The organism is Saccharopolyspora sp. NPDC049357 (assembly GCF_040677225.1).
In the GTDB taxonomy this organism is placed as follows: domain Bacteria; phylum Actinomycetota; class Actinomycetes; order Mycobacteriales; family Pseudonocardiaceae; genus Saccharopolyspora.
Map to the genome: position 1 here is coordinate 1 of NZ_JBFAQJ010000049.1, position 47,663 is coordinate 47,663.

The 47,663-nt window shown below is 70.8% G+C and carries 37 protein-coding genes; 17 read left to right on the forward strand and 20 right to left on the reverse strand.

Annotated features, from left to right (window positions below; translation table 11 throughout):
* From AB0J91_RS28670 to AB0J91_RS28690, 5 genes are all read right to left on the reverse strand, one after another.
* The coding region (locus AB0J91_RS28670; protein ID WP_363875053.1) for a transaldolase family protein at window positions 1-454 on the reverse strand (454 nt) is incomplete at its 3' end.
* A 63-nt stretch (window positions 455-517) separates the two neighbouring features.
* Window positions 518-1,879: a hypothetical protein gene (locus AB0J91_RS28675; protein WP_363874954.1), complete on the reverse strand. Its 1,362-nt coding sequence runs from the start codon at window positions 1,877-1,879 to the stop codon at window positions 518-520.
* Entirely contained in the window at window positions 1,879-2,973 is a 1,095-nt protein-coding gene (locus AB0J91_RS28680; RefSeq protein WP_363874957.1) for a hypothetical protein, read from the reverse strand. Before AB0J91_RS28680 ends, AB0J91_RS28675 begins: the two co-directional genes overlap by 1 nt.
* 83 nt (window positions 2,974-3,056) lie before the next feature.
* A complete protein-coding gene (locus AB0J91_RS28685) occupies window positions 3,057-3,881 on the reverse strand; it encodes an SAM-dependent methyltransferase (RefSeq protein ID WP_363874960.1) in 825 nt (274 codons plus the stop codon).
* Window positions 3,882-4,047: 166 nt separating this feature from the next.
* Complete coding sequence (locus tag AB0J91_RS28690; protein WP_363874963.1) at window positions 4,048-7,125, reverse strand: amidohydrolase family protein; 3,078 nt, start codon at window positions 7,123-7,125, stop codon at window positions 4,048-4,050.
* A 180-nt stretch (window positions 7,126-7,305) separates the two neighbouring features.
* Between AB0J91_RS28690 and AB0J91_RS28695 the strand changes: the two genes are divergently transcribed.
* Window positions 7,306-7,428: a hypothetical protein gene (locus tag AB0J91_RS28695; RefSeq protein ID WP_363874966.1), complete on the forward strand. Its 123-nt coding sequence runs from the start codon at window positions 7,306-7,308 to the stop codon at window positions 7,426-7,428.
* A 292-nt stretch (window positions 7,429-7,720) separates the two neighbouring features.
* A complete protein-coding gene (locus AB0J91_RS28700) occupies window positions 7,721-8,155 on the forward strand; it encodes a DoxX family protein (RefSeq protein WP_363874969.1) in 435 nt (144 codons plus the stop codon).
* Between the two features lies 1 nt (window position 8,156).
* Here the strand turns inward: AB0J91_RS28700 and AB0J91_RS28705 are convergent, their stop codons facing one another.
* The 6 genes from AB0J91_RS28705 to AB0J91_RS28730 all read right to left on the reverse strand — a co-directional run bounded on the left by AB0J91_RS28705 (window position 8,157) and on the right by AB0J91_RS28730 (window position 15,833).
* Window positions 8,157-8,852 carry a DUF899 family protein gene (locus AB0J91_RS28705; protein ID WP_363874972.1) on the reverse strand — a complete coding sequence of 232 codons (696 nt, stop codon included), beginning with the start codon at window positions 8,850-8,852 and terminating at the stop codon, window positions 8,157-8,159.
* 111 nt (window positions 8,853-8,963) lie between these two features.
* Window positions 8,964-9,710 carry a hypothetical protein gene (locus AB0J91_RS28710; protein ID WP_363874975.1) on the reverse strand — a complete coding sequence of 249 codons (747 nt, stop codon included), beginning with the start codon at window positions 9,708-9,710 and terminating at the stop codon, window positions 8,964-8,966.
* Window positions 9,711-9,857: 147 nt separating this feature from the next.
* Entirely contained in the window at window positions 9,858-11,852 is a 1,995-nt protein-coding gene (locus tag AB0J91_RS28715) for a neutral/alkaline ceramidase (RefSeq protein ID WP_363874978.1), read from the reverse strand.
* Window positions 11,853-11,936: 84 nt separating this feature from the next.
* Entirely contained in the window at window positions 11,937-12,695 is a 759-nt protein-coding gene (locus AB0J91_RS28720) for an SDR family NAD(P)-dependent oxidoreductase (RefSeq protein WP_363874981.1), read from the reverse strand.
* Between the two features lie 21 nt (window positions 12,696-12,716).
* A complete protein-coding gene (locus AB0J91_RS28725) occupies window positions 12,717-14,243 on the reverse strand; it encodes an AMP-binding protein (RefSeq protein ID WP_363874984.1) in 1,527 nt (508 codons plus the stop codon).
* A gap of 315 nt (window positions 14,244-14,558) precedes the next feature.
* Entirely contained in the window at window positions 14,559-15,833 is a 1,275-nt protein-coding gene (locus tag AB0J91_RS28730; protein ID WP_363874987.1) for a NupC/NupG family nucleoside CNT transporter, read from the reverse strand.
* A 318-nt stretch (window positions 15,834-16,151) separates the two neighbouring features.
* Here AB0J91_RS28730 and AB0J91_RS28735 point away from each other — a divergent pair, with 318 nt between their 5' ends.
* A complete protein-coding gene (locus AB0J91_RS28735; RefSeq protein ID WP_363788279.1) occupies window positions 16,152-16,640 on the forward strand; it encodes a MarR family transcriptional regulator in 489 nt (162 codons plus the stop codon).
* Window positions 16,641-16,648: 8 nt separating this feature from the next.
* Here the strand turns inward: AB0J91_RS28735 and AB0J91_RS28740 are convergent, their stop codons facing one another.
* From AB0J91_RS28740 to AB0J91_RS28760, 5 genes are all read right to left on the reverse strand, one after another.
* Window positions 16,649-17,452 (reverse strand): siderophore-interacting protein, encoded by an 804-nt coding sequence (locus AB0J91_RS28740; RefSeq protein WP_363874990.1) that lies wholly within the window; start codon window positions 17,450-17,452, stop codon window positions 16,649-16,651.
* Window positions 17,453-17,746: 294 nt separating this feature from the next.
* On the reverse strand, window positions 17,747-18,685 hold the full coding sequence (locus AB0J91_RS28745) for a terpene synthase family protein (RefSeq protein ID WP_363874993.1): 939 nt from the start codon (window positions 18,683-18,685) through the stop codon (window positions 17,747-17,749).
* Window positions 18,682-19,716 (reverse strand): hypothetical protein, encoded by a 1,035-nt coding sequence (locus tag AB0J91_RS28750; RefSeq protein ID WP_363874996.1) that lies wholly within the window; start codon window positions 19,714-19,716, stop codon window positions 18,682-18,684. Before AB0J91_RS28750 ends, AB0J91_RS28745 begins: the two co-directional genes overlap by 4 nt.
* A gap of 91 nt (window positions 19,717-19,807) precedes the next feature.
* Window positions 19,808-20,263 carry a (2Fe-2S)-binding protein gene (locus AB0J91_RS28755; RefSeq protein WP_363874998.1) on the reverse strand — a complete coding sequence of 152 codons (456 nt, stop codon included), beginning with the start codon at window positions 20,261-20,263 and terminating at the stop codon, window positions 19,808-19,810.
* Window positions 20,264-20,275: 12 nt separating this feature from the next.
* Window positions 20,276-22,495, reverse strand: a complete 2,220-nt coding sequence (locus AB0J91_RS28760) for a molybdopterin cofactor-binding domain-containing protein (protein WP_363875000.1) — start codon at window positions 22,493-22,495, stop codon at window positions 20,276-20,278.
* Between the two features lie 908 nt (window positions 22,496-23,403).
* Here AB0J91_RS28760 and AB0J91_RS28765 point away from each other — a divergent pair.
* Window positions 23,404-24,351, forward strand: a complete 948-nt coding sequence (locus tag AB0J91_RS28765; protein ID WP_363875003.1) for a polyprenyl synthetase family protein — start codon at window positions 23,404-23,406, stop codon at window positions 24,349-24,351.
* A 51-nt stretch (window positions 24,352-24,402) separates the two neighbouring features.
* Here the strand turns inward: AB0J91_RS28765 and AB0J91_RS28770 are convergent, their stop codons facing one another.
* Window positions 24,403-25,041, reverse strand: coding sequence for a TetR/AcrR family transcriptional regulator (locus tag AB0J91_RS28770; protein WP_363875006.1), 639 nt, complete (start codon window positions 25,039-25,041; stop codon window positions 24,403-24,405).
* Window positions 25,042-25,216: 175 nt separating this feature from the next.
* Window positions 25,217-25,978, reverse strand: coding sequence for a 3-hydroxyacyl-CoA dehydrogenase (locus AB0J91_RS28775; RefSeq protein WP_363875009.1), 762 nt, complete (start codon window positions 25,976-25,978; stop codon window positions 25,217-25,219).
* Window positions 25,979-26,112: 134 nt separating this feature from the next.
* Here AB0J91_RS28775 and AB0J91_RS28780 point away from each other — a divergent pair, with 134 nt between their 5' ends.
* The 3 genes from AB0J91_RS28780 (at window position 26,113) to AB0J91_RS28790 (ending at window position 30,373) form a co-directional block, all read left to right on the forward strand.
* Window positions 26,113-27,303 (forward strand): thiolase family protein, encoded by a 1,191-nt coding sequence (locus AB0J91_RS28780; RefSeq protein ID WP_363875012.1) that lies wholly within the window; start codon window positions 26,113-26,115, stop codon window positions 27,301-27,303.
* Window positions 27,304-27,569: 266 nt separating this feature from the next.
* Window positions 27,570-29,723 carry an acyl-CoA dehydrogenase gene (locus AB0J91_RS28785; protein ID WP_363875015.1) on the forward strand — a complete coding sequence of 718 codons (2,154 nt, stop codon included), beginning with the start codon at window positions 27,570-27,572 and terminating at the stop codon, window positions 29,721-29,723.
* Window positions 29,724-29,860: 137 nt separating this feature from the next.
* Window positions 29,861-30,373, forward strand: coding sequence for a PPOX class F420-dependent oxidoreductase (locus AB0J91_RS28790; protein ID WP_363788271.1), 513 nt, complete (start codon window positions 29,861-29,863; stop codon window positions 30,371-30,373).
* A 10-nt stretch (window positions 30,374-30,383) separates the two neighbouring features.
* Here AB0J91_RS28790 and AB0J91_RS28795 read toward each other — a convergent pair whose 3' ends face one another.
* On the reverse strand, window positions 30,384-31,250 hold the full coding sequence (locus AB0J91_RS28795) for a LysR family transcriptional regulator (RefSeq protein WP_363875017.1): 867 nt from the start codon (window positions 31,248-31,250) through the stop codon (window positions 30,384-30,386).
* Between the two features lie 98 nt (window positions 31,251-31,348).
* Between AB0J91_RS28795 and gabT the strand changes: the two genes are divergently transcribed.
* The 7 genes from gabT (at window position 31,349) to AB0J91_RS28830 (ending at window position 41,039) form a co-directional block, all read left to right on the forward strand.
* The gene (gene gabT / locus AB0J91_RS28800; RefSeq protein ID WP_363875020.1) at window positions 31,349-32,695 is read left to right on the forward strand and encodes a 4-aminobutyrate--2-oxoglutarate transaminase; all 1,347 of its coding nucleotides are present in this window, start codon (window positions 31,349-31,351) and stop codon (window positions 32,693-32,695) included.
* A gap of 12 nt (window positions 32,696-32,707) precedes the next feature.
* Window positions 32,708-34,156, forward strand: a complete 1,449-nt coding sequence (locus tag AB0J91_RS28805; RefSeq protein WP_363875023.1) for an NAD-dependent succinate-semialdehyde dehydrogenase — start codon at window positions 32,708-32,710, stop codon at window positions 34,154-34,156.
* 151 nt (window positions 34,157-34,307) lie between these two features.
* Window positions 34,308-35,726: a helix-turn-helix domain-containing protein gene (locus AB0J91_RS28810; protein WP_363875026.1), complete on the forward strand. Its 1,419-nt coding sequence runs from the start codon at window positions 34,308-34,310 to the stop codon at window positions 35,724-35,726.
* A 156-nt stretch (window positions 35,727-35,882) separates the two neighbouring features.
* Window positions 35,883-37,340: a cytosine permease gene (locus AB0J91_RS28815; protein WP_363875029.1), complete on the forward strand. Its 1,458-nt coding sequence runs from the start codon at window positions 35,883-35,885 to the stop codon at window positions 37,338-37,340.
* An 11-nt stretch (window positions 37,341-37,351) separates the two neighbouring features.
* Window positions 37,352-38,674: an NAD(P)/FAD-dependent oxidoreductase gene (locus tag AB0J91_RS28820; RefSeq protein WP_363875032.1), complete on the forward strand. Its 1,323-nt coding sequence runs from the start codon at window positions 37,352-37,354 to the stop codon at window positions 38,672-38,674.
* Window positions 38,671-39,615 carry an agmatinase gene (gene speB, locus AB0J91_RS28825; RefSeq protein ID WP_363875035.1) on the forward strand — a complete coding sequence of 315 codons (945 nt, stop codon included), beginning with the start codon at window positions 38,671-38,673 and terminating at the stop codon, window positions 39,613-39,615. The genes AB0J91_RS28820 and speB overlap by 4 nt, the downstream gene beginning before the upstream one ends.
* Complete coding sequence (locus AB0J91_RS28830) at window positions 39,615-41,039, forward strand: gamma-aminobutyraldehyde dehydrogenase (RefSeq protein WP_363875038.1); 1,425 nt, start codon at window positions 39,615-39,617, stop codon at window positions 41,037-41,039. Before speB ends, AB0J91_RS28830 begins: the two co-directional genes overlap by 1 nt.
* A gap of 4 nt (window positions 41,040-41,043) precedes the next feature.
* Here AB0J91_RS28830 and AB0J91_RS28835 read toward each other — a convergent pair whose 3' ends face one another.
* Complete coding sequence (locus AB0J91_RS28835; protein ID WP_363875041.1) at window positions 41,044-43,986, reverse strand: FAD-binding and (Fe-S)-binding domain-containing protein; 2,943 nt, start codon at window positions 43,984-43,986, stop codon at window positions 41,044-41,046.
* Window positions 43,987-44,250: 264 nt separating this feature from the next.
* Here AB0J91_RS28835 and AB0J91_RS28840 point away from each other — a divergent pair, with 264 nt between their 5' ends.
* The 3 genes from AB0J91_RS28840 to AB0J91_RS28850 all read left to right on the forward strand — a co-directional run.
* Window positions 44,251-44,661: a hypothetical protein gene (locus tag AB0J91_RS28840; protein WP_363875044.1), complete on the forward strand. Its 411-nt coding sequence runs from the start codon at window positions 44,251-44,253 to the stop codon at window positions 44,659-44,661.
* A 424-nt stretch (window positions 44,662-45,085) separates the two neighbouring features.
* Window positions 45,086-46,675: a BCCT family transporter gene (locus tag AB0J91_RS28845; protein WP_363875047.1), complete on the forward strand. Its 1,590-nt coding sequence runs from the start codon at window positions 45,086-45,088 to the stop codon at window positions 46,673-46,675.
* A gap of 282 nt (window positions 46,676-46,957) precedes the next feature.
* Window positions 46,958-47,663: crotonase/enoyl-CoA hydratase family protein (locus AB0J91_RS28850; RefSeq protein WP_363875050.1), on the forward strand; the 706-nt coding region annotated here is incomplete at its 3' end.

The window sequence follows — 47,663 nt, forward strand, 5'->3', positions numbered from 1 at the left end:
CCGGCAGACCCGCCACCGTGGCCGGGATCTTGACCATCAGGTTCGGCCGGTCCACGGCCTTCCACAGATCGATCGCCTCGGCGACCGTCTTGTCGCTGTCGTGCGCCAGCCGCGGATCGACCTCCAGCGACACCCGACCGTCCACACCACCGGTGGACTCGTAGACCTTGCGGAAGATGTCCGCAGCATCCCGCACGTCATCGGTGGTGATGATGCGGGCGGCCCGGTCCGTGGTCACGCCCGCCTTGGCGAGCTCGTCGAATTGCCGGTCGTACTCGGGCTCCTTCGACAGCGCGTTGGCGAAGATCGTCGGATTGCTGGTCGCGCCCACCAGACCGTAGTCCTCGATGAGCTCGTCGAAGCCACCGGACGAGGTCCGGTGGCGCGACAGGTCGTCCAGCCAGATCGACACGCCGACGTCGGTCAACGCCTTCAGGTTCGCGTTCGCCACCAGGCGTCCTCCAATCCCACTCGGGCTCCCCACGGCCTACCCGCTCACCCCTCGCACCATGCGTGCTCACAGGCGCACGTTCGGCCCCCGGAGCAGCGATTCCGCTTCGTGGAACAACATCTTCGGCAGTTCGTCGCGCGGAGGGACGCGGGTGAGCGCGCGGTGCGCGCGGACCAGGCCCGCGAAGTCCCTCGGGTAGGCGGCCGGATCGGCTCCCAGCAGCGTGCCGAACCGGCGGGCACGACCGACGAGGTGCTGCCAGGTCTCGATCGGGGCGAGCCCGATCGACTCGGTGCCGTGCGAGAACAGCATCATCCGGATCTCGTCGTAGGACACCGCGTCCAGGTGCTCGCGCAGGGTTTCCGGCGAACGCCCCGCGTTGAACGTCAACCAGAACGGCACCGAACCCGTGCGCAGCGCCCAATGCGGTTCCAGCAGCAGGAACGTCTCCACCAGCAAGCGGTCGACGGGCATGCCGTGCGCGGCGTACCAGTCGCGGTGCAGCTCGGCCACCGCCGGGCTCAGGTCCTCCGGGTGGCCGAATCGCAGTCTGCGCACGGGAAAACCCAGCGCGTCCAGGTCATCGAGGAGTTCCGGCTCGAAACCCCACTCCGCCTCCGGCCGTCGCTCGTCGGGCTGCGGCGGGTTCCAGGAGCCGTGCTCGGAGCCGTAGCTGCGCAGGAACTCCCGCACCCGAGGCCCACCGGTGAAGTACTCCTGCTCGTCGGCTCCGCCGAGCGCGCCGAACTGGAACACGTGCCGCTCATCAACCCTGGTCACCGGCCAGTCCAGCGTGCACTCCGAGGTGACCACGACGCCGTCCGGAGCCAGGTGCTCGCGGATGAACCGGCGGTAGGCCACCGGCAGCCGCCGCCACTTGACCCGGAAGTAGGACATGCCGGCGATCATCAGCCGGTCCTGGTTCGGATCGTGCATGTGGTGCAGCACGAGTTCCGGGTTCATGCGCAACAGCTCGCGTCCCGGATGCCGCCCGGCCTCCAGCTCGGCCGCCGGGTCGTCGCGGTCCACCCCACTGCGCCGGACCGGGATCAGCAGCGTCTGCGGCAGCCACGGCGCGTCCAGCGCGGCGGCCAGGTGCATGAGCGCGCCGTTGGAGGAGCCGATGAACACCACCGGATATCTGCGACGCGGGTAGTGGTCGACGATCCACTCGGCGAGGTCGTCGGCGTCGATGTCGGCGAGCCTGCCGGGCGGGACCGCCTCGCCGACGCCGCTGACCGCGTACACCTGGTCGGCCAGCGACCTCGGCAGCCGGTTCACCCCGCCCAGCAGCGCCGAGATCACCGGCACCGCCGCGCGCGGAGCCGCACCCAGCGCGGGCGCATCCTGCCCGGCCAGGCAGTGCGACAGCGCGCGCAGCATGCCGGTCGACGAGTCGAACGAGGCGACCGCGCGACTCGGCCGCATCACGGCGCCCGGTACCGCAGCACCGCGCCGATGCCGCCGGTGAGGTCGATGGCGTCGGGTTCGGTGATCACCAGGTCAGCACCGGTCCCGGCCAGGGCGCGCACGACGGCCGCGCTGGCGGGCGCGTCACCGATGATCTCGCTCCCGGTGTCCTTGAGCGCGCGTTCGTCCGCGGCCAGCTCGGTAGCACCGGCACCGATGTGCAGGTCGCCCGCGTGGTCGTCGGCGGTCCACAGCAGCGTGCGGACCTGCCCGCGGCGCAGGGCCTCCACGGTCTCCTGCCAGCCCTCCACCGCGCGTTCGCCTCGGCCGCTCTCGCGCTGGAACTCCTCGACCACCTCGGCGACCTCCGCGTCGTGCACGGTGCGGGTCACCTCGTGCCGCAGCTCATCGGCCGACTCCTGCCGGGAAGCCGGTTCGATCACCAGACCCTGGTGATCGCCCAGCAGCGAGTGCACCATGGCGCGTTGCTGGTCCTCACCGGTGAGCACGATGGCCTGCACGCCCATCTTGCCCGCGCGTTCGGTGATCTGACCGGCCACCGCCTCGGCGTTGCGCTTCCAGCGCTCCTCGACGGCCATGTGGAACCGCTGCTGGTTCTCCTGCTCGCCCGCGTGGGTCTTGTGCACCGGATGCGTTTCGCCGTCGATGCGGACCCGCGTCGTCTCCCCGGATCCCGAGACCACCGTCAAGTCTGCGCCGGTGTGATCGACGTCGGCCGCCAGGAACGGCACCCGCGTCAGACAGCGCCGCAGGTAGGGCAACAGGTGCGGGACCGGGCCGACGTAGGCCTGGTCCTCGGTCGGCAGATCGGTGGGCGGCTCGGGCAGTTCGTCCTGCAGCACCACCTCGGCGCCTTCGCCGACGAGCACCTGCCCCCGCTGACCGGTTTGCGCGTGGTGTTCGCGCACGTGATCGGCGATCGCTTGGACGGTGGCCTCGTCCGCTCCCTGCTGCTGCAACCGCTCGCGGATCGCTCGCCACCGCAGCTCGATCGCCTTGTCGGCGTCCTCCGCGTCCGCCGAGGTGTCCAGGTAGGCGGTCACGAAGGGACCGGGCCGTTCGTAGACGTGCTGGAGGGTTCCCGTCTCCACGGCTACATCACCCTGTTCTGCTGCACGGGGTGCCCCCGCAACGCGGAGGCCGTGCCCGAAGAATCCCCGGGTGGTGCAGGCGTTTAAACCAGGCGGCCGACGGCGGCGTAGGCGTTGGCGCGGGCGATGTCGTCCTCGGTGGGAGGCAGGTCCGGGTGCCACGAGGGCGTGGGCACCAGGCCCGGCGGGATGAGTTCGTAGCCGTGGAACAGCTCGGCGATCTCCTCCGGCGGACGCCACCGCACCGGGGTCGGCGTCCGGGCCATGACCTCTTCGGCCGCGACGACCTGCTCATCGGTGGCGGCGATCTGCGAGATGTGCGTGGCGGCCAGGTAGCTCCCCGGAGCGCAGGCGTCCCGGTAGGCTGCGGTGAGCGCGGTGGCCTCGTCCTGGTCGGGCACGAACGGCAGGATCGCGACCGCCAGCACCGCCACCGGCCGCCCGAAGTCGATCTTGGCGACGCCGTTGGCGTGCAGCACCGACTCCGGTTCGCGGATGTCGGCCTCGTCCATGGACACCATCGGGTTCTCGCCGAGCAGCGCTCGCGCGTGCGCGACCGCGACCGGTTCGTGGTCGACGTAGGCGATGCGGGCCTGCGGGTTGTGCTGGTGCGCGATCTCGTGCACGTTGCCGACGGTGGGGATCCCCGAGCCCAGGTCGAGGAACTGGTCGATCCCCTGCCGCACCAGGTGGTCCACCGCGCGGTGCAGGAACGCCCGGTTGGCGACCGCGTAGTCGCGGGCGTAGGGCATCGCCTTCAGCCCGGCCTCGGCGGCTTCGCGGTCGACCGCGAAGTTCGTCGACCCGCCCAGGTAGTAGTCGTACATCCGCGCCGAGTTCGGGCGATCGACGTCCACGCCCTTCGGCTCCGGCAGCACCAACACGCCTCCCCACACCGGCGACCGCAACCTTTTCAGGGTACCGAGCCGTCTAGCGGCTCGGGTACCCCCGAGCCCTTCGCAGGCCCGGCCGCCGGTCGGGGTTTCGCAGCAGGGGGCGGTTTTGGTCCGAACCGTCCGTGATCAATATCCCTTTCGCCCGGTCAGTTCGGACCAAAACCGTCCCCCTGCCCCGTCAGGCGAAGCGCGGGTGCTCGCAGCAGGCCCGGTGGGTCCACTCCGGTTCGTGCCACCAGAAGGCGGGGTCGGTCTCCGGGGCGGCGCGGTGCGATGCGGTGATGGGGGCGGCCGTCGTCGCGCCCGGTGATTCGAAGGGGGCCAGGAGGGCGTCCGTCGTGTGCACGACACCGCCCTTGACGACCGTGCGGACCGACGCTGCGGCGGTGATGTCGGCGAGGGGATCACCGGCGACCAGCGCCAGGTCCGCGTAGGCGCCGGGGCGGATCTCGCCGAGCTCACCCGGAAGACCCAGCCAACGGGCCGGGTTCCGGGTCGCGGTGGTGAGGGCTTCGAAGGGCGTGAAGCCGTGCGCGACCATCGCGCGGAGGTTCATGTGCAGCGAGACCGCGATGTTGTCCAGCGGCGAGTCCGTCCCCGCGATGATGAACCCACCGCCGCGCTGGATGCGCAGCAGCATGTCGACCTGCCCGGCCAGCTTGAAGCGGGTGACCTCCCCGTCGGGACCGGCCGCGTCCTCGGCTTCGCCGAGCAGGCGCTGGTACTCCCACGGCGGGAACAGCACCCGCGTCCGGCGGTCCTCGATCAGCGACCGATCCTGCGCGTACATGCCCGACGAGGTGAACAGCGTGGGCGTGATGGACATGCCGCTGGCGATGAACAGCGCCACGGCATCGTCGTAAGACCTGCCGAGCTCGTCGCAGGTGTGGGAGTAGCCGAGCCTGTTGGTGGCCCCGGTGTGCTCCATGCCGTCCATGCCCAGATGCGCCGCCGGGTAGACGTAGTGCGAGCTCAGCGGCCTGCCCTGCGCGTGGGCCTGCGCGATCGCCGCCTGCTGCATCCGGACCGGCATGCGCACGTAGGTCTTGACCATGTCGTAGTCCAGCGCCGACGCCCGCCGCATCTCCAGCCGCAACTGCTCCTCGCTGAGCGTGGGGCGCATGAAGTTGTAGTAGATGCGCCCGCCGTCGATGGCCTCGCCGGTGGCGAAGTAGCGCGGCCCCACGCGGTCTCCCGAGCTCAGCGCCTCGCGGGTCTCCTGCATCTGGTACGCCGGATCCCCCGGTGATCGGGTCGTCGTCACGCCGTAGGCCAGCCAGGCGCGCCCCTGCCGGTCGCCCCACTGCCGTCCGCGCAGGTGCCAGTGCACGTGGGCGTCGATGAGACCGGGGATCGCCGTCAGCTCCCGCGCGTCGATCCGGGCACGTCCGTCCTGGGCCGGGAGCACGGCGGCGATGCGCTCCCCCGCCAGCACGATGTCGACGTCGCGGCGCAGCCGGTCGGACGCGCCGTCCCACAGCGCACCGACGCGCACCACCTGGTTCTCACCGCTGCGCGCGGGCGTCCACCGCAGTTCCAGCGGGATCGAGGAGACCTCACCGGTGCCGATGTGCACCGACCGCAGCTCGCCGCCGTTGAGGAACAGCAGGTGGTAGGCGTCGCGCCAGCTCAGCGAGTCGGTCAGCTCGGTGGTGACCTGGCGGGGCGCACCGGTGAACGCCCCGGCCGCGTCGACGGCCACGATCCACGCGGCCGACTCCACGACGAACGCGAGGTGCCTGCCGTCCGGGGACCACACCGGGCCGTCGTCGCCACGCGTGGCCAGCGACCGGAACGGCATCACCTCGGTGTAGTGCAGCGCACCGGTTTCCACGTCGACCCGCAGGATCTGGCTGGTCCCCTCGCGGAACCGCGTCCCGTAGGGCTTGACGGCGGCCAGCACCAGGGTTCGCCCGTCAGGCGACCAGTCGGGGCGACCGGGCTGGAACAGCGGCGGCGTCACCTGGCGCGGTTGGCCGCCGGCGAGCTCCGCGACCCACGTGGCACCGTCCTGGTCCTGGTAGGCGACCCGCTCACCATCCGGGGAGAACCGGGGCGTGATCGCCGCACCGTCCACGTCGGTGATGCGCCGATCCGATCCGGTGCCCAGGTCGTGCAGCCACAGGTCGGCGGTGCCGGTGCGGTCGCTGCTGTAGAGCAGCTGCCGCCCGTCCGGGGAGAAGTCGGGATCGGACGCGAAATAACCGTCGGCGACCACTTTTCGAGGCTCCTGGCCGATCGGCATCACCCACAGCGCGTTCAGCGCGCGGAACGCGACCTGCGGGCCGTCGCGTGAGCACACCGGGCTCGCGATGCCGGTGACCTTCGGCCCGCGCACCCCGGGACGCCGCTTCGGGTAGTCACGGCGGGACACCACCGGAACCGTTGCGGTGAAGGGGATCTCGCCGCGCTCCCCGGAAGGTCCGCGCCTGCGGAGCACGCCGTCGGCGGTGTAGAGCAGGTCGCCGGTGCCGAGCCAGCGCGGCGCGAATCCGAAAACGTCCTCACCTTCGGTCGCGGTCCGACCGTCGACCACCAGGTCCCGCCGAGCACCGGCCAGGCGGACGTGGGCCAACCGGCCGTCGGGAGCGAGACTCGGCCCGCGCAGGGACACCTCGTCACCACCGTCGACCAGCACGGTGACCTGACCGGAGGCGATCTCCACGCGCTCGATCGCGGTGTCCCCGGCGACGTAGACCAGAGCCCGGCCGTCGGGCGACCAGCTCGGCATCGACACGTCCGGCCGATCCCGGGTGACCTGGCTGATCACCCCGGAACCGAGGTCCATCACGAACACCTGGTAGCCGCCCGCGCGATCGGAGGCGAACGCAAGAGCCCTTCCGTCGGGCGAGAACTTCGGTTCCCGGTGGTCCTTCCCGCCTGCGGTGAGCTGCCGCAGCCCGGAACCGTCGGCAGACATCGTCCAGAGGTGGAAGTTGCCATCGCGGTAGGACTGGAACACCAGGTTGCGACCGTCCGGGGAGAAGTCCGGCTGCGTGGCGTCCTGCAGCTCATCGGTGAGCTTGCGCGCCGCACCGCCGCCGGGTTCGAGCAACCAGATCGCGTTGACCAGGTCGAACGCGATGCGTCCGTCCGGTGCCGGGGCGGCGCAGATGTTGGTGCCCTGCCGCAGCGTCACACCGGGGCCTTCTGCCAGCGCCACGCGTTGCGGAGCGAACGCGAAGGCCGCCGCCGCACCGGTTCCGGCCTGCAGCGCGCGTCGTCGGGTGATCCTGAACCGTGAATTCTCCGCCACCATCGGCACTCCCGAAGATCCGTCGAAATCCGCGAATCGATCGATCGTCCGCCCACCGCCGATCACGCACAATCCGCCGACGAGTGAAAACCCGGGATCCGAACGGTCCTGTTGCTCCCACCACCGAGAACGGTGAACCTCCTTCGGATTCCGCGCACTCGATCGTGTAGTGCAGGTGACGTGGCGGGTCGTCTCGCGGCCGCCGGAACCGCCGTCGTACCGGTCGCTTTCGCCGACGCGACCTTCGGTGACGTGCTCGAAGCGACGAAGGTGCACCGCTGGTACTACGGCTCGTTCGCCTGATACGAGAAGTGGCGGCACATCGACACCCGGGCCCGCCTGCCGACCCTGGCCGGGGCGGAGTACATCGGCCGGAAGTACACGGGGTGAGGTTCGGAACTGAATCGTTCCCGTTTACCAGCTGACACCGGGCCGCTGACCAGCGGAATCAGGTCGCGACCACTGGTGCGCACCTGGTCGGCCGTTCGCAGTCAGAGGTGCTTCCGGTTCTGGACAGTCGCCTTGATCACCCTTGACATTAGGCTAGCCTAACTTAACGCTCATCAGGTGTCCGCTCGCACCTGAGGAGCCGTGAATGTCCAGTATCGACAGGAAAGCAACCACCCTCGCCCCCTACGCCCTCGGCGCCTTCCGGATCGTCGTCGGCGCGCTGTTCGCCAGCCACGGCGCAGCATCGCTGTTCGGCATCTTCGGCGGCGCCCCGGGAACCGGCGGAGGGACGGTGGCGTTCGGAACCTGGCCGTCGTGGTGGGCCGCGGTGATCCAGCTGGGCTGCGGGCTCCTCGTCGCGCTCGGCGTGCTGCACCGCGGCGCTGCGGTGCTCGCCTCCGGCTCGATGGCCTACGCCTACTTCATCGTCCACCAGCCCGACGGCCTGCTCCCCCTGCAGAATCAGGGAGAGCAGGCGGCCTTGTTCGCCTGGTGCTTCCTTCTGCTGACCTTCACCGGACCCGGGGCGCTCGCCCTCGGCCGGGCGCTGCGCCGCTCACCGCAGCTCGCCGCGGCGTGAGTCAGGCGTCGGGCCGACCGTAGCGCTCGGCGACGGTTTCGGAGGACTGCCAGCGGCTTCCGGGGTCTTCGTCGTTCGGCCAGCCCTCTGGGGAATCCTGCCAGGCTTCGCGGCGACCGTAGGGCAGCGCGTCGATCAGCGCGAAGGTGTGCCCGAGCTGCTCGACGCCCCTGCCCGCGGTGTGCCAGGTGCGGTAGACGGTGTCGCCGTCGCGCAGGAAGACGTTCATGCCGAATCCGCCTCCCGGAGGCGCGCCGACATCGGTGCCGAAGGAGCTGTTCGCGGTGGAGTACCAGGGGAACGCGTTGCCGACGCGGCGCTTGTAGGCCACGGCCTCGTCGATCGGCCCCTGCGTGACGATGACGAACCGCGCGTCGTAGTCGCGGAGGAATTCCAGGCGGGTGAACTGCGAGGTGAACCCGGTGCAGCCGTGGCATTGCCACTTCTCCCCCGGGAACCACATGTGGTTGTACACGATCAATTGGGACGCGCCGTCGAAGATCTCGGCCAGCGAGACCGGTCCCGCTTCGCCTTCGAGGACGTAGTCGGGCATCCGCACCATCGGCAGCCGGCGGCGCTGCGCGGCGATCGCGTCGAGCTCCTGGGTCGCCGCCTTCTCACGGGCGCGCAACGCGTCGAGCTCGCGCTGCCAGGTGCCGGCGTCCACGACGGGCGGCAGAGCGTGCGTGGTGGTCATGATCTCTCCCACGGATGAGTTTCACGGACGGTCGCGAATGGAGACCGCGACCGCCCGTGAAACTCATCGGTGCCCGGTCGCAGCGACGACCGGGCACCGAGAAGGAACTGATCAGGCGCAGAGCTTCCAGTCGCCGTCCTCCTTGACGAGCTTGAGCTCGGCGGCCTGCGGCTGCTGGCCGGGAACGGTGGACTCCATGGTCGCGGTGCCCGTGTCGCCGTTCTCCTGGACCGACTTGACCGTGGTCTTGACCTGCTTGAGCATCTCCAGGTCCTGCGGCTTGGCGACCTTGAGGAACTCCGCCTTCTGCTTCTGCAGCTCCTCGATCTGCGGCATCGCGCTGTTGCAGACCACCGCGCGGTAGTCGTCGGCCTTGACGCTGCGCGGGTCCTGGGTCTCCTTGGTCGACAGCGCCGCGTAGTCCTCGGCGGTCGACTGAGCGGAGCCACCGCTGAACAGCCAGAAGGCACCGGCGGCCACGACCGCGATGACGAGCACGGAGGCCGCCACCGCGACGATCATGCCGACCTTGCTCTTCTTCTTCGCGGGCTCCTCACCGGACTCGGTGGCCGCAGACGCCTCAGAGGTCTCAGCGGACCCGGACGACTCGGAGGACTCCGACGACTCAGCGGCCTCGGAGGTCTCGGCGGCGGGCTGAGACTTCTCGGTCTGCTCCGCATCGGGCTCGCCCTGCTCGGCACCAGGCTGCTCGGCGCCCGACTTCTCAGCGCCGGACTCGGCGTCGCCGTGGCCGGCTGCGGAGCTCTCCGAGGGCTGCTCCACTGCCGAGGTCTCGGTCTCCTCAGCGGGCTGCTTCTCGGAGCCGCTCTGGCCGGGCTCGTTCGGCGAAGAGGTCATGAACACCTTCCTGGTTCGGACTTGTCAAGTGCTGTCCCCACGTGTACGCGACCCGAGGCCCGAGTTCCACCCGTGTCGAACTTTGGCCTCCGCATTTCCCACGCTCGGACATTACGATTCGACCACGCGCGCGGTGGAACTTCGCATTCACGCCACGAGGAAGTCCCGACTCCGTCCGGTGAACGGCGTGACCTCGCCCGAGCCCGCTGCTTTCCAGTCTCCGTTGTGGACGATCCGGTAGCGGCCGGTCGGCACTTCCGCCGGGATGTCCCAGGTGATCGTGGCCGTGGAGGACGCGACACCACTGCGCTTCCAATGGTACTGGGTGGACCAGTCGCGGTCGTCGGCCACCGGTACCCACCGGCCGTCCACCAGGCGCTGGACCTCAGCGTAGGTACCGCCGCGACGCAGGTCGTTCTTGGGGTGTCCGGTGACGAACTCGACGGTGACGCGCTCACCCCGGTGGTAACCGCTCGCGGGCTCGGCCAGGACGTCACCGAAGCCGCGGCCGGGCGGCGGGGCGTCGAAGACCACGCCCGGCTGGAAGTTCGGCAGCGTTCCGCTCATGTCGGGCGGCAGGGGCCCGAGCGGAACCCGCCGGCCCGCGCGCATCACCGCGGCGAGCCTGGTGAACTCCTGCTGGTAGGCGGGAAGCGTGTAGCGGCCGAACAGGGTGGAGGCCCCCTCGTACTGCTGGGAGTCGTACTCCTCGGGTGTGGTGACGTACTGGCTGTAGGCGTTGGCGTAGCCCTGGATCAGCACGTTCTCCAGCGGGACGCCGAGTTCGGCGGCGACGCTCCGGCGGATCCGCAGTCCGGCGACGATGGTGAACTCCGCGGGCCCGGCGACCAGGTGGAGCTCGCCGATGCGCATCAGCTGCAACGGCAGCACCTGCGGGCACCACGGGTGCGGTGGCATCGCACCGAAGGGCACCGCGACGGGTTTGGGCGCCTGCTCGTCGGCCAGCTCCGGCGGGACGGGAACGTCGGCTCCCCCGAGCCAGTCCAGCAGCGGGTTGCGGATCCCCTCGCCGATGGGGATTCCCGGTCCGTCCTCGGTGCTGCCGGCCAGCATGGACATCCCGATGGCCGCGGTGCAGGTGCGATGCGTCTTGCCGTCCGGGGCGAATCGTCCGTCCACAGTGACCTCGGAGAGGTCCACGTAGCACAGCGCGGAGTCGACCGGCCCGCTCATCGGTTCTCGCGCGGATGCGAAAGCCTCTCGCGCTGCCTGGAATTGGCGTTCGCCGATGATCCGGGTGTTGGCGAACTCGTCGTCGGTCGGTCCGGAGCCGGGCTCCAGGTTCAGGTTGGGCGACATGTCCCCGGCGTTGGTCTGGGCGAAGCAGGCCACGAACTCGGCGTCGCGGTGCTCCCAGGCGAAGGCCGCGTATCCCTTGTTGTCCGAGCTGATCAGGTGGTTCTCGTTGGTCATCGAGGTGCCGTGGGTGGCGAACCAGGTGATCGCGCCGACGTCCCGCCCGCCCTGGGTGAAGCGCAGCACCGTCACCGCCGGGTCGATCGCCTGCGGGAAGTGCTCGGTGTCCTGCGCGGGGTTCATGTCGAAGGCGCTGCGGGAGCGGTTCACGCTGGCGTCGGTGAGCTCAGCCCGCCCGAGCGCGAGAGCGCCGGGCCGCAGATCGTCGTGCGCCTGGCCGATCGCCTCGGTGATGCCGTCGACGACGGCGTTGAAGGTCTGCTCCTGGAAGCCCAGGGTCGCCAGGTCGTACGCGGCGTAGTGCGAGTCGCCCCCGCACGCCGCGTGCGTGTGGGTCGCGTTGAGCAGCACGTTCTGCTCGGTGTAGAGACCGCCGTAGGTCTCGGCGAGGCGGCGCAGCACCTCCTGGTGCACCGACTGGAACAGCGCACCCAGCTCGGCGGTCACGAACACCACGCGGTTCGCGCCGTCGTCGACGACGAACGCGCGCGCCAGCGTGCGCAGGTGGATGCCCGCGGTCTGCTGCTGCGGCATGGAGTAACCCATCATGCCGTTCTCAGCGGCCGGACCGGTCACGTCGCCTACACCGCGCCCGACCCGGTAGCCGGTGGCCTCCTGGCCGGACGCGGGGGTGACGCCGAACATCGTGGCGGCGAACGGTGCGACAGCGGCCGTGGCCAGCACCTGCCTCCTGGCAACGGGCATGAGCCTGCCTCTCGGTGAATGTGAACCACGTTCACGTTCATGGATGCGGGCAGGCTACGCCGATCAACATCGGGCTGCCAAGACTCACTTCGGCGCGAAGCGCTGGCCCGCGTCCAGCCGCAGGCACTGACCGTTGAGCATCGGGTTGTCGACGATGGCCCGCACCAGCTTCGCGTACTCCTCCGGGCGACCCATGCGCCGGGGGAACGCCGCGTCCTTGACCAGCGCGGCCTTCACGTCCTCCGGAGCTCCCTTCACCAGCCCGGTTTCGAACAGGCTCGGCGCGATCGCCAGCACGCGGATGCCCATCGACCCGAGATCGCGGGCCATGGTCAGGCACATCCCGGCGATCGCGGCCTTGGCCGCGGTGTAGGCGACCTGCCCGATCTGGCCCTCGAAGGCGGCGATCGACGAGGTGTTGATGATGACGCCGCGCTCACCGTCCTCGGGCTCGTTGTCGTTCATGTGCGCCGCCGCCAAGCGGCTGATGTTGAACGTGCCGACCGCGTTGAGGTCCAGGATCCGGCGGAACGCGTCGAGGTCGTGCGGCCCCTGCTTGCCCAGCGTGCGCTGCGCCATGCCGCCGCCGGCCGTGGTCACGGTGATGTGCAGCCCGCCCAGCTCGGCCACGGCCGCGTTCAGCGCGTGCTCGACACCGGCGAAGTCGGTGACGTCGACCGGGTGGAACGTGCCGCCCAGCGCCGCGGCGACGTCCTCGCCCGCCGAGTCGGCGAGGTCGGCGATCGCCACCGACGCGCCCTGCGCCGCGAGCAGTTCCGCGCTGGCCCGGCCCATGCCCGAGGCTCCGCCGAACACGACCGCCTTCTTGCCGTTGATCTCCACTGGTGCTCCTCCTCGTCGAGGTCAGCGAACTCGCTCGCGGAGTTCGCGTTTGAGGACCTTGCCCGCCGTGTTGCGCGGGAGCTCGTCGACCACCAGCACCTGCCGGGGGCACTTGTAGCCGGCGAGATGCGCCGCGCAGAACTCGCGGATCTCGCGTTCGGTGGGGCGGGGCTCGCCGTCGGCTTCGATGACGGCGACGACGCGCTCGCCCCACAGCTCGTCCGGCGCACCGACGACGGCGGCAGCCGAGACGCTCGGGTGCTGGTGCAGCACGTCCTCGACCTCGCGGGAGTAGACGTTCTCCCCACCGGTGAGGATCATGTCCTTGCGGCGGTCGACGATCGCGAAACGGCCCTCGGCGTCCCGCCGGGCGAGGTCGCCGGTGCGGAACCACCCGTCGCGGAACGCCTCCGCGGTCGCCTCGGGCCGGTTCCAGTACCCGGAGAAGACCTGATCACCGCGGATCTCCAGCTCGCCGACCTCGTCGGGGCCGAGCTCCACGCCGTCGTCGTCGACGATGCGCGCCGCCGACAGCAGCATCGACCGTCCCGCCGAGGCCAGCAGTTCCGGACGTCCGGCCACCGCCGCTCGGTGACCCTCCGGGCCGTGCGCGAGGGCGTTGCCGGCGAGTTCGGTCATGCCGAACCCGGCGCGGAACCCGGCGTTGGGGAAGCGGGTCATGGTCTCGCGGAGCGTGGCGACCGGCATCGGCGCCGAACCGTAGCCGATGCGGGTGATCGAGGTGGTGTCGCAGGCGCCGATGCCGGGATGGCGCAGCAGCATCTCCAGCATCGTCGGCGCGACCGTGGTGCCGGTGACCCCGTGGCGTTGCACGGCGTCGAGGAAGCCTTCGGCGCCGTACCTGCGCAGCAGCACGACGTTCTCGGCGGCCAGGTGGGCCACGAGCACGTTGTACCCGGCGATGTGGCACAGCGGCCACGGCACCAGCGTCACCGGCCGTTCCTCGGTCGCGCGCGGCCAGCTCAGCACCGCGTTGACCGCGCCCGCCACGACGTTGCGGTGGGTCAGGACCGCGCCTTTGGCCCGCCCGGTGGTGCCGGAGGTGTAGATCAGCCACGCGGGCGCGTTCTCGTCGACGCGCTCGGGTTCGGTGTCCGGCCGGCCGTCGACCAACGCGCTGAAGGGTGTCGTGCCCGCGACGTCGTCGACGGTAACCACCGTGCGGATCGAAGGCACCGCGTTGGCGGCGTGCCGCGCCGGGTCGAGGTACTTGGCCTCGGTGATCAGCACGGTCGGCTCGGCGTCGGCGAGCAGGTCGGCGATCTCCCGCTGCGCGAGCCGGTAGTTCACCGACAGCAGCACCATCCCCGCGAGCGGGACGCCGTAGTAGGCCAGCACGTACTCGACGTTGTTCTCGGTGAGCACGGCGATCCGGTCACCGCGCCGGGCGATGTCGGCCAGCCCGTGCGCCAGCCGGCGGACCGACGCGTGGAGCTCGCCGAACGTCCAGGCGGTGGACTCGAACGTCAGCGCCGGAGCTTCGGGCGTTCGTCCGGCGGCCAAGGCCACCACGTCGCTGATCAGCATCACGCCTCCCGCGCCCCACCTCGGACACCGGAGGAACCGTACCAAACAATCGCTTGGTCAGTCGATCACGATCAGCACGACACCATCAGCCCTCGGGGAGCCCGAAGGACGCGCGAGAGCACCACCACCTGCGGCCAGAAGCGGTGGACGGAGGCCCCGCCACCCGCACCGCCGGGCACAGGGATAACGGAATACCGCAGTAATCAGACACCCGAAAACCGCAGTAATCCGTCACCCACCACCGCAGCTTCCGAGCACGGTCGTCGTCGGATGGCGGCTTACCGCAGTAATCGGGCACCGACCGCGGAAGGGGACCTAGACCAGGATTCCGGCGATCGTGGCGCTCAGGAGGTTGGCGAGGGTGCCGGCGAGGACCGCGCGGATCCCGTCCTTGGCGATCCAGTCGCGCTTGGCGGGCACGAGACCGCCGAGGCCGCCGAGCAGGATCGCCAACGAACCCAGGTTGGCGAAGCCGGTGAGCGCGAAGGTGATGATGGTGGCGGTCTTCTCGCTGAAGTTGCCCGCCTGCGGCCCGAAGTCTCCGAACGCCACGAACTCGTTGATCACCAGCTTCTCGCCGACGAAACCGCCTGCGGCGACGGCTTCGTGCCACGGCACGCCGATCACCCACATCAGCGGTGAGAACACGTAGCCGAGGATCTGCTGCAGGGTCAGGTCCGGCAGGCCGAACAGCCCGCCGAGGGCACCGACGATGAGGTTGAGCAACGCGATCAGCGAGACGAAGGCGAAGAGCATGGCGCCGACGTTGAGCGCCAGCTTGAGGCCGTCGGAGGCGCCGCTGGCCGCGGCGTCGATGACGTTGCGCGGCTTCTCCTCCAGCGCGGGCGCGGCGGTGCCGAAGGCGAGGTTCTTGGACTCCTCGGCCTCGGCCGCGTCGTCGTCCTCGGACACCTGGGCGTCATCGGAGCTCGGCTCGTCCTTGGGCGCCGGCATGATGAGCTTGGCCATGAGCAGACCGGCGGGAGCGGCCATGAAGCTGGCGGCGATGAGGTTCTCCAGCTTCGCGCCGAGCATGGCGTAGCCGACCATGACGGTGCCGGCCACGGTGGCCAGACCGCCGACCATGACCGCGAAGAACTCGGACCTGTTCATGCTCGCCAGGTAGGGGCGCACCAGCAGCGGCGCTTCGGTCTGGCCGAGGAAGATGTTGCCGGTCGCGTTCAGCGATTCCGCCCGCGTGGTGCCCAGCGCCTTCTGCAGAGCACCACCGATGATGCGCACCACCCACTGCAGGATGTGCAGGTGGTAGAGCACCGCGGTCAGCGAGGACACGAAGATGATGATCGGTAGCACCTGGAAGGCCACGACCGTGCCCTCGGTGGGCATGATCGGCCCGACCAGGAAGTCGATGCCCTCCTTCGAGGACTCGATGACCTTGGTGACCCCGGCCGCGACGGCCGCGAGCACCTGCTGCCCCAGCGGCCAGCGCAGCACCACGACGGCGAAGACGATCTGGATCGCCAGCGCGCCGAGCACCGTGCGGAGGTTGATCGCGCGCCGGTTGGTCGACAGCGCCAACGCCAGCAGCAGTACGACGACCATGCCGCCGATGCCCCACAAGACCTGCACTGGATCCAGCCTTTCCTCGAACCGCCGCGGCTGTCGCGACGCTGTTGGGTCCGAGGGATGCTCGCACGCAGGACCGCGGGCACGCACCCGGGTGGCGAGTTTGTGACTCCGCTAACGGCAGGTCAGGACAAGGTGATCACTCCACAGTGCACACCGGCTCGCCGCCGAAGATCCGATGACAACGCCGTGGAGACGGCGGCTGAACCTCGCCACCACGCTCGGCGACGAGACCCCTCGCGAGATATCTTTCGCTCAAGATGATTGCGTGTAAGATTGTACTTCGGAGCCGTCACCACGTCGGCGAGAACGGAGAGCGCGATGAGTCCGCGGAAGGGAACGGAAGCCGTGGCCCACGAGGTCGATCTGCCCAGCGATGACGAGACCGTCACCTGGTGGGGCCTGGTCATCGAGGGCTACCACACCACCCACAGCCTGCTGATGAACGAGATCATCCAGCGCGTGGACCTCGCCCCGGGCTCGTTCGACATCCTGATCAGGCTGCTGCGCTCCCCCGGCCACCGGCTGCCGATGACCCGGCTCGCCGTGGAGGCCGCGCTGAGCAGCGGTGGCTTCACCAAGGTCGCCGACCGGATGGCCAAGGCCGACTTGATCCGCCGCGAACCCTCGGCCGAAGACCGTCGCGTCATCTACGCGGTGCTCACCGATCACGGCCTGGAGGTCGCTGAGGAAGCGCGCAAGGTCTGCGCCGAGATCCTGCGCAACCGCATCCTCAAGCCGCTCGGCGAACAGCAGTCGCAGAGCCTCGCAGCAGCGATGCGCACGCTGCGCGACGCCAACGCCGCCTGATCACGGCCTCAGCGGGCCGCGGCCTCGGCCTTGTTGAACTCGGCCTTCCACTCGCGGAACGCCTCCTCGGTGCGGCCGTGCCGCCAGTAACCGGAGATCGACGCCTGGTCGCGCGCCACGCCGCGCTCGCGGAACAGGTACGGGCGGACGCGGCGCATGACCTCCTGGGCCTCGCCGTGCACGAAGGCGTGCACGCGGCCCGGCAGCCACTCCAGCTCGCGCACCGCCTTCTCCAGCGCGCCGTCCTCACCGACGTCCGAGCGGTAGATGAACATGGCCTCGCCGGCCGGGGGCAGCGCCAGGTTCGGCGCCTCGGCGGGCGAGTCGACGAGCATGACCACGCGCACCACGGCGTCGGCGGGCATGCCGGCCAGCGCGGCGGTGATCGCGGGCAGCGCGGACTCATCACCGGCGAGCAGGTGCCAGTCCGCTTCCGGGTCCGGCTTGTAGGCTCCACCCGGTCCGTTGAGGATCAACCTGTCGCCCGGCTCGGCCTTCGCCGCCCACGGACCGGCCACCCCCAGGTCGCCGTGCATGACGAAGTCGATGGCCATGGTGCCGCTCTCGACGTCCGGGAACATCGCGGTGAAGGTGCGCACCACGGGCATGTCCTCGGCCGGGAACGTGCCGCGCATGGCCTTGACGTCCAGCGGCTCCGGATAGGTCACGCCCGCCTTGGGGAACACCAGCTTGACGTAGCGGTCGGTGTGCACGCTCTCGGCGAAGGCCGACAGGTCATCACTGCGGAACCACAGTCGCCGCACCCGGGGAGTCACCATCTCGGCACCGGTCACGGTCAGGTAGGTCGCCACTCGAACTCCTCAACGCACTCTCACAAACACTTAGGCCAGCCTAACTTATCTCTGCGGTAACGCGCAGCACCAACACACCCCCTTTGTCGCGACATCGAGGAACCCCGCCTCCCCTGCCTCAACCAGCCACTTCCGCCTCCCCGACCTCATCTCGCACACGCACCACGACCACCTCCCACCCCCCTCTCGGCGGCGCGCAGGTTCGGACGGGGTCAGGTTCGGTCGCGGCCCGCGTGAAACAGGAGGAGCGGCCTCCCGGGGTCGGGAGGCCGCTCGGCGGACGAGGAGTTCCGGCTACGCGGCCGGCGGCCGGTAGCGGGCCGAGGTGTCCAGCCAGGCGGCGTGGCCGCCCGGGATGTGGGCGATGACATCGGTGAGGTGACCGATCCGCGCTCTCAGGTCCTCGGGCTGACCCGAGAGCTGATCGCGGACCTCGGCGGCGGCCTGGTCGAGCTCCTTCTGCCGTTGCAGGATCTGGTTGCGCACCTCGGCGATGGCTTCGCCCTCGGTGCAGGCGTGGGCCTCGCGCAGCACCGTGACGTAGTTGGTCGGTTCCTCGTTCGCCGACTCCTTGGCCAGGGAGCGGATGTCGTTGCACCAGGCCGTGAGGTCGTTGGAGGCGGCGCAGAGCTCCGTCCACGCCTCACCGCTCACCAGCGGTTCGGGCACCTCGGTGCCGCAGGCGGATTCGATGACGTCGAACATGAACATGCCGTTGGACTCCCGGCGCAGCGCCGGGTACTCCTCCGGCGTGGGCAGGGTGCCCGCCTCGCGGTGGGCGATCTGGGTGAGGAACGCGTCGCGGTGCCGGTGCAGGTTGGCGATGACGCGGTCCCGCCACCGCACCGACATGCCCGCCGTCGTGCGCGGCCACAGGTCGGTCAGGGCCGACATCAGCGGGCTGCCGACCAGCACCGGCCGCCCCAGCATGAGCGCGGTGATGGCCGCGTAGACCTCGCGCACCGACTCCGGCGAGCGGTCGGCGTCGTCGTCCTGCTCGTCGTCGAGGTGGAACAGCACCGTGATCCACTGGGCGTAGAGCTCGACGGTCTCCGCCGGATCGTCCGGCAGCACCATCGCCGTGACCTCGTGGAACCCGGCCCCGCGCAGCCGCCGCTCGGCGGCGTCGGTGGTGATCAGGCCGACGCGGGCCGCCCACCGGCACAGCCGATCGCCGATGTCGTCGACCTCCGGGTGGATGTGGTCGCGGAGGGGAAGTCCGAAGTCGCTCACCGGCTCACCTCGCCCGACCGCCACAGCGCGCGCATCGCGAAAGCCGTTGTCAGGTAGCGTGATCCGAAGTAGACCTGGAACCGGCCCATCCGGTAGTACGCACCGGCCGCCCACGAGCCGTCGGAGTCCTGCGTCTCGGCCAGCCGGAGCCGTCGCTCGTCCTGGCCCTCGTGCGCCCCGAGGTTGTCGGCGGCGAGCACGTGCAGCGCGATGGAGAGCGAGTCCTCGCCGGTGGGGACCTCGGCGAGAGCGCTCCGGGCCGGCCCGGTCAGGGAACTCATCTCCTCGGGGAACCGGGCGCACACCCGCGACAGCGCGTGCAGGAACGCCTGCGGCGACGGGTAGTAGCGGGTGCCCTCCAGCCAGCGCCCGGAGCCCAGGTGAGCGGCCAGGTAGCGGGTGGTGGCGTCGCGGACCGCGCGCTCCTCCATCCGCTCCGGGACTCCGGCCAGGTGCAGGGTGTAGAGGGCGTTGGCGCACACCACCGCGTCGTGCTTGCGCCCGCGGCTCAACGTGCCCGGTTCTTGCCCGTCCTCCCAGTAGACCAGGTACACCCACGGCCACAGGTCCTCCGTGCCGTCGGGCTCGTGCGAGGCCGCCAGCGACAGCTCGCGCACCGTCGCCTGCAGGTCCGGGACCCGCAGCATCCCGAGTTCGCGCAGCGCGCCGGTGGCCATCGCCGTGCAATCGGTGTCGGCCGGTAAGCCGCTCTCCGGCAGGAAGCGGTAGCGCCGCTTCCACCGGCACCGCTCGACCTGCTCGAACAGCGGCGCGATCAGTTCCCGGTCGGGCCTGCCGTCGGTGGTGGTGAGCAGCATCAGCGACACCATCGCCGAGAACGCCTCGTCGGCGAGGTCGAAACCCGTTTCCACGCCGAGGGTTTCGGTCAGCTTCCGGCGCGCTTCGCGGCCGGTGAAGCTCTCGTCGAACCGCGGGTCGAAGGACATCTCGACCGACGGAGCCCCTCCCGGTCCGATCGACTTGCGCACGTAGTCCAGGGCGCGTTGCGCGGTCTGCTGGAACAGTGTCACGACTGTTGACTCCTCAGGGTGTTCGAGGCGGTGGAGATCGACGGCGGGAACCCGGCGATGACCGGGCACCCGCCGCCCTCAGGTGCTTGCGCTAGGCCTGCGAGGCCTGCTTGATCGCGGCCCGGATCCGTCCGTAAGTGCCGCAGCGGCAGACGTTCTCGATCCCGTCGATGTCCGCGTCGGTGACCTCGTCGCCCTTGTCGTTGATCAGCGCGACGGCGGCCATGATCTGGCCGGGCTGGCAGAAGCCGCACTGCGCGACGTCCTGGTCCATCCACGCCTGCTGCACCGGGTGCGGCTCGTCGCCGTCGGCCAGACCCTCGATGGTGGTGACCTCGGCGCCGTCGGCGTCGGCGGCCTTGACCACGCAGGTCTGGACTTCCTCGTCGTCCATCAGGCAGGTGCAGGCGCGGCACACGCCGACACCGCAGCCGTACTTCGGTCCGGTGAGGCGCAGCTCGTCGCGCAGGACCCACAGCAGGGGCATCTCCGCGGGGACGTCGACCTCGACGTCCTCCCCGTTGACCGTGATCGAGTACTGGGGCATGCGAGCCCTCCTCTAGTTGTTGATCGGGAACTGGCGGGGAACGGTTCCGGTGGCGCGGCCGTAGGCGTTGGCGACCGCGGCGGCCGAGGCGGGAACGGCGATCTCGCCGACACCACCGGGCTCACCGGTGGGCGGCATGATGAAGACCTCGGTCCGCAACGGCGCCTGCGCCTGACGGGCCACCTGGAAGTCGGCGAAGCTGCCTTCGCGCACCGCGCCGCCGTCGATGTGCAGGCCCGCGTAGAGGACGGTGTTGATGCCGTCCATCAGTCCGCCCTGCATCTGGGCCTCCACCCCGCGCGGGTTGATCGCCCGGCCGGGGTCGATGGCCACGTAGGCCTCGGTCACGCGCGGCTTCTCCGGGTCCGTCGCGTCGATCTCCACCAGCGTCGCGGTCGTCGACTTGTACTCCTGGTGGATGCCGATGCCCTGCGCGTGACCCCGGGGCATCGCCCTCCCCCACCTGCCTTCCGCGGCGACCTTGCGCAGCACCGCCTTCGTGCGGTCGTCTTTGAGCGACTCCAGCCGGAACTCGACCGGGTCCTTGCCCAGGTGCTTGGCGATCTGGTCGACGGTGATCTCCTCGGCGACCCGGTAGGCCACCGAGTGCACGCCCCGCATCACGCCGGTGTTGGGCAGCTCCACGTCGGTCTCGGTGCCCGAGACCGTGGCGAGCCCGAACTCGTAGGGGACGGTCTGGGTGACGCCGATGACGACGTCGGCCACCGCCTCCTTGGCGGGCTTGCCGAGCTCCATCAGCGCGGTGAACACGATGTCACCGAGACCGTGCGTGAGGTCGGTCCACGCGCCCGAGACCCGGTGGTGGAAGGAGCGCACCTCGCCCGCGCGCACGGACGCCTGGACGCGCTGGTGGGTGGCCGGGCGCATGCGCCCGTGCCGGGTGTCGTCGTCGCGGGTCCAGAAGAGCTTGACGACCTTGCCGGTCGCTCGGGAGACCTGCGCCGCCTCCAGCGGTGCGTCCATGTGGCAGTTGCGGCCGAAGGACCCGCCTGCGCGCTTGACGTGCACCGCGACGTCGGCCGTGGTCAGGTTCAGCTCGTCGGCGACGAGCTTCTGCACCTCGATCGGGACGTGCGAGGAGCACCACACCTCGGCCCGGCCCTCGCGCACGTCCGCGACGGCGAAGCCGGTCTCCATCGGCGCGTGGCTGGTGAAGGCGAAGTCGAAGCGCTCGTCGAACTCACCGCCGTCGGGGCTCACCACCTCGGCCGCGCTGCCCGCCTTCTCCTTCAGGACCGCTGCGATGTCCACATCGGACTTGGCGGCGGCCGCACCGTCCTTCCAGATCACCTTCACCTTCTTGGCCGCTTCCATGGCCTGCCAGGTGTTCTCCGCGCACACCGCGATGCCGGTGGGGATCTGGGCCACGGCGGCGACTCCCGGCATGGCGCGGGCGGCCGAGTCGTCGTAGGAGGCGACGGTGCCGCCGATCGTCGGCGGGCGCACCACCACGGCCACGACCGATCCGGGGATCTTGGTGTCGGAGATGTAGGTGGCCTTGCCGGTGACGATGTCGTTGGCGTCCAGGCGGTTCAGCGGCTTGCCCACGATGTGGTAGCGCTCCGGCGGCTTCGGCGTCGCCGGGACCGCGGGGATCGCGACCTTCGCCGCCTCCTTGGACAGCTCCCCGAAGGTCAGCTTGCGCCCGTCCGGCGCGTAGACGCAGGTGTCCTTGGTGGACAGCCGACCGGCCGGGATGCCCCAGCGCTTGGCGGCGGCGGTGACCAACCGCGCCCGGCCCGCCGCCGCCATCGAGGCCAGCGGCTTGCGCAGCACGCGCACCGAGGTGGAGAACGCGGTGACCTGCGAGTAGGACAGCTCGGGACGCGCGTCGGAGTGCGTGATGGCGATGTCGGTGGGCTTGGCGTCGAACTCCTCGGCCAGGATCATCGCGACCGTGGTGTTGATGCCCTGCCCCACCTCGGTCTTGGGCAGCTCGAACCAGACCTCGTTGTTCTCGCTGATGCCCAGGCGCAGCTGACCGAAGGTGGGTGTGGCCAGGAGGTTGATCGCGTCACCCATGTCGAACAGGTCCGCGATCGGCGGCACCGGCAGCTGGTTCGGGGCGAACGCGGCGGCGGCCGCTTCGCCCTCGGCGAGCATCTTCCCGACGACGGTGAGCGTGGGCGCCGCCGCCAGGTAGGTGAGGAACCGACGACGGCCCAACCGGGCCTGCACCTCGGTTTCCGCTTTCGTGGCAGGGCTTTCCATCCAGGGGCTCCTCTCAGCGTCGCCACAGGCCACGACCGGGAACTCCCTCCACGCGGGCAGCATCGATCCGCTTGGCCACTCGGTGCCGCTTTCCGGGCACGACGGATCGCACGAACATCCCCACGCCGCGTTCCACAACGCTTGCAGGACAAGGACGTTCGCGAATTCGCTCCGCGAGAGAAGAGTTACATCGCAGTGAAGCTGGAGACCTGTGCCGACTTCTTTCCGTGAAAACCGAACTTGCCAGGCGCGAAGGGGTTTTCGAGCAGCCCATCCGGCCTGTTGCCGGGCGGACCATACCGGGGGCATTTCAGGGCGTTGAATCGCCCGCACGACGGCGAACCACTAGTCCGAACAGTGGCCGAGAGATACCAACCGAACCTCGGCGCAAGGCAAAACCGCAGCTGGGAATCAATTCGGAACGAGCAAGTCTGGAAATTCACAGAACGACTCCCCATTCGAATCCATTCGAAAGATCGACATTGCATTCCCATGGAGACCCGAAAGAATCCGTTCCGTGATGAACTCACGCCGTTAGTTTTCGGCTTAAACTCTGGTATATGCCAATCATGAGTCTACCACCTGCGATTATTGCAGAACTGCCGCGACCCGAAATAACGGAAGATCACTGGATTCGGGAGTAGTGACCTGCCGATTCCCAGTTTTGGAATATTCCAAACACTGATGGATCCACGCCCTCTTCCGATGTAAGCAATTGCTTGCTTCCTTTCTCCTTCGAATTCCGAATCCCCTCAATGTCGCAACGAACATCTCTGTCCGGCGTAAAAATGACCCCGATGCGCGATCGCCGGTTCCCGTCGCGGCATCGGCACTGTCAAGATCATCTGGTGATGGCGACATCGGTAGTGGATTCGTTGCGGTGGTCCCGAGAGCTGTTCGATCCCGCGATGAGACAGGCGATTTCCGGCCTGCCGAAGGAGACGCGGCACGTGTGCGGCTACCACCTCGGTTTTTGGGACGCGCGCGGTGAACCCGGCGGCGAGGCGTCGGGCAAAGCCGTGCGTCCGGCCCTGGTGCTGCTGTCCGCCGAAGCGGTCGGCGGCTCGGGAATGACGGCGGTTCCGGCAGCGGTCGCGGTGGAGCTCGTGCACAACTTCTCGCTGCTGCACGACGACGTCCTCGACCGCGACGCAGCCAGGCGGGGACGTCCGACGGCTTGGGCGGCGTTCGGTTCCGGGCCGGCGATCATGGCCGGAGACGCGCTGCTGTCACTGGCCTACCGGGTGCTCGCCGGATGCGGCGCGGAAGCCGTGCACGTCCTGCACGAGGCCACCACCGCCCTCATCGAGGGCGAGACCTCGGACCTGGCTTTCGAGAGCGCCACCGACGTCGCGGTGTCCGAAGTGGAGGACATGGCCTGCGGCAAGACCGGCGCGCTCATCGGGGCCGCCTGCGAGTTGGGCGCGCTGCTGGGCGGCGCCTCGGCCGATCAGCGCCAGGACCTGAAGGCCTTCGGCGAGAAGCTGGGCCTGGCCTTCCAGCACGTCGACGACCTGCTGGGGATCTGGGGCGATCCGGCCGTGACCCGCAAGCCGGTGCACGCCGACCTGCGCGCCCGCAAGAAGAGCCTCCCGGTGGTCGCCGCGTTGAACTCCGGGACCGACGCGGGCCAGGAGCTGGCGTCGCTGTACTCCTCCCAGCAGGAGCTCACCGACGCCGAGGTCGAACAGCTCGCCCTGCTCGTGGAGAAGGCCGGTGGCCGGGAGTGGAGCCGTTCGGAGGCCGAAAGGCTGATGTCCGAATCGCTTTCGGCCGCGCGCCGCGCCGAGTACCGCCCCGGCGCCGCGGGCAGGATCGAGGAGGTGGCCCACCTCGTGGTCGACCGGGAGTTCTGAACCCCGCGCCCCACCAGCAGCGGAGGTGCGCCGTGGCGAGCGCGGGCCGGCTCAGCACCGCAGGCGGGGGTGAGCGCCGACCGTCATCAGGGCGATGTCGACGTAGCGAGCCGCGATCTCCTCGGGGCTCAGCGGGCCGTCGGCGTGGTACCAGCGGGCGACCGACTGGCACATGCCCAGCAGCGCCCGGGACGTCTCCACCGGGTCGGCGATGGTGAAGGTGCCGTCGCGGCTGCCGGTTTCGATGACCTCGGTCAGGACGGTCTCCACCGTCTTGCGGCGGGCGCTGTAGCGGCGCCGGTTGCTCGGCGACAGGTAGCGGTTCTCGCTGTCGAGCGCGGCGAGCCGGACCCGGTAGGTCATGTGCAGCACGATGGCTTCGATGACGTTCACGAACTGCTCGCGCGGGGATCCCGGGGCCTCGCGCGCGGCGGCGCGCACCCGCCAGGCGACATCGCCGGTGCCCAGTTCGAGGAGGGCCACGAGCAGCCCTTCCTTGTTCTCGTGGTGGTAGTACAGCGCGGGAACGGTCATGCCGACCCGGCGAGCGATCTGGCGCACGGTCGCGCCGTGGAACCCGCTCTCGCGGAACTCGTCGACCGCGGCGTCGAGGATGGGCGTCAGTTCGAGCGGCCCGAAATCCCGCCACCCGGACGCGGCGTCCGGCTTCGCCGCACTCGCCTGAGCCATCACGTCTCTCCCTCTCCCCGCCTGCGGGTGACCTTACCGGCCGGTGACGGGCACCGGCCGGTTCGGTCGAGCTCAGCGAGCCTGTTGCTGAACTCGTCCTGCGCACCGCCGGTTGCTCAGGTGGCCTTCACAGCTCGCGGCCGCGCCGCCTGCACCACGGGTCGGGAACGCGCTCTCATCGAGGTGCCATGCGGATGGCCCCGTCCAGCCGGATGGTCTCCCCGTTGAGCATGGGGTTCTCGACGACGTGGCGCACCAGGGATCCGTACTCGGCGGGGTCGCCGAGCCGCGACGGGTGCGGGACCTGAGCGCCGAGGGAGGCGACCGCCTCCTCGGGCAGCGCGGAGAACAGCGGCGTGTGGAACAGGCCCGGGGCGATGGTCGTCACCCGGATCTTCAGGCTCGCCAGGTCACGTGCGATGGGCAGCGTCATGCCGACGATGCCGCCCTTGGAGGCCGAGTAGGCGGCCTGACCGACCTGCCCGTCGAACGCGGCGACCGAGGCGGTGTTGACGATGACGCCGCGCTCCTCCCCGACCGGTTCGGTCCGGGACATGCGCTCGGCGGCGAGCCGGAGCACGTTGAAGGTGCCGATGAGGTTGACGTTGATGACCTTGGTGAAGTCGGCGAGCGGGAAGGCGCCCTTCTTGCCGACGGTCTTGGCGGCGTTGCCGATGCCCGCGCAGTTCACCGCGATCCGCAGCTGCCCCAGCCCGTCCGCGGCGTCGAGCGCCGCGGTCACCTGCTCCTCGTCGGTGACGTCGGCTGCGGCGAACACGACGCCGTCGCCGAGCTCCGCGGCCACGGCCTCGCCCTGCGACGACGGCAGGTCCACGATGACGACCTTCGCGCCCTGGCCGTGCAGTTCCTTCACCGTCGCCAGGCCCAGCCCGGACGCACCTCCGGTCACGAGCGCGACAGCATCCTCGATGTCCACTTTCCGACTCCTCACATGTCGTCCGAGCACCGGAGGGCAGCATACTGAGCGAGCGATAAGTAACCAAGCGTTCGTCGTATTGACACCCCGCGCCTGCTTAGCGACCGTTAAGTGGACTTCGGAGGAGGAGCGCCATGGACGCCGTCATCGTCGACGCGATCAGAACCCCGTCAGGCAAGGGAAAACCCGGAGGGCAGCTGTCGAGCATCCACCCCGCCGAACTGCTCACCCGCACGCTGCGCGGGCTCGTCGAGCGGACGGGCATCGACCCCGGTGAGGTCGACGACGTCATCGGCGGCTGCGTCGGCCAGGCCGGCGAGCAGGCGCTCAACATCACCCGCAACGCCGTGCTGGGAGCCGGTTTCCCGGAATCGGTGCCCGCCACGACCATCGACCGGCAGTGCGGTTCGAGCCAGCAGGCCGCGCACTTCGCCGCCCAAGGCGTCCTCGCGGGCACCTACGACGTCGTGATCGCCTGCGGTGTGGAGTCGATGAGCCGGGTGCCTATGGGCACCACCCCGATGGGAACCGACCCCAGAGGCCCATCGATGGCCGCCCGCTACCCCGAAGGCCTGGTGAACCAAGGCGTCTCGGCGGAGCTGATCGCGGCGCGGTGGAAGTTCGGCCGCGAGGAGCTCGACGAGTTCTCCGCCCGATCCCACGCCCGCGCCGCGCAGACCGCCGCCGATGGGGCCTTCGACGACGAGATCCTGCCGGTGGCGGTGACCGGCGAGGACGGCACCGAGCGCGTCGTGAGCACCGATGAGACCGTGCGCGCGTCGACAACCGCCGAAGGGCTCGCGGGCCTGCGGGCCTCCTTCGCCGACGAGGAGCTGGCGAAGCGCTTCCCGGAGATCGACTGGCGGATCACGCCGGGCAACTCCTCGCCGCTGACCGACGGCGCGTCGGCGGTGCTCATCATGAGCGAGGCCAAGGCCGCGGCGCTCGGCGTGCAGCCCAAGGCCCGGTTCCACAGCTTCGCCGTCACCGGCAGCGACCCGCTGCTCATGCTCACCGGGGTCGTGCCGGCCACCCGCAAGCTGCTGGACCGCGCCGGGGTGTCGATCGACGAGATCGACGCCTACGAGGTCAACGAGGCGTTCGCGCCGGTGCCGCTGCTGTGGCAGCGCGAGTTCGACGCCGACCCCGCCCGCCTCAACCCGCGGGGTGGGGCCATCGCGCTGGGCCACCCCCTCGGCGCTTCCGGCACGAGACTGCTGACCACGCTGGTCAACCAGTTGCAGGCCACCGGTGGCCGGTACGGGCTGCAGACCATGTGCGAGGGCGGCGGCATGGCCAACGCGACCCTCGTCGAACGCCTCTGAGCACTCGGGCGGCCTCCCCCGGGAGGCCGCTCAGGGCTTGACCTTCTCGCCGACGGCGCGGACTCCGCGTTCGACGTCGGCGACGGTGCACATCGCGCCCTTGCGCGCGACTGAGACCCGGGTCACACATCGATCCGGGAAGACCACAGTGGACAGTCGCTCTCCGGCCACCTCGCGTCGCACCGGCCGAGACCGGTGACGCGGTCAGCGAGATCCGATGGCTCTCCTGGGTGGGCTGGGGGCGTTTTTGAACCTAGGCTTCAGACATGTCGATCGCGATCAACGAGGATCACCGGCTGCTGGCTGAGACCGCTTCCGATCTGCTGGCGCGGCGCGAAGCACGTGGCGCCAGCCGCGCGCTGCTGGAATCCGATTCCGAATCCCTGCCTTCGTTCTGGCAGGAGGCCGCTGACCTGGGCTGGCTGGGGCTGCACCTGCCCGAGGAGCACGGCGGCGCGGGATTCGGACTCGCCGAGACCGCGATCGTCGCCGAGCAGATGGGGCGCGCGGTGGCGCCCGGACCGCTCGCGCCGACCGTGATCGCCTCAGCCCTGATCGATGCCGCCGGTGACGAGGAGACGAAGAGCCGGTTCCTGCCCGGTCTGGCCGACGGGTCGGTGCCCGCCGGCATCGCGCTCGACGCCCGGCTGGAGGTCTCCGGAGGGACCGCGTCGGGATCGGCACCGGCCGTGCTGGGCGGCGGCCTGGCGCGGCTGCTGGTACTGCCCGCCGGTGACGACGTCGTGGTCGTCGAGGTCGGCGAGGCCGTGAGCGCGGAGGTTCCGGCCAACCTGGACCCCTCCCGCCGCTCGGCTCGCGTCTCACTGGACGGCGCACCGGCAGCGGTTCTGGCCGGAGGTCGACGAGCGCTGGTCGATCTGGCGCGCGTGATCCTGTCCGCCGAGGCCGTCGGTGTCGCCCGCGAGTGCACCGAGCTCGCCGCCGCCTACGCCCGGGAGCGCGAGCAGTTCGGGCGCGTGATCGGCACGTTCCAGGCGGTCAAGCACCACTGCGCCAACATGGCCGTGGCCACCGAGCTGGCCACCAGCGCCGTCTGGGACGCGGCCCGCGCCGCCGAAACCGGCGGCGACCAACTCACCTTCGCCGCCGCGGCCGCCGCCGCGCTCGCCGCACCAGCGGCCGACCTGTGCGCCAACCTCAACACCCAGGTGCACGGCGGCATCGCCATCACCTGGGAGCACGACGCGCACCTCTACGTGCGCCGCGCGACGACGCTGCGCGCGACCCTGTCGGCCGACGAGGCCGCCGGCGAGGTCACCGCGCTCACGCGCCAGGGCGTCACCCGGGCCCGAACCGTCGAGCTTCCGCCCGAGGCCGAGGACCTGCGCGCAGAAGTCCGCGCCGTCGCCCGGGAACTGGCCGCGCTGCCCGAAGACCGGCAGAAGGAACGCCTGATCGAGACCGGCTACGTGATGCCGCACTGGCCCGAGCCCCACGGCCGGGCGGCCGGAGCCGTCGAACAGCTCGTGGTGGAGCAGGAGTTCGCCTCGGCCGGGGTCAAGCGCCCCCAGTACGGGATCACCGGCTGGGTCGTGCTCACGCTCATCCAGCACGGCACCGAGCAGCAGGTGAGCCGGTGGGTCGGCCCCGCGCTGCGCCAGGACGTCATCTGGTGCCAGCTGTTCAGCGAACCGGCCGCCGGATCCGACGCGGCCGGGATCAAGACCCGCGCGACGCGCGTCGACGGCGGGTGGCTCGTCAACGGCCAGAAGGTCTGGACGAGCGGCGCGCACAAGGCGAGCAAGGGCTTCGCGACCGTGCGCACCGATCCCGAAGTGCCCAAGCACCAGGGCATCACCATGATGGTCATCGACATGCGAGCCGAGGGCGTCGACGTGCGGCCGATCAAGATGCCGTCCGGCGCCTCGGAGTTCAACGAGGTCTTCTTCCAGGACGTCTTCGTCCCCGACGAGGACGTCGTCGGTCCGATCAACGGCGGGTGGACCGTCGCGCGGGCCACGCTCGGCAACGAGAGCGTCAGCATCGGCGGAGGTCAGGGCACCATGTCCACCCCGGCCTCGGCGATGGTCCCGCACCTCGACGCGCACCCCGACCGGCTCCCCGGCGGCGCCGTCCGCATCGGCCGGTACGCCGCCGAACACCACGCGATGGAGATGCTCAACGTGCGTTCGGCGCACCGCGCCGTCGCCGGAGACGAACCGGGGCCCGAAGGAGCCATCACCAAGCTCGTGCTCTCCGAACTGGGGCACGAAGCCGCGGCCATCATGAACGCCCTCAGCGGGCCTGACGCGGTCTACCTGGACGGGCCCGGCGCGTTCAGCGGTGCGCTGGCGCTGCTGCACCGCGGGCTGTCCATCGCGGGCGGCACCAGCGAGATCAAGCGCAACCAGATCGGTGAACGCATCCTCGGACTGCCCCGAGACCCGCTGATCAAGTGACGGGGCGAACCGGCGGAAATCCCGCGGCGCGAAGAGGATTTCGAACCCCGAGGCCGCATCGGTCGCCTTCGACGCGGTCTGACGATCACCAACCAGGCGTCCACGGTGGGGACGCTCCAGCAACAGGAGAGGATTCGATGGCGAACCAACGAGCGCAGGTCCAGATGACGCCCGAGGAGATCTCGGCGTTCTTGGCCACCCGCCGCACCGCGACGCTGGCGACGCTGGGCGCCAACGGGCACCCGCACGCCGTGGCGATGTGGTTCGCGCTCATCGACGGCGTGATCTGGTTCGAGACCAAGGCCAAGGCCCAGAAGGCGGTCAACATCGGCCGCGACCCGCGCGTCACCGTCCTGATCGAGGACGGCCTGACCTACGACGTGCTGCGCGGCGTCTCCCTGGAAGGACGCGCGGAGATCGTCGACGACCCCGACGCGCTGTGGGCCGTGGGCGTCAGCATGTGGGAGCGCTACCACGGCCCCTACAGCGACGAGGTGAAGCCGCTCGTGGAGCACATGCTGCACAAGCGCGTCGCCGTCCGCATCGACGTCCACCGCACCCGCTCCTGGGACCACCGCAAGCTCGGCCTCGACCCCATGCCCCTCGGCGGCACCACCGCGGCGCACTACCCGGAATCGGCCGACCGGTAGGCCCCTCGCCTCAGGCGTTGGGGTAGCGGGTCAGGCAGAAGGTCTCGAGGCGTTCCGCCAAGGTGCTCAGCGACGCAGCCGCGTGGTGGTCGGGGTCCCACGCGGCGTGGAGGGTGATGCTGAGGTCCTCGCCTCCGGGCTGGGTGATGCGCAGGCCGTGCAGGTCGAAGCGGGGGTCGTCCGAGACGACCGCGATGCCGCGGCCCGCTGCCGCGAGCGCTTGGGCGACCTGAGCGTTGCCGCATTCGACGGGATCGGCCAACGCCTGGCCGACCCCGGCCAGGGCCTGGTCGAGCAGTTGGCGCGGCCGGAAGGTGGGGTCGAGCACGACCAGCGGGTGCCCGGCGAGCTCGTCGAGGTCGACGGTGTCGCGGTCGGCCCACGGGTGCTCCTGCGGCACGTAGGCCCACAGCGGCAGGACCGCCAGGGTCCGCGTGCTCCAGAGGGCCGGTGGTTGCTTGGCGACGATCGCGAGATCCGCACCTCGACGCAACCGGTCGAGGGCTTCCGGACCGCTCGACTCCTGCACGGTCGGCTGCGGGTCCCGCGGCCCGAAGGTGGCCAGGAACGGGGCGACGACGTCGGTCAGCGTGGTCGGGCTGGCCGCGATCGTCAGGTGCACGAGCCGTCCGGCCGCCAGCGACTCGGCGGCCGCGGTGGCGGCATCGGCGCGGTGCAGCACGTCGCGCACGACGGGCAGGAACCCGCGCCCGGCCGCGCTGAGCTCCAACCGGCCCTCGCGGCGGTCGAACAGCGTCACCCGCAGCTCGCGTTCGAGCAGGCGGATCTGCCGGGACAACGCCGGCTGGGTCACGTGCACCCGCTTGGCGGCCTCGCTCACGGTTCCCGCTTCGGCGACGGCCACGAAATACCTCATGCTGCGCAGCTCCACACCTGCGAGTATGCCTGGACGTACTAGGTGGCTTGCGAAACAGGCATTCGACGGCATGGCCTCGCGTGCCGAGGATGGGCTCCATGACCGCCATTCCCGACACGGGTCTTCACCAGAACCGCCACCTCGTGACCGAGATCCCCGGTCCCCGTTCACGCGCGCTCATGGCGCGCAAGCAAGCCGCCATCGCCCGAGGCGTCGGCACCACGATGCCGGTGTTCGCCGCGCGTGCCGCCGGTGGCGTCGTCGAGGACGTCGACGGCAACGTGCTCATCGACCTGGGCTCCGGCATCGCCGTCACGACCGTCGGGGCCAGCGCGCCCCGCGTGATCGACGCCGTCGAGCAGCAGGTGCGGGAGTTCACCCACACCTGCTTCATGGTCACCCCCTACGAGGGCTACGTCGCCGTCGCCGAGCGGCTGAACCGCCTCGCTCCCGGTACGCACGAGAAGCGCTCGGTGCTGTTCAACTCCGGCGCCGAGGCCGTCGAGAACGCCGTGAAGATCGCCCGCGCCGCCACCGGCAGGTCGGCGGTCGTGGCCTTCGACCACGCCTACCACGGCCGCACGAACCTGACGATGGCGCTGACGGCCAAGGCGATGCCCTACAAGCACGGCTTCGGCCCGTTCGCCCCCGAGGTCTACCGCGCGCCGCTGTCCTACCCGTTCCGCGACGGACCGGACGTCGACGGCCCGGAGGCCGCGCGACGCGCCATCGAGGTCATCGACAAGCAGGTCGGTTCGGAGAACCTCGCGGCGCTGGTCATCGAGCCGATCCAGGGCGAGGGCGGGTTCATCGTGCCCGCCGCCGGTTTCCTGCCCGCGCTGCAGCAGTGGTGCCGCAGCCGCGGCGTGGTGCTCATCGCCGACGAGGTGCAGACCGGCTTCGCCCGCACCGGCGCGATGTTCGCCAGCGAGCACGAGGACGTGGTCCCGGATCTGCTGGTCAGCGCCAAGGGCATCGCCGACGGTCTGCCGCTGGCGGCGGTCACCGGGCGCGCCGAGCTCATGGACGCCGCGCACGCGGGCGGACTCGGCGGGACCTACGGCGGGAACCCGCTGGCCTGCGCGGCAGCGCTGGCCACGATCGACACGATCACCGAGGACGGGCTGATCGAGCGCGCCCGCGAGATCGAAGCGCTCGCGCTGCCCCGGCTCTCGCGCATGCGCGACGCCGACCCGCGCGTCGGCGACGTGCGCGGCCGGGGCGCGATGCTGGCCGTGGAGCTCGTCGATCCGACGACGGCGGCACCCGACCCCGAGCTCGCCCACGCGGTCGCGACCGCCGCGCACGCCCAGGGCGTGATCGTCCTGGTGTGCGGAACCCACGGCAACGTCCTGCGCTTCCTGCCGCCGCTGACGATCAGCGACGAACTGCTCCACGAAGCCTTCGACGTGCTCTCCGCCGCGTTCGCCGACCTCCGCTCCTGAAAGGACGATCACGTGCTCTCCCCCGACACCCTCGACACCGACCGCGCGCTCCACATCGCAGGGCGGTGGCAGACCGGACGCGCGGGCCGGTTCGACGTCGTCGACCCCGCCACCGGCGAGTTCCTGGCCGCCGTCGCCAACGGCGCGGCCGAGGACGCCACCGCCGCCGTCGACGCCGCCTCCGCAGCAGCCGCGTCCTGGGCGGCGACGCCACCCCGGGAACGCTCCGACGTGCTGCGCCGCGCCTACGAGCTCATGCACCGCGACCACGACGCCCTCACCCGGCTGATCACGGCGGAGAACGGCAAGTCCCTGGCCGACGCGCGCGCCGAGGTCACCTACGCCGCCGAGTTCTTCCGCTGGTTCGCCGAGGAGGCCGTGCGCGCGGAGGGCCGCTACTCCACCGCTCCCGCCGGGGGTGCCCGCACCCTGGTGACCTACCGGCCCGTGGGGGTGGCCGCGCTGGTCACGCCGTGGAACTTCCCCGCCGCCATGGCGACCCGCAAGATCGGACCTGCGCTGGCGGCCGGTTGCACCGTCGTGCTCAAACCCGCTGCGGAGACACCGCTGACCGCGTTGGCGATCACCCGGCTGCTGGCCGAAGCCGGTGTCCCGGACGGGGTCGTCAACCTCGTCCCGACCGATGACGCCGCCGCGGTGGTCGGCACGTGGATGGACGACTCCCGGGTCCGCAAGCTGTCGTTCACCGGCTCGACCCGGGTCGGCAGGTTGCTGCTGCACCAGGCGGCCGATCGGGTCGTCAACACCTCGATGGAGCTCGGCGGGAACGCACCGTTCATCGTCACCGCCGACGCCGACCTCGACGCGGCCGTGGAGGCCGCGGTGGTCGCGAAGTTCCGGGGCGGAGGGCAGGCCTGCGTGTCCGCCAACCGGTTCTACGTGCACGCCGACGTCGCCGAGGAGTTCACCGCGCGCCTGGGCAAGGAGGTCGAAGCCCTGCGCGTCGGTCCCGCCTCCGACTCGGGCAACCAGATCGGCCCGCTGATCAGCGCCCAGGCCGTCGCCGACATCACCGCGCTGATCGACGACGCGCTCGCGCGCGGTGCTCGCGTCGCAGCTCGCTCCGAGGTCCCCGACGGCCCGGGGTTCTTCCTGGCCCCGACCGTGCTCACCGACGTGCCCGCCGACGCGCGCGTGGTGCGCGAGGAGATCTTCGGGCCCGTGGCGCCCGTCGTCACCTGGCGCGACGAAGGCGAGCTGCTGCGCGCCGTCAACGACACCGAGATGGGTTTGGCCGCCTACGTCTTCGCCGGTGAGCTCCAGCGCGCCGTCGACCTGGCCGAGCACGTCGACGCCGGGATGGTCGGCATCAACCGGGGCGTCATCTCCGACCCCTCCGCCCCGTTCGGCGGCACCAAGCAGAGCGGACTCGGCCGGGAAGGGAGCCACGAAGGCCTCCACGAGTTCACCGAGACCCAGTACCTCAGCCTCGCCTGGTGAATCCGACCTCTCGTCCTGCCGCCGCTGATCGGGTTCCCCGGAGATCCGGTCAGCGGTGCGGGTGGAGCGGGGTGGGTTCGGGGTATAACCGGCGGGCCGGTGCTCGTGGTGGGACACCGGGCCGTTCGGTCGGAGTTGCGGAGGTTGCCGGTTGCGAGTCGACGATCTGCTGGGCACCCCCGAACTCGCGCTGGAGGTGCGGGTGCGCGGTCAGGTGGACCGGCCCATCCGCTGGGTCCACACGATCGAGGTGCGCGCTCCGGGCAGGTTCCTGCGCGGTGGCGAGGTCGTGCTCACCGCCGGCGTGTGGCGTTCGGCCGGGATCACCGCCGAGGCGTTCATCGACGACCTCGTCGAGGCCGACGTCGCCGCGGTCGGGTTCGGGATCGTGCCGCCGGAGACCGCGGTTCCCGAGGACTTCATCGACGCCGCCCGGCAACGCGGCCTGACCTGCTTCGTCGTCCCGGTCGACGTCGCGTTCCTGCAGATCGTCGAGGCGTTCGTCAACACCAAGCGGGCGGAGTGGGAGCGCCCGCTGCGGCGCCACCTCGGCCAGCACGACGCGATCGTCGCCGCGCTGCGCGTCCGGCGCGGCGTCGAGACGGTGCTGCGCACGCTGGCCGGTCAGCTCGGGCAACCGGTGGCGGTGCGCGGTGGCGGCGGGCTGATCGAGGGCGAGGAACCGCACCCCAGCCATCCGCTGCCCCTCGTCGGCGAGGGGCTGGCCGACGCCGAGCTCCTGCTGCCGCGACCGATGGACGAGCTGGACGTCGAGCAGCACGCGGCCGTGGTGCAGGCGATGCCGTTCATCGCCATGGAGATCGAGCGCGTGCGGGCGGTGCGCGCCACCGAGGTCCGCTACTCGTGGGAGCTGTTCGAGTGGGTCCACAGCGCCACCGTCGACACCGCCGCCGTGCGCACCCGGCTGCACTCGCTGGGGCTGCCGCCGGACGGGCCGCTGGCGGCGGTCGTGCTGCGCAGCCGGGACCCGGCGACGCACTCGGTGCGGTTGGGCGAGCTGCTGGGCACCGACGGCATCGCGGTGCAGCGCGGCCGCGAGGTGGCCGCCTTCTCGCACGTGCGCGGCACCGAGACCGAGCTCGCCCGCCGCGTCCACGACGCGTTCGCCGGGTCCGGCGACGTCGTGCACGTCGGTGTCGGCAAGCCGGGCGGGGCCGGTGATCTGCGGGTGAGCCTGCTCCAGGCGGCCCACGCCGCCGAGGCGACCTCGTCTCGCGCCGACGGCGGCTGGATGACGCACGACCAGCTGAGCAGTCCGGCGCTGCTGCTGTCGGTGCAGGACCCGGAGCTGCTGACGGCCACCGCGAAGGCCCTGCTCGGTCCGGTGCTCGACCACGACGAGAGCCGGGGCGGCGATCTCCTGCCCTCGCTGGCGGTGTTCCTCGACGCCGGGGGCCGCTGGCAGGAGGCCGCGCAGCGCCTGCACGTGCACATCAACACGCTCCGGCACCGGATGAGCCGGGTCGAGGAGCTGACGGGGCGCAGCCTCTCCCGCACCTCGGACCGAGTCGACCTCTACCTCGCCCTGCGCGGGCTGTCCCAGGGCTGACCGGCAGATCGCGCACCGGCGTTGTGCGATCGTCCAACGGGGCCTCCCGACTTCGGAGGATCGGTCACTATCCGATGTCCGGTGAGGTCGACCACTCTGTGCGGAAGCCACGGCCGACGACGGCCGATCGGAGCCCTCACAGGAGGTCATGCGCTGATGCATCCGGATAAGCGGCGCGACTCGGGTATCGAGAAGCACGGGGTCGACACCATCCCGGAAACCGACCGCACCGGACGACCGCGCGATGTCGCGGGAATCCTGCTCGGTTCCAACATGTGTCTCGGCGTGGTCATCTTCGGCTGGTTGCCCGCGTCGTTCGGACTCGAGTTCTGGCCGGCGATCGCCTCGATGGTCGCCGGAACGCTGCTGGGGACCGTGCTGGTCGCCCCGCTCGCACTGGTGTCGTTCCGCACCGCCACCAACCTCTCGACCAGCAGCGGCGGCACGTTCGGCGTCCGGGGCCGGCTCATCGGCTCGATGATCGGGCTGCTGCTGTCGCTGGGCTACGCGGCCCTGACGGTGTGGACGGGCGGCGCGGCGATCGTCGGCCCGCTGCACCGGCTGTTCGGCCTTCCCGACGGCGGCGCCAGCTTCTCCGTCGCCTACGCGGTGCTGGCGGTGCTGTCGGTGCTCATCGCGATCTTCGGCTACCGGCTGCTCACGCGGATGAGCAAGTGGGTGGCGGCCGGGACGCTGGCGCTCATGGCGCTGGGGATCGTCGCCTACGCTGGGAAGTTCAGCACGGCACCGGTCACCGACGCCGGGTACGCGATGGGCGATTTCTGGACCACCTGGGCGCTTTCGGCGGTCGCCGCCGGGCTCAGCGGCCCGATGGCCTTCATCACGCTGCTCGGCGACTACAGCCGCTACGTCTCGCCCCAGCGCTACTCGGGGCCGTCGGTGTTCGTCGCCTCGGCCGTGGGCATGGTCCTGGGGCTGCTCGTGCCGCAGCTGTTCGGCACGTTCACCGCGTTCGCCTCCGGCGCCGCCGACGACTACGTCGGCCCGCTGGTGGCGGCGGCACCGGTGTGGTTCCTGATCCCGCTGCTGCTCAACGGCGTGTTCGGCACGATCGGCAACGCCGGTGCGTTGATCTACAGCATGGGCTTGGACCTCGACGCGATCCTGCCGCCGCTGTCGCGGGTCCAGGCCACGATCCTGACCTCGGTGGCCTCGACCGCCCTGGTGTTCCTGGGCTACTTCGTGTGGGACGCCGAGGACGCGGTCACCGCCTTCGTGCTGCTGCTGACCGCCATCGGCGCCCCGTGGGCGGTCATCACGCTGATCGGCTTCTACCGCTGCCGAGGCCGGTACGACCCGGACGCGCTGCAGGTCTACAACCGGCGCTCCCGGGGCGGGCTCTACTGGTTCACGGCGGGCTGGAACCTGCGAGCCGCAGCGGCGTGGGCGATCGGCTCGGCGGTCGGCCTGCTGTCGGTCGACACCTCCCTGTTCCGGGGGCCGCTGATCGAGTGGACGTTCGGCCTCGACCTGAGCTTCGCGCTCGCGGCGGTGACCACAGCCGCGGCCTACCTGCTGCTGACGATCGGCTCCCCGCAACCGGTCCCGGACGCGGCGAAACAAGAAGTCCCGGCCCAGGCCGCATCCGCCTGAGGCACCTGAAGATGAGGAAGCAAGAGATGGACCACTTCGACGTCATCGTCGTCGGCGCCGGGTTCTCCGGGCTCACCGCCGCACGCGATCTGCGGGAAGCAGGCAAGAGCGTGCTGATCCTGGAGGCCAGGGACCGCATCGGCGGATCGACCTGGTACCGGCCGGACGCGCTCGGGGGGTTCGGCCTGGAGATGGGCGGCACCTGGATCGTCCCGCAGCAGACCCACGTCTGGGGCGAGGTGCAACGCTACGGCATCCCGGTCGTCGACAGCGAACTTCCCGGCCGGATGACCTGGTCGGACCACGGCGAGGTGCTCGACTCGCTGCTCCCGGTCCCGCCCGAGCAGTACGGCGCGCTGGAGCACGCGCTGCGCGCTCTCGTCGAAGCCGGTTCCCGGCTCGACCCGCAACGCCCGCTGTCCGAGCAGGACCTCGCCGATCTGGACGTGCCGATCCGGCAGTGGGCCGAGGACGCGGGCCTGACCGGCAACGCCCGGGAACTGCTCATCTCGTGGTTCTGCGGTTGCGCCAACGCCAGCGAGGAAACGGGGTCGGCGCTGGACATCCTGCGGTGGCTGTCCTCGATGGACAACTCGCTGTGGGGCATGGTGCAGGCCAGCGTGCTCGGCCACACCTTCGCCGAGGGCACGGTGTCGCTGGCCGAGGCGATCCGCGCGGACGCTGCCGCCGAGCTGCGGCTGTCCAGCCCGGTCCGCAGGGTCAGCGCCGACGCCGACGGCGTGACCGTCGAGCACGACGGCGGCTCCGCGAGAGCCGACCGGGTGCTGATGACCACCCCGGTCGGCGTGTGGCGCGACATCGAGTTCACCCCACCGCTCACACCCGCCAAGCGGGCGATCAGCGAGGAGAACCACGCCGGGCAGGGCCAGAAGGTGTGGGCGCTGGCCCGCGGCGTCGACCCCGAGATCAGCGGCTTCGGCTGGGGCACCAGCTTCGACTACGTCGGCGCCATGGGCAGCACCGACGACGGTGTGGTGCTGGTGTGCTTCGCCCCGGAGCACGACCGGGTCGACGCCACCGACCTCGGCGACGTGCAGCGCGCGGTGCGCGAGTTCGCTCCGGGCGCCGAGGTGATCGCCTCGGAATCGCACGACTGGGTCAACGACGAGTTCAACAGGGGAACCTGGGCGACGTTCCGGGCCGGCCAGTTCGCGCGGTACGAGATCGCCGTCGGCGAACCGGAAGGCCGGGTGCACTTCGGCGGTTCGCACACCGCTCGCCGGTGGCGGGCGTTCATCGACGGTGCGATCGAGTCCGGCAAGCGCGCCGCCGCGGAGATCGTGGCCGCCCAGTCCGAAGGAGACAGGAAGTGACCGAACCCATCGGCCCGGTGGACGCCACCCGCGTCCCCCGATACGGCGGAGACACCACCTTCGCCCGGCTCCCCCGGCTCAGCGAGGTCGGCGACGCCGATGCGCTGGTGTGGGGCGTGCCGTTCGACACCGGGGTCAGCTACCGGCCGGGTGCCCGGTTCGGGCCCAACCACGTCCGGCAGAGCTCCCGGCTGCTGCGGCCCTACAACCCGGCTCTGGACGCCGAGCCGTTCGCGGTGCGCCAGGTCGCCGACGCCGGCGACGTGGGGATCAACCCGTTCGACATCGACGAGGCGATCAGCACCATCGAGACCGCGGCCCGCGACCTGTCGGGCACGCGGCGAACCCTGCTCACCGTGGGCGGCGATCACACCATCGCCCTGCCGCTGCTGCGCGTGCAGCACGAACGGCACGGGCCGGTCGCGGTGCTGCACTTCGACGCGCACCTGGACACCTGGGACACCTACTTCGGCGCTCCGCACACGCACGGCACGCCGTTCCGCAGGGCCGCCGAGGAGAGGCTCATCGACTTCGACCACTCGATGCACGTGGGAATCCGGGGCCCGCTGTACTCGCGGCTGGACCTCGACGAGAGCGAGCGGATGGGCTTCGCCGCGGTGCACTGCCGCGACTTCGCCAGGACCCCGCTGGACACGATCATCGAGCGGATCCGGACCCGGCTGGGCACGCGCCCGGTGTACGTGTCGGTCGACATCGACGTGCTCGACCCCGGTTTCGCGCCGGGCACCGGCACTCCCGAGGCGGGCGGGTTGTCCAGCCGCGAACTGCTGGAGATCGTGCGCGGCCTCGACGGTCTCAACCTCGTCGGCGCCGACCTCGTGGAGGTGGCGCCCGCCTACGACCACGCCGAGATCACCGGGATCGCGGCGGCTCACGTCGCCTACGAGCTGCTCAGCGTGCTGCCCGGCGGAGGTGCCTGATGCGCGCGGTTCACAACGTCGTCGACGGCAAGTCGGTCCCGGCCGAAGACGGGCGGACGACCGCCCTGATCGCCCCGGCCACCGGCGAGGTGTTCGGCAACGCCCCGCTGTCCTCGGAGAACGACGTCGACGCCGCCTACCGGTCGGCGGAGCGCGCGTTCCGGGACTGGAAGCTGAGCACTCCGGCCGAGCGGCAGCGCCTCCTGCTGCGGCTGGCGGACGAGCTGGAGCGCCGGGCAGATGAGTTCGTCGCGGCCGAGTCCGAGAACACCGGGAAGCCGGTGGAGGCCACCCGCACCGAGGAGGTCGCGGCCTCGGTCGACCAGATCCGCTTCTTCGCCGGCGCGGCACGCGTCCTGGACGGATCGGCGGCGGCGGAGTACGCGCCGGGGCGCACCTCGTACGTGCGGCGCGAACCGGTCGGCGTGGTCGGTCAGGTCGCGCCCTGGAACTACCCGCTGATGATGGCCGTGTGGAAGGTGGCGCCCGCCCTGGCGGCGGGCAACGCGGTGGTGCTCAAGCCCGCCGACACGACGCCGGTCACCGCGGCGCTGCTCGGCGAGCTGGCCGCCGAGATCCTCCCGCCCGGCGTGCTCAACGTGGTCTGCGGCGACCGCGACACCGGCCGCGCGGTGGTGTCCCACCCGGTGTCGGCGATGGTGTCGATCACCGGCTCGACGCGTGCCGGGCAGCAGGTCGCCCGAGCCGCGGCGCAGGACGTCAAGCGGGTGCACCTGGAACTCGGCGGCAAGGCTCCCGCGCTGGTCTTCGCCGATGCCTCCCTCGACTCAGCGGCCGAGGGCATCGCCGATGCCGGGTTCTTCAACGCGGGCCAGGACTGCACCGCCGCGACCCGCGTGCTCGTCGAGGAATCGGTGGCCGAGGAGTTCACCGCCAAGCTCGTCGAGCGGGCGACCGCGCGGCGCTGCGGGCCTCCGTCCGACGTGGACGCCGCGTTCGGTCCGCTGAACAACGCCGCGCAGCTGGACCGGGTGCGGGCGATCGTGGACGGGCTGCCGGACCACGCCCGGGTGCTCACCGGCGGCCATCGCGTCGGGGACGCCGGGTTCTTCTTCGCGCCCACCGTGATCGGCGGCGTGCGCCAGCACGACGAGGTCGTGCAGGAGGAGATCTTCGGCCCGGTGCTGACCGTGCAGACCTTCCGCGACGAGCAGGAGGCGCTGAGCCTGGCCAACGACGTCGACTACGCGCTGGCCTCCAGCGTGTGGACGACCGATCACGGCCGAGCCCAGCGCCTGACGGCCGACCTCGACTTCGGGTGCGTCTGGGTCAACACGCACATGGTCCTGGTCGCCGAGATGCCGCACGGCGGTTTCAAGCACTCCGGCTACGGCAAGGATCTCTCCAAGTACGGCCTCGACGACTACACCCGGATCAAGCACGTCATGCACGAGTTCGCCTGAGGCGCTACTTCGTTCCGGTCGGGCCCGGGTCGAGCAGTTGGGCGAGGTGCAGCCCGGGCCTGGACGGGGCGAGCTGCTCGACCTGCCGAGCGCACGAGAAGCCGTCGGTGAGCACCGCGTCGTCGCGGCCCGTGTCCCGAAGCGCCGGTGCGAGGGCGTTCTCGGCGACGCGCATGCTCACGTCGTAGTGCTCGGCTTCGAAGCCGAAGTTCCCGGCCACGCCGCAACATCCGGTCGCATCGACGACCTCGCCGACCCCGGCCGCCTCGAGCGCTCTGCGCTGCGCGGAGGCTCCGAACACCGAGTGCTCGTGGCAGTGCGTCTGGAGCACGGCCCGCTGCGGCGCGGGCCGTGCCGGCGACGGCACCCAGCCTCCCGACACCCGGTCGGCGACGTGCGCGGCGAAGCTGCGCACGCGGGAGGCGACGCGTCTGGCCTGCTCGGTGTGGACGAGTTCGGGCAGGTCCTTGCGCAGCGCGGCGGCGCAGCTCGGTTCGACGACGACGATCGGCCGGTCCGTGCCGTCGTCGAGCGCGGCGGCCGTCTTGGCGAGCAGGCGCTTGGCGGTGCCGAGCTGGCCGGTGGAGATCCAGGTCAGACCGCAGCAGGCGTCCGCCGAGCACGCGACGGTCTCACCGGCGTCACCGAGGACGCGGGCGGCGGCACCGGCGACCTCGGGCCGGAACCCCCGGGTGAAGGTGTCGACGAACAGCACCGCCGAACCCCGGGCTCCGGCGTCGGTGATCTCGCGGCGCCACTCCCCCGCACCGGCGAACCGGGGCAGCGCGCGCTTGGTGGTGAGCCCGCCCGCTGCCGCCGCGGCCTTGGCCAGCGGTGTCGCCAGGACCGCGTTGACCAGACCCGAGACGCGGCCGGTCAGCTTCAACCAGCGCGGCAGCCAGCCCAGCGAGTAGTGGGAGCGCGGCCTGCGGCGACGGCGGTAGTAGTGGTCGAAGAACTCCGACTTGTAGGTGGCCATGTCCACGCCCGCCGGGCAGTCGGTCGCGCACGCCTTGCACGACAGGCACAGGTCCAGCACCTCCCGGGCCTCCTCCGACCGCCAGCCCTCCTCCACCGTGCGGGCGCCCCGGACGACTTCCTGCAGCACGCGGGCGCGGCCGCGCGTCGAGTCCTTCTCGTCCCGGGTGGCGCGGAAGCTCGGGCACATCACTCCCCCGGCGTCCGCGCGGCACCGGCCCACGCCGATGCACCCCTGCACGGCGTGGACCCACGGATCCCGCCCGGCCGAGGCCGGGCTCAGCTCGAAGCTGGTGCGCCATTGGCGTTCCGGCACACCGGCGAGGGCCAGGTGGCCGTCCATCGGGTCGGGATCGGTCATCGAACCGGGGTTGAGGATTCCCGCGGAGTCCCACAGCTCTCGGCACTCGGCGAAGGCGGCCATCACCTCCGGTGAGTACATGATGGACAGCAGCTCGGACCGGGCGCGGCCATCGCCGTGCTCGCCGGAGAGCGAACCGCCGTGCCGGACGACGAGTTCCGCTGCCTGCCGGGTGAACTCGCGGAAGACCCGGCGCCCCTCCTCGGTGCGCAGGTCGTAGGTGATGCGGATGTGCATGCAGCCGGCGCCGAAGTGGCCGTACATCACCCCGGTGAGCTCGTGCTCGGCCAGGAGTTCGCGGAGATCGGCGAGGTAGTCGGCGAGCCGTTCCGGGGCCACGGCGGCGTCCTCCCAGCCGGGCCAGGACTCACCGCCCGAGGCCAGGCGGGAGGACAAGCCCGCGCCGTCCTCCCGGACCCGCCACAGAGACGCGCGCTCAGCGGGGTCGGCGGCCTTGCGGCCCTGCACGAGCCGACCGTTCTGGCCGAGCCGGTCGAGCAGCCGGTCCGCCTGGGCGCGCACCGATTCCGGGTCGTCGCCGTCGAGGTCCACGAACAGCCACGCCTGGCCCTCGGGCAGCCCCAACACCGAGTCGGGACCCCGGCGGTGGCGCATCGTGGCGACGATGGCCTCATCGGTGCCTTCGACCGCGGCCGGGGAGAACTCCAGGATCGTCGGGACGTCGCGGGCGGCGTCGACCACGTCCTGGTAGCCGAGGCAGACCAGCAGCGCGCTGGCCGGTTTCGGCACCAGCTTCATGCGCGCGCCGACCACCACGGCCCACGTTCCTTCGGAGCCGACGACCGCGCGAGCGATGTTGAACTTCTCCGGCAGCAGGTTCTCCAGGTGGTAGCCGGAGACCTGCCGGGGGATGCGGCCGAGTTCGAGGCGGAACGCGCTCAGGTGCTCCTGGGCGAGCGCGGCCAACGAGGCGATGAGGGCGTCCGCTCGCGCTGCGGAGAAGGAGTCGGCGGGGTCGGTGGCGCGCAGACCTGCTTCGGTGGCCGTCAGCCGCGCGCCGTCCGAGGTCACGAGGTCGATCTCGGCGACGTGGTCGGAGGTGCGGCCGTAGCGCACGGAGTGGTTGCCGCACGCGTCGTTGCCGATCGCCCCGCCCACCGTGGCGCGGTTCTTCGAGGAGGGATCGGGCGCGAACGTGCGGCGGCCGCCGGTGCCGCGCTCGACCTCGCGCGACAGCGTGGCGAGGACGACGCCGGGTTGCGCGTCGACCGTTCCGGCGTCCTCGTCGATCGCGCGCACCTGGTCCATGTGCCGGGAGAAGTCGAGGACCAGCCCGGGGCCGACGGCGTTGCCCGCCATCGAGGTCCCGCCGCCTCGGGCGATGATCGCGGTCCCGGTGGCCCGGCACGCTTCGACGGCTGCCACCACGTCCTCGACGGTGCGCGGGAACACGACCGCCAGCGGCTCGACGCGGTAGTTGGAGGCGTCGTAGGAGTACTCGGCACGCCGGCGAGGTGAGGCATCCGCCGGCACACCGGCGTCCGCGAGCGCTCGGAGCAACGTCGACTCCGGAGCGCTGCCGCTGTTGACATCACCTCGCTGCGGGGTCTCGGTGGCGGGCACCGGAGAGCCGGCGGAATCGGTCATGCGTCGAGTCCCTTCGCGCGGACGAGAAGCGGTCGCGGGTGGCTACCGTGCTGCACGGTACCGACTCTCCCGCACAGCACCGGAGAAGTCATGGCGGAGCGTGTCGACAACAGCACTCCACAGTGGACCGAACCGGCGCGGCGCGAGCGCCCGCCCAGGGCTTTCGGCCCTGGTGGACTCCACGCCGCGGTGGACATCGTGGAGGCGAACGGCGGCCGACCGTCCAGGTCCGCCCGCCGGGAACCGACCGTGGAGGAGCCCGCCATGGCTACGCGTGGAGCCCACCCCGCTCGCACGGGATGGGCCGGATGGATCTACTTCGGCGCGCTCGTGCTGGTGGCGGTCGGGATCGTCCAGTTCATCAACGGGCTGACCGCGCTGACGCGCTCGGATTCGATGTACGTGGCGTCCTCCGGGACGTCGGTGCAGGTCAGCGTCGCAGGCGTGGGCATGGGCCTGCTGGTCATGGGCGCGGTGCTGGCCGCTGCCGGGATCGGCGTGATGAGCGGAAAGACCTGGGCGAAGGTGCTGGCGATCGCGCTGGCCGCGCTGAGCTTGCTGGCCAACATCGCGTTCTTCTCGGCCTACCCGCTGTGGTCGGCGATCGTCATCGTGCTCGACGTCGTGGTCATCTACGCGCTCGTGGCCCACGGCAGGGAGATCCGCCGGAGCTGAAGCCGGCGCGACCCGGCAGGTGCTCCGCTCTCGGAACACCGCGTGTTCCGACCCGGTCACCGGGCGTGTGCGCCCGGTTCCAAGGCGGGTTCGACGCCGCGGCCGGAGACCGCCCCGCGCGCCTGAGGGCTCGTCCTGGCCGGTAAGCTCCCTTCCCGCTCCCGGCGAGCTTGACCAGCGCGAACGTCGTCGCCGATGCTGCGAGCAACGGCAACATCCCAAAACCGCAGCGCACGCGTCCGCCGGTGATCCCCGCGCAGCGGCCCAACCCCGTCCCCACGCCGCCGACCCAGTCACGGAGACCACTTCCGAAGCACGAGCGTCATGTCGGTCCCGGCGTCACGGTCTTCTTCCCCGCGACGGCATCACGCGTGCCCGCAACAGGTCGCCCCACCGTCGTTTCCCCATTTCACGGAGTCACCGATTGTCTGAATCACCCACCGCGTCGCCCGATCACCGGCGGCCCGGACCGGTCCTGTACGTCTCGCTCGCCCTGGCGCTGGCGATCGCCGTGTGGGGCGCCGCCGCCGGCGACTCGCTGTCGCGGGTCGGCTCCGCCGCGCTCGACGGCATCACGCGGGGCTTCGGCTGGGCGTACCTGCTGGTCTCGCTCGGGTTCCTGGCCTTCCTGGCGTTCCTCGCGTGCAGCCGGTACGGCAGCCTGCGCCTCGGCCGCGACGACGAGCGGCCCGCGTTCCGCCGCGTCACCTGGTACGCGATGATCCTCTCGGCGGTGATGGGGATCGGCCTGATCTCCTACGGCGTCACCGAGCCGATCTCCCACCTCGCGGAGCCACCGCACGACCTGGCGCAGCCGATGACGCCGGGCTCGGCGGTCACCGCGATGCAGTTCTCGTTCTTCGACTGGGGCTTGCACGCCTGGGGCATCTTCGCGGTCGTCGGCCTCGCGATGTCCTGGTCGATGTTCCGCCGAGGTCGTCCCGGGCTGGTCAGCGCACTGTTCCGGCCGCTGCTCGGCCGTCGCGTCGACGGAGTCGCGGGCGGGGCGATCGACGTGTTCGCGGTCCTGGCCACGCTGTTCGGCACCACCACCTCGCTCGGGCTGGGAGCCCTGCAGATCAACGGCGGGTTCACCGCCCTGTTCGGCATCCCCGACTCCCGGCCGGTGCAGTTCGGGATCATCGCCGTCATCACGCTGCTGTTCACCGCCTCGGCGCTGACCGGCGTCGCGCGCGGGATCCGGTTCCTCTCCGAGACGAGCATGGGACTGGGGGCGCTGCTGTTCGTGTTCGTCCTGGTCGTCGGGCCCACCATCTACCTGGTCGACCTCTACGTGCAGTCGATCGGCCGCTACGTCAGCGAGCTGGTGTCGACGAGCCTGATCACCCCCGCCAACGGCGACCTGGACTTCATGCAGACGTGGACCTACTTCATGCTCGCCTGGTGGCTGTCCTGGGCGGCCTTCGTGGGCGTGTTCCTGGCCCGGATCTCGCGAGGCCGCACGATCCGGGAGTTCGTCGTGGGCGTGCTGCTGGTGCCCAGCGTGGTGTTCTCCCTCTGGTTCACCGCCTTCGGCGGCACCGCGATCCACAGCGATCTGGTCGGCAGCACCAAGATCGCGGTGGCCGCGGCCGGGGACGAGAACTCGGCGTTCTTCGCGACCCTCCAGTCGCTGCCGCTGTCGACGGTGACCTCGCTCGTGACGATCGTGCTCGTCGTGCTGTTCTTCATCTCCGGCGCCGACGCCAACACCTTCGTGCTCAGCATGCTGACCAGCCGGGGCACCGAGAACCCGCCCTCCTGGATCCTCGCCCTGTGGGGCGCGGTGACCGGCGCGGCGGCGATCGCCCTGCTGGCCGCGGGCGGCCTGGACTCGCTGCAGCAGATGGTGATCGTCAGCTCAGCACCGTTCCTGCTCATCCTCATCGGCGTCGCCGTCGGCTTCTGGAAGGACCTGACCACGGAGTTCGTTCCGCGCCAGGCGCCCGTACCCGCCGAACCGGCACCGGCACCGGCACCGGCCGAGGAGCGAACACCGCAGACGCTGCACTAGGTCCTGTTCAGGATTGCGGCGGAGCCGCTGTTTCAGGTGTGGGACTCAGCCGGCACCGCTGCGGGTTCTGAGGTGGTTCTCCTGTGAGGACGCGCCGACGTGGTGTATTGGCATACATGAGTCGGTGCACCCGGAGCAGGAGGGCCGCAGCGGTTTCCCGTTCGGGGGTTTCCGCTACCTGCACCGCCAAGCAAAGCAATTCCTCAACGGCTTCTAGGTCCTTGCCGACTGATCGACGGCGACGCATGCTCGGGTGCGGTACAGCAGAGTGAAGGAGACACCATGACCGACAGCGTCCTCACGGAGTTCGCCGACGGGGTAGCCCTGATCACGATCAACCGCCCCGAGGCCCGCAACGCCGTCGATCGCTCGGTCGCCGACGGGATCGCCGCCGCCGTCGACGAGTTCGAATCGCGTTCGGACCTGACCATCGCCATCCTCACCGGGGCAGGCGGGACGTTCTCCGCGGGGATGGACCTCAAGGCCTTCACCCGCGGCGAACGGCCCAGCATCCCCGGCCGGGGGTTCGGCGGCCTCACCGAGAAGCCACCGACCAAGCCCCTGATCGCGGCGGTGGAAGGCTGGGCTCTGGCGGGTGGCTGCGAGCTCGCGCTCAGCGCGGACCTCATCGTGGCGGCCCGCGACGCCAAGTTCGGGCTGCCCGAGGTCAAGCGCGGGCTGGTCGCCGCCGCGGGCGGGCTGCTGCGACTGCCCAAGACGCTGCCCTACCAGCTGGCGATGCAGGTCGCGCTCACCGGTGACCCGCTCACGGCCGAGGTCGCTCACCAGCACGGCATGATCAACGCCCTCACCGAACCGGGACACGCTCTCGACGAGGCCCGCGCGCTGGCCGCGCGGATCGCCGAGAACGGGCCGCTCGCGGTCCGCGCCACCTCCCTGGCGCGTTCGGGAGGGCGCGGGCGGGGTGCGACGCCTGCGGGCCTCCAGCGGCTCTCGCTGAACTTCGCGGTCTTCCGAGAGGTGTTCG

What these genes read in the sequence shown, in the direction of transcription:
- AB0J91_RS28675 (WP_363874954.1), bottom strand. Translation starts at nt 1,879, where the DNA reads ATGCGGCCGAGTCGCGCGGTCGCCTCGTTCGACTCGTCGACCGGCATG.
- AB0J91_RS28700 (WP_363874969.1), top strand. Translation starts at nt 7,721, where the DNA reads ATGTCCAGTATCGACAGGAAAGCAACCACCCTCGCCCCCTACGCCCTC.
- AB0J91_RS28705 (WP_363874972.1), bottom strand. Translation starts at nt 8,852, where the DNA reads ATGACCACCACGCACGCTCTGCCGCCCGTCGTGGACGCCGGCACCTGG.
- AB0J91_RS28710 (WP_363874975.1), bottom strand. Translation starts at nt 9,710, where the DNA reads ATGACCTCTTCGCCGAACGAGCCCGGCCAGAGCGGCTCCGAGAAGCAG.
- AB0J91_RS28715 (WP_363874978.1), bottom strand. Translation starts at nt 11,852, where the DNA reads ATGCCCGTTGCCAGGAGGCAGGTGCTGGCCACGGCCGCTGTCGCACCG.
- AB0J91_RS28725 (WP_363874984.1), bottom strand. Translation starts at nt 14,243, where the DNA reads ATGCTGATCAGCGACGTGGTGGCCTTGGCCGCCGGACGAACGCCCGAA.
- AB0J91_RS28735 (WP_363788279.1), top strand. Translation starts at nt 16,152, where the DNA reads ATGAGTCCGCGGAAGGGAACGGAAGCCGTGGCCCACGAGGTCGATCTG.
- AB0J91_RS28755 (WP_363874998.1), bottom strand. Translation starts at nt 20,263, where the DNA reads ATGCCCCAGTACTCGATCACGGTCAACGGGGAGGACGTCGAGGTCGAC.
- AB0J91_RS28760 (WP_363875000.1), bottom strand. Translation starts at nt 22,495, where the DNA reads ATGGAAAGCCCTGCCACGAAAGCGGAAACCGAGGTGCAGGCCCGGTTG.
- AB0J91_RS28765 (WP_363875003.1), top strand. Translation starts at nt 23,404, where the DNA reads ATGAGACAGGCGATTTCCGGCCTGCCGAAGGAGACGCGGCACGTGTGC.
- AB0J91_RS28770 (WP_363875006.1), bottom strand. Translation starts at nt 25,041, where the DNA reads ATGGCTCAGGCGAGTGCGGCGAAGCCGGACGCCGCGTCCGGGTGGCGG.
- AB0J91_RS28780 (WP_363875012.1), top strand. Translation starts at nt 26,113, where the DNA reads ATGGACGCCGTCATCGTCGACGCGATCAGAACCCCGTCAGGCAAGGGA.
- AB0J91_RS28785 (WP_363875015.1), top strand. Translation starts at nt 27,570, where the DNA reads ATGTCGATCGCGATCAACGAGGATCACCGGCTGCTGGCTGAGACCGCT.
- AB0J91_RS28790 (WP_363788271.1), top strand. Translation starts at nt 29,861, where the DNA reads ATGGCGAACCAACGAGCGCAGGTCCAGATGACGCCCGAGGAGATCTCG.
- AB0J91_RS28795 (WP_363875017.1), bottom strand. Translation starts at nt 31,250, where the DNA reads ATGAGGTATTTCGTGGCCGTCGCCGAAGCGGGAACCGTGAGCGAGGCC.
- gabT (WP_363875020.1), top strand. Translation starts at nt 31,349, where the DNA reads ATGACCGCCATTCCCGACACGGGTCTTCACCAGAACCGCCACCTCGTG.
- AB0J91_RS28815 (WP_363875029.1), top strand. Translation starts at nt 35,883, where the DNA reads ATGCATCCGGATAAGCGGCGCGACTCGGGTATCGAGAAGCACGGGGTC.
- AB0J91_RS28820 (WP_363875032.1), top strand. Translation starts at nt 37,352, where the DNA reads ATGAGGAAGCAAGAGATGGACCACTTCGACGTCATCGTCGTCGGCGCC.
- AB0J91_RS28830 (WP_363875038.1), top strand. Translation starts at nt 39,615, where the DNA reads ATGCGCGCGGTTCACAACGTCGTCGACGGCAAGTCGGTCCCGGCCGAA.
- AB0J91_RS28835 (WP_363875041.1), bottom strand. Translation starts at nt 43,986, where the DNA reads ATGACCGATTCCGCCGGCTCTCCGGTGCCCGCCACCGAGACCCCGCAG.
- AB0J91_RS28840 (WP_363875044.1), top strand. Translation starts at nt 44,251, where the DNA reads ATGGCTACGCGTGGAGCCCACCCCGCTCGCACGGGATGGGCCGGATGG.